Annotated in this window: 53 protein-coding genes (3 of these 53 only partly in view); 28 read left to right on the top strand and 25 right to left on the bottom strand. The window is 70.8% G+C overall.

Annotated elements, in window-relative coordinates:
* Window positions 1-456 carry the 5' end (the start) of a S1 family peptidase gene (locus ACWDEW_RS26295; protein ID WP_450515539.1) on the bottom strand. Its footprint begins 930 nt before the window's first position, so 456 of the gene's 1,386 nt are visible here — the first part of the coding sequence; the start codon lies at window positions 454-456; its stop codon lies off the left edge, out of view.
* Between the two features lie 761 nt (window positions 457-1,217).
* Between ACWDEW_RS26295 and ACWDEW_RS26290 the strand changes: the two genes are divergently transcribed.
* From ACWDEW_RS26290 to ACWDEW_RS26275, 4 genes are all read left to right on the top strand, one after another.
* Window positions 1,218-1,433, top strand: a complete 216-nt coding sequence (locus ACWDEW_RS26290) for a type A2 lantipeptide (RefSeq protein ID WP_450515538.1) — start codon at window positions 1,218-1,220, stop codon at window positions 1,431-1,433.
* 106 nt (window positions 1,434-1,539) lie between these two features.
* Window positions 1,540-2,346, top strand: a complete 807-nt coding sequence (locus ACWDEW_RS26285) for an HlyD family efflux transporter periplasmic adaptor subunit (protein ID WP_450515536.1) — start codon at window positions 1,540-1,542, stop codon at window positions 2,344-2,346.
* A complete protein-coding gene (locus ACWDEW_RS26280) occupies window positions 2,343-4,565 on the top strand; it encodes an NHLP family bacteriocin export ABC transporter peptidase/permease/ATPase subunit (RefSeq protein ID WP_450515534.1) in 2,223 nt (740 codons plus the stop codon). The genes ACWDEW_RS26285 and ACWDEW_RS26280 overlap by 4 nt, the downstream gene beginning before the upstream one ends.
* A gap of 1 nt (window position 4,566) precedes the next feature.
* Window positions 4,567-7,383, top strand: a complete 2,817-nt coding sequence (locus ACWDEW_RS26275; RefSeq protein WP_450515532.1) for an NHLP bacteriocin export ABC transporter permease/ATPase subunit — start codon at window positions 4,567-4,569, stop codon at window positions 7,381-7,383.
* A gap of 46 nt (window positions 7,384-7,429) precedes the next feature.
* Here ACWDEW_RS26275 and ACWDEW_RS26270 read toward each other — a convergent pair whose 3' ends face one another.
* From ACWDEW_RS26270 to ACWDEW_RS26260, 3 genes are read right to left on the bottom strand one after another with little or no spacing between them, the layout of a single operon-like run.
* On the bottom strand, window positions 7,430-7,957 hold the full coding sequence (locus tag ACWDEW_RS26270) for an SRPBCC family protein (protein WP_450515530.1): 528 nt from the start codon (window positions 7,955-7,957) through the stop codon (window positions 7,430-7,432).
* Between the two features lie 6 nt (window positions 7,958-7,963).
* A complete protein-coding gene (locus tag ACWDEW_RS26265; RefSeq protein WP_450515529.1) occupies window positions 7,964-8,308 on the bottom strand; it encodes an ArsR/SmtB family transcription factor in 345 nt (114 codons plus the stop codon).
* Between the two features lie 53 nt (window positions 8,309-8,361).
* On the bottom strand, window positions 8,362-8,802 hold the full coding sequence (locus tag ACWDEW_RS26260; RefSeq protein ID WP_450515527.1) for a VOC family protein: 441 nt from the start codon (window positions 8,800-8,802) through the stop codon (window positions 8,362-8,364).
* Window positions 8,803-8,891: 89 nt separating this feature from the next.
* Between ACWDEW_RS26260 and ACWDEW_RS26255 the strand changes: the two genes are divergently transcribed.
* From ACWDEW_RS26255 to ACWDEW_RS26245, 3 genes are all read left to right on the top strand, one after another.
* A complete protein-coding gene (locus tag ACWDEW_RS26255; RefSeq protein WP_450515525.1) occupies window positions 8,892-9,581 on the top strand; it encodes a TetR/AcrR family transcriptional regulator in 690 nt (229 codons plus the stop codon).
* 288 nt (window positions 9,582-9,869) lie between these two features.
* A complete protein-coding gene (locus tag ACWDEW_RS26250; protein ID WP_450515523.1) occupies window positions 9,870-11,372 on the top strand; it encodes an MFS transporter in 1,503 nt (500 codons plus the stop codon).
* Between the two features lie 355 nt (window positions 11,373-11,727).
* Window positions 11,728-12,105, top strand: coding sequence for an STAS domain-containing protein (locus tag ACWDEW_RS26245; RefSeq protein ID WP_450515521.1), 378 nt, complete (start codon window positions 11,728-11,730; stop codon window positions 12,103-12,105).
* Window positions 12,106-12,243: 138 nt separating this feature from the next.
* On the opposite strand, the gene ACWDEW_RS26240 is transcribed toward ACWDEW_RS26245, so the two are convergent.
* Window positions 12,244-12,681: a protease inhibitor gene (locus ACWDEW_RS26240; protein ID WP_450515519.1), complete on the bottom strand. Its 438-nt coding sequence runs from the start codon at window positions 12,679-12,681 to the stop codon at window positions 12,244-12,246.
* A 359-nt stretch (window positions 12,682-13,040) separates the two neighbouring features.
* Here ACWDEW_RS26240 and ACWDEW_RS26235 point away from each other — a divergent pair, with 359 nt between their 5' ends.
* The gene (locus ACWDEW_RS26235; protein ID WP_450515518.1) at window positions 13,041-13,592 is read left to right on the top strand and encodes a hypothetical protein; all 552 of its coding nucleotides are present in this window, start codon (window positions 13,041-13,043) and stop codon (window positions 13,590-13,592) included.
* 210 nt (window positions 13,593-13,802) lie between these two features.
* Window positions 13,803-15,389 (top strand): purine-cytosine permease family protein, encoded by a 1,587-nt coding sequence (locus ACWDEW_RS26230; RefSeq protein ID WP_450515516.1) that lies wholly within the window; start codon window positions 13,803-13,805, stop codon window positions 15,387-15,389.
* Between the two features lie 162 nt (window positions 15,390-15,551).
* Here the strand turns inward: ACWDEW_RS26230 and ACWDEW_RS26225 are convergent, their stop codons facing one another.
* Both ACWDEW_RS26225 and ACWDEW_RS26220 read right to left on the bottom strand, forming a co-directional pair.
* A complete protein-coding gene (locus ACWDEW_RS26225; RefSeq protein WP_450515576.1) occupies window positions 15,552-17,048 on the bottom strand; it encodes an RICIN domain-containing protein in 1,497 nt (498 codons plus the stop codon).
* A 517-nt stretch (window positions 17,049-17,565) separates the two neighbouring features.
* Window positions 17,566-18,447 carry an oxidoreductase gene (locus ACWDEW_RS26220; protein WP_450515514.1) on the bottom strand — a complete coding sequence of 294 codons (882 nt, stop codon included), beginning with the start codon at window positions 18,445-18,447 and terminating at the stop codon, window positions 17,566-17,568.
* 134 nt (window positions 18,448-18,581) lie between these two features.
* Here ACWDEW_RS26220 and ACWDEW_RS26215 point away from each other — a divergent pair, with 134 nt between their 5' ends.
* Entirely contained in the window at window positions 18,582-19,454 is an 873-nt protein-coding gene (locus ACWDEW_RS26215) for a helix-turn-helix transcriptional regulator (RefSeq protein ID WP_450515512.1), read from the top strand.
* A 6-nt stretch (window positions 19,455-19,460) separates the two neighbouring features.
* Here ACWDEW_RS26215 and ACWDEW_RS26210 read toward each other — a convergent pair whose 3' ends face one another.
* The 4 genes from ACWDEW_RS26210 to ACWDEW_RS26195 all read right to left on the bottom strand — a co-directional run bounded on the left by ACWDEW_RS26210 (window position 19,461) and on the right by ACWDEW_RS26195 (window position 22,388).
* Window positions 19,461-19,835 carry a toxin Doc gene (locus ACWDEW_RS26210; RefSeq protein ID WP_450515510.1) on the bottom strand — a complete coding sequence of 125 codons (375 nt, stop codon included), beginning with the start codon at window positions 19,833-19,835 and terminating at the stop codon, window positions 19,461-19,463.
* Between the two features lie 3 nt (window positions 19,836-19,838).
* Window positions 19,839-20,084: a hypothetical protein gene (locus tag ACWDEW_RS26205; protein WP_019068554.1), complete on the bottom strand. Its 246-nt coding sequence runs from the start codon at window positions 20,082-20,084 to the stop codon at window positions 19,839-19,841.
* Between the two features lie 82 nt (window positions 20,085-20,166).
* Entirely contained in the window at window positions 20,167-20,778 is a 612-nt protein-coding gene (locus ACWDEW_RS26200) for a hemerythrin domain-containing protein (RefSeq protein WP_450515508.1), read from the bottom strand.
* Window positions 20,775-22,388, bottom strand: coding sequence for a DHA2 family efflux MFS transporter permease subunit (locus ACWDEW_RS26195; RefSeq protein ID WP_450515506.1), 1,614 nt, complete (start codon window positions 22,386-22,388; stop codon window positions 20,775-20,777). The genes ACWDEW_RS26200 and ACWDEW_RS26195 overlap by 4 nt, the downstream gene beginning before the upstream one ends.
* A 167-nt stretch (window positions 22,389-22,555) precedes the next feature.
* On the opposite strand from ACWDEW_RS26195, the gene sigJ reads away from it, so the two are divergent.
* Both sigJ and qcrB read left to right on the top strand, forming a co-directional pair.
* Entirely contained in the window at window positions 22,556-23,479 is a 924-nt protein-coding gene (gene sigJ, locus ACWDEW_RS26190) for an RNA polymerase sigma factor SigJ (RefSeq protein ID WP_450515504.1), read from the top strand.
* Window positions 23,476-24,942: a cytochrome bc1 complex cytochrome b subunit gene (gene qcrB / locus ACWDEW_RS26185; protein ID WP_450515503.1), complete on the top strand. Its 1,467-nt coding sequence runs from the start codon at window positions 23,476-23,478 to the stop codon at window positions 24,940-24,942. Before sigJ ends, qcrB begins: the two co-directional genes overlap by 4 nt.
* 9 nt (window positions 24,943-24,951) lie before the next feature.
* On the opposite strand, the gene ACWDEW_RS26180 is transcribed toward qcrB, so the two are convergent.
* The 3 genes from ACWDEW_RS26180 to ACWDEW_RS26170 form a co-directional block, all read right to left on the bottom strand.
* Entirely contained in the window at window positions 24,952-25,407 is a 456-nt protein-coding gene (locus tag ACWDEW_RS26180; protein ID WP_450515501.1) for a hypothetical protein, read from the bottom strand.
* Window positions 25,408-25,414: 7 nt separating this feature from the next.
* On the bottom strand, window positions 25,415-27,658 hold the full coding sequence (locus ACWDEW_RS26175; protein WP_450515499.1) for a glycoside hydrolase family 9 protein: 2,244 nt from the start codon (window positions 27,656-27,658) through the stop codon (window positions 25,415-25,417).
* A gap of 153 nt (window positions 27,659-27,811) precedes the next feature.
* The gene (locus ACWDEW_RS26170; protein WP_450515497.1) at window positions 27,812-30,910 is read right to left on the bottom strand and encodes a glycoside hydrolase family 2 TIM barrel-domain containing protein; all 3,099 of its coding nucleotides are present in this window, start codon (window positions 30,908-30,910) and stop codon (window positions 27,812-27,814) included.
* Between the two features lie 256 nt (window positions 30,911-31,166).
* On the opposite strand from ACWDEW_RS26170, the gene ACWDEW_RS26165 reads away from it, so the two are divergent.
* Window positions 31,167-33,542 (top strand): SpoIIE family protein phosphatase, encoded by a 2,376-nt coding sequence (locus tag ACWDEW_RS26165; protein ID WP_450515495.1) that lies wholly within the window; start codon window positions 31,167-31,169, stop codon window positions 33,540-33,542.
* 17 nt (window positions 33,543-33,559) lie between these two features.
* Here the strand turns inward: ACWDEW_RS26165 and ACWDEW_RS26160 are convergent, their stop codons facing one another.
* On the bottom strand, window positions 33,560-34,102 hold the full coding sequence (locus tag ACWDEW_RS26160; protein WP_450515493.1) for an RNA polymerase sigma factor: 543 nt from the start codon (window positions 34,100-34,102) through the stop codon (window positions 33,560-33,562).
* Window positions 34,103-34,148: 46 nt separating this feature from the next.
* Here ACWDEW_RS26160 and ACWDEW_RS26155 point away from each other — a divergent pair, with 46 nt between their 5' ends.
* From ACWDEW_RS26155 to ACWDEW_RS26140, 4 genes are all read left to right on the top strand, one after another.
* The gene (locus tag ACWDEW_RS26155) at window positions 34,149-35,522 is read left to right on the top strand and encodes a serine/threonine-protein kinase (protein WP_450515491.1); all 1,374 of its coding nucleotides are present in this window, start codon (window positions 34,149-34,151) and stop codon (window positions 35,520-35,522) included.
* A gap of 125 nt (window positions 35,523-35,647) precedes the next feature.
* Entirely contained in the window at window positions 35,648-36,349 is a 702-nt protein-coding gene (locus tag ACWDEW_RS26150) for a DUF4232 domain-containing protein (RefSeq protein ID WP_450515489.1), read from the top strand.
* A gap of 70 nt (window positions 36,350-36,419) precedes the next feature.
* A complete protein-coding gene (locus tag ACWDEW_RS26145; protein WP_450515574.1) occupies window positions 36,420-37,670 on the top strand; it encodes an arsenic transporter in 1,251 nt (416 codons plus the stop codon).
* A 16-nt stretch (window positions 37,671-37,686) separates the two neighbouring features.
* Complete coding sequence (locus ACWDEW_RS26140; RefSeq protein ID WP_450515487.1) at window positions 37,687-38,181, top strand: universal stress protein; 495 nt, start codon at window positions 37,687-37,689, stop codon at window positions 38,179-38,181.
* Between the two features lie 3 nt (window positions 38,182-38,184).
* On the opposite strand, the gene ACWDEW_RS26135 is transcribed toward ACWDEW_RS26140, so the two are convergent.
* Window positions 38,185-39,984 carry a ricin-type beta-trefoil lectin domain protein gene (locus ACWDEW_RS26135; protein WP_450515485.1) on the bottom strand — a complete coding sequence of 600 codons (1,800 nt, stop codon included), beginning with the start codon at window positions 39,982-39,984 and terminating at the stop codon, window positions 38,185-38,187.
* Between the two features lie 576 nt (window positions 39,985-40,560).
* Here ACWDEW_RS26135 and ACWDEW_RS26130 point away from each other — a divergent pair.
* A complete protein-coding gene (locus tag ACWDEW_RS26130; RefSeq protein WP_450515483.1) occupies window positions 40,561-41,340 on the top strand; it encodes a phytanoyl-CoA dioxygenase family protein in 780 nt (259 codons plus the stop codon).
* Window positions 41,341-41,385: 45 nt separating this feature from the next.
* Here the strand turns inward: ACWDEW_RS26130 and ACWDEW_RS26125 are convergent, their stop codons facing one another.
* A complete protein-coding gene (locus ACWDEW_RS26125; protein WP_450515482.1) occupies window positions 41,386-42,357 on the bottom strand; it encodes an aldo/keto reductase in 972 nt (323 codons plus the stop codon).
* 73 nt (window positions 42,358-42,430) lie between these two features.
* On the opposite strand from ACWDEW_RS26125, the gene ACWDEW_RS26120 reads away from it, so the two are divergent.
* Window positions 42,431-42,658, top strand: coding sequence for a hypothetical protein (locus ACWDEW_RS26120; RefSeq protein ID WP_450515480.1), 228 nt, complete (start codon window positions 42,431-42,433; stop codon window positions 42,656-42,658).
* Window positions 42,659-42,766: 108 nt separating this feature from the next.
* Window positions 42,767-43,621 (top strand): hypothetical protein, encoded by an 855-nt coding sequence (locus tag ACWDEW_RS26115; protein WP_450515478.1) that lies wholly within the window; start codon window positions 42,767-42,769, stop codon window positions 43,619-43,621.
* On the opposite strand, the gene ACWDEW_RS26110 is transcribed toward ACWDEW_RS26115, so the two are convergent.
* A complete protein-coding gene (locus ACWDEW_RS26110; RefSeq protein WP_450515477.1) occupies window positions 43,618-44,142 on the bottom strand; it encodes a flavoprotein in 525 nt (174 codons plus the stop codon). The two genes, ACWDEW_RS26115 and ACWDEW_RS26110, sit on opposite strands and share 4 nt — an antisense overlap.
* A gap of 9 nt (window positions 44,143-44,151) precedes the next feature.
* Complete coding sequence (locus ACWDEW_RS26105; protein ID WP_450515475.1) at window positions 44,152-44,610, bottom strand: nuclear transport factor 2 family protein; 459 nt, start codon at window positions 44,608-44,610, stop codon at window positions 44,152-44,154.
* 99 nt (window positions 44,611-44,709) lie between these two features.
* Here ACWDEW_RS26105 and ACWDEW_RS26100 point away from each other — a divergent pair, with 99 nt between their 5' ends.
* Window positions 44,710-45,261, top strand: a complete 552-nt coding sequence (locus ACWDEW_RS26100; RefSeq protein ID WP_450515473.1) for a TetR/AcrR family transcriptional regulator — start codon at window positions 44,710-44,712, stop codon at window positions 45,259-45,261.
* Between the two features lies 1 nt (window position 45,262).
* Here ACWDEW_RS26100 and ACWDEW_RS26095 read toward each other — a convergent pair whose 3' ends face one another.
* On the bottom strand, window positions 45,263-45,925 hold the full coding sequence (locus tag ACWDEW_RS26095; RefSeq protein ID WP_450515472.1) for an FMN-dependent NADH-azoreductase: 663 nt from the start codon (window positions 45,923-45,925) through the stop codon (window positions 45,263-45,265).
* Between the two features lie 68 nt (window positions 45,926-45,993).
* On the opposite strand from ACWDEW_RS26095, the gene ACWDEW_RS26090 reads away from it, so the two are divergent.
* Window positions 45,994-46,872 carry a sigma-70 family RNA polymerase sigma factor gene (locus ACWDEW_RS26090; RefSeq protein ID WP_450515471.1) on the top strand — a complete coding sequence of 293 codons (879 nt, stop codon included), beginning with the start codon at window positions 45,994-45,996 and terminating at the stop codon, window positions 46,870-46,872.
* Between the two features lie 34 nt (window positions 46,873-46,906).
* On the opposite strand, the gene ACWDEW_RS26085 is transcribed toward ACWDEW_RS26090, so the two are convergent.
* The gene (locus ACWDEW_RS26085; protein WP_200709921.1) at window positions 46,907-47,104 is read right to left on the bottom strand and encodes a ferredoxin; all 198 of its coding nucleotides are present in this window, start codon (window positions 47,102-47,104) and stop codon (window positions 46,907-46,909) included.
* A 13-nt stretch (window positions 47,105-47,117) separates the two neighbouring features.
* On the bottom strand, window positions 47,118-48,341 hold the full coding sequence (locus tag ACWDEW_RS26080; RefSeq protein WP_450515469.1) for a cytochrome P450: 1,224 nt from the start codon (window positions 48,339-48,341) through the stop codon (window positions 47,118-47,120).
* Window positions 48,342-48,699: 358 nt separating this feature from the next.
* Here ACWDEW_RS26080 and ACWDEW_RS26075 point away from each other — a divergent pair, with 358 nt between their 5' ends.
* Entirely contained in the window at window positions 48,700-49,149 is a 450-nt protein-coding gene (locus ACWDEW_RS26075) for a nitroreductase family deazaflavin-dependent oxidoreductase (RefSeq protein WP_450515467.1), read from the top strand.
* A 79-nt stretch (window positions 49,150-49,228) separates the two neighbouring features.
* On the opposite strand, the gene ACWDEW_RS26070 is transcribed toward ACWDEW_RS26075, so the two are convergent.
* A complete protein-coding gene (locus ACWDEW_RS26070; RefSeq protein WP_450515465.1) occupies window positions 49,229-50,224 on the bottom strand; it encodes a cation diffusion facilitator family transporter in 996 nt (331 codons plus the stop codon).
* Between the two features lie 105 nt (window positions 50,225-50,329).
* On the opposite strand from ACWDEW_RS26070, the gene ACWDEW_RS26065 reads away from it, so the two are divergent.
* The gene (locus ACWDEW_RS26065; protein ID WP_450515463.1) at window positions 50,330-50,632 is read left to right on the top strand and encodes a DUF4235 domain-containing protein; all 303 of its coding nucleotides are present in this window, start codon (window positions 50,330-50,332) and stop codon (window positions 50,630-50,632) included.
* A gap of 21 nt (window positions 50,633-50,653) precedes the next feature.
* Here ACWDEW_RS26065 and ACWDEW_RS26060 read toward each other — a convergent pair whose 3' ends face one another.
* Both ACWDEW_RS26060 and ACWDEW_RS26055 read right to left on the bottom strand, forming a co-directional pair.
* The gene (locus ACWDEW_RS26060) at window positions 50,654-51,040 is read right to left on the bottom strand and encodes a VOC family protein (protein WP_019068524.1); all 387 of its coding nucleotides are present in this window, start codon (window positions 51,038-51,040) and stop codon (window positions 50,654-50,656) included.
* A gap of 111 nt (window positions 51,041-51,151) precedes the next feature.
* Complete coding sequence (locus ACWDEW_RS26055; RefSeq protein WP_450515461.1) at window positions 51,152-51,871, bottom strand: TetR/AcrR family transcriptional regulator; 720 nt, start codon at window positions 51,869-51,871, stop codon at window positions 51,152-51,154.
* 134 nt (window positions 51,872-52,005) lie between these two features.
* On the opposite strand from ACWDEW_RS26055, the gene ACWDEW_RS26050 reads away from it, so the two are divergent.
* Window positions 52,006-53,496, top strand: coding sequence for an APC family permease (locus tag ACWDEW_RS26050; RefSeq protein ID WP_450515459.1), 1,491 nt, complete (start codon window positions 52,006-52,008; stop codon window positions 53,494-53,496).
* Between the two features lie 20 nt (window positions 53,497-53,516).
* Window positions 53,517-55,148, top strand: coding sequence for an amidohydrolase (locus tag ACWDEW_RS26045; RefSeq protein WP_450515457.1), 1,632 nt, complete (start codon window positions 53,517-53,519; stop codon window positions 55,146-55,148).
* A gap of 74 nt (window positions 55,149-55,222) precedes the next feature.
* Window positions 55,223-55,584, top strand: the 5' portion of a protein-coding gene (locus ACWDEW_RS26040) for a DUF1304 domain-containing protein (protein WP_450515455.1). The gene runs 1 nt beyond the window's last position; 362 of the gene's 363 nt are visible here — the first part of the coding sequence; the start codon lies at window positions 55,223-55,225; only part of the stop codon is in view: it crosses the right edge, with 2 bases visible at window positions 55,583-55,584.
* Window positions 55,582-55,584, top strand: the 5' end (the start) of a protein-coding gene (locus ACWDEW_RS26035) for a TetR/AcrR family transcriptional regulator (RefSeq protein WP_450515453.1). 561 nt of this gene lie beyond the right edge of the window; the window shows 3 of its 564 coding nt (coding positions 1-3); the start codon lies at window positions 55,582-55,584; its stop codon lies off the right edge, out of view. Before ACWDEW_RS26040 ends, ACWDEW_RS26035 begins: the two co-directional genes overlap by 4 nt.

Below are 55,584 nucleotides of genomic sequence, written 5' to 3'. Positions count from 1 at the left end.
CCACTTGGTGCCCGTGACGGTGCTGTCGGCGAGGACCTGGATCTTGTTGGTCTTCGGGTCGACGGACCAGGCGGTGCCGGGGATGGTGGCCTTGGTCTTCAACACCTTGGCGGCGGCGGCGAGTTCGGCGGTGCTGTTCTGCACCTCGCGCACCTTGGCGCCGGCCTTCTCCGCCTGTACGACGACGTTGTTGTTGTCGCCGGAGATCACGTTGACGACCAGCTGCTGGGTGGCGCTGTCGTAGTAGGACCCGGCGAAGGCGTCACCGAGCAGTCCGGCGATCTGCGAGGAGAGGTCCGAGGCACCCGTCGCCTTGAGGGTCTTGGGGGTGGCGGCGCCTGCCGAGTTGTCCTGGGACGCGTTGGCGTTCGGCAGCAGGATCGCCGCCGCTCCGAGTGCAGCGACACCGCCGACAGCTATCGCGGCCTTGCGCTTCGGAATTCGCTTGTGACTCAAACTTCTCGACCTCCTGGGGACCGGGGTCTGTGCCGCCGGGGGTGGCGGCTTATGGGGGGCGCCTGGATGCCCGTTGATACGCACGTGTCACGTGAGGTGTTCAATTCCGTTTCTCAACTTCCTTTGCGAAAACACGAATCGGCCATGCCCAAGCACTGACCCGGGAGGGGTACGAGCTGGCCGCGGGCCCGTGCGCACGGCGCGGCGGGCCCTCCGCGGCCGGTGTCGGCCGAACGGCCGGATGTCTTGATCGAATCGGTGACCGCCCGAACCGCCGCGCGTACACGCTCGGTTGGCCGACTCCCCCACCCGGAACAGAACGCGATCGATCAGTAACGGTCCGTCGAGAACAGCGAACGGAATCCCGGCTTCAGGGAATCTGCACAGCGCGTACCCAACCAAGTCACCGGAGTCGACGGATCTGCACATGCACACGCCCCCGGCAACGCCTTTGGTGGGGAGTGCCCGATTCCGCTTCGGCTCCGCAAGCCCTCGTGCGGAGCGATGCCGTGCAGCGTGTGAAGAACTCGCCGACACCTCGTGCCCACGCCTGCACGGTTCGCGCCTCCTGAAGCTCAAGTGCCCTGGTGGGACGGGAGTTTGATTGGCTGGTCCCGTCAGCGGCGTGCTTTGATCCATCGCACCGCAGGAGCCACCAGGGCTCCGGAAACGGCGCCCGGCGCCTGCGGTCGCGGCCGTCGTCTGTCCCCAGAGGGGGCCGCTCCCCCCTTGTGAATATCCATATGAAGGGAAGTTCCCCCATGAACTCCACCCCCCAGGTCGAGACCGTTGAGATCTCCGACGCCGAGCTCGACAACGTCTCCGGCGGTCTGTCCGTGAACGCCCTCGGCACCGTCACCGGCCTGGTCGACGGCGTTGTCCCGGTCTCCGGCCTGGTCGACTCGGTCATCGGCACGGTCGAGGGCACCACCGGCATCAACGTGGCCCCGGTCACGAGCCTGGTCGCCGGTCTCTGATCGCGCCTTGTTCCACCGAGTCCCGGAGCCGTTTCCCGGCTCCGGGACTTTCCGGTGCCGTATTCGTGTGCCGTAGAAGATCTCTCCCACAGGTGAGGGAAGTTCCGTGCAGTTCCGCCAACAGGCCCTCGCCAAGCTCCAGTCGCCCGAAGAGCTCGATCTTCCGGTGCGCTTCGCGCGTCCGCAGGGCTGGCTCGTGCTCTGTGTGACGGTGGTGGTCGTGGCCGCCGCCTCCGTGTGGGCGGTGACCGGTTCCGTGGCGTCCACGGTCGGGGCCTCCGCCATCCTCACGCACGGGGAGGGCAGTTACATCCTGCAGAGCCCGGTCGCGGGACAGGTCACCGCCGTCGTCGCCCAGGAGGGCGAGCGGCTGCCGGCCAACTCCCCTGTCCTGCAGGTCCGTACGGCCGACGGCGACTCCGTCGTGCGCACGGTCGCCGCGGGCCGGATCACCGCGCTCGCCGCCACCATCGGCCAGATCATCCAGACCGGCGCGAACGTAGCCGCCGTGGAGAAGGTCGCCCGCGCCACCGACCCGCTCTACGCCACGGTGTACGTCCCCGCCGAGAACGCGGCCTCCATCCCCGCCAACGCCGCCGTCGACCTGACCGTCTCGTCCGTGCCGACACAGACCTACGGCGTGCTGCGCGGCCATGTGAAGGCCGTGGACCGGTCCGCCGAGTCGGCTCAGCAGATCGCCGCGTTCCTCGGGGACAGCCAGCTGGGCGAGCAGTTCACCAAGAAGGGCAGGCCGGTGGCCGTGCTGGTGAAGCTCGACAAGTCGGCGCGCACGAAGAGCGGTTACAAGTGGTCGTCCGCCGACGGGCCGCCGTTCGCGCTCACCTCCATGACCATGGCCTCGGCCTCGATCCGGCTGGCCGATCAGCGTCCCCTCGATTGGCTGCTGCCGTGAGCCCCGCACAGGACACCCGTTCCCGGCGCCGTTCCGCCCCGCCGAAGCGCCCGGTGCCCAAGGGCCGTGCGAAGACGGTCCGTTCACCCACCGTCCTCCAGATGGAGGCGGTCGAGTGCGGCGCCGCCTCCCTCGCGATGGTCCTCGGCTTCTACGGCCGCCACATCCCCCTCGAAGAACTGCGCATCGCCTGCGGTGTCTCCCGCGACGGCTCGCGAGCCAGCAACCTGCTGAAAGCGGCGCGCAGTTACGGCCTCACGGCCAAGGGCATGCAGATGGACACCGCCGCCCTCGCCGAAGTGCGGTCCCCGGCCGTCCTGTTCTGGGAGTTCAACCACTACGTCGTCTACGACGGCATGGGCCGCCGCTTCGGCCGGCGCGGGGTGTACATCAACGACCCGGGCAAGGGCCGCCGGTTCGTGCCGATGGAGGACTTCGACTCCAGCTTCACCGGAGTCGTCCTGGTCATGGAGCCGGGCGAGGGTTTCGAGAAGGGCGGCCGCAAGCCGGGCGTCCTGGGCGCGATGCCCGCCCGGCTGCGCGGCACCGCGGGCACGATGCCCGCCGCCGTCCTGTCGAGTCTCCTGCTGGTCCTGGTCGGCGCGGCGATGCCCGCGCTCAGCCGGACCTACATCGACATGTTCCTGATAGGTGGTCAAACCTCCCTGCTGGGCGTGCTGTTCGCGTCCATGGGCACCTGTGTGCTGCTCACCCTGGTGCTGACCTGGCTGCAACAGGCGAACCTGCTGCACGGCCGCATCATCTCCTCCACCCTCTCCAGCGCCCGCTTCCTGCGCCATCTGCTGCGGCTGCCGGTGACGTTCTTCTCCCAGCGCAGCCCGGCCGACCTGGTGCAGCGCCTCCAGTCGAACGACTCCGTCGCGGAGACCCTGGCCCGCGATCTGTCGGCGGCGGGCGTGGACGCGGTGGTCGTGGTGCTCTACGCGGTGCTGCTCTACACCTACGACCCCCACCTCACGTACGTGGGTATAGGTGTCGCGCTGCTGAACGTGGTGGCCATGCGGGTCGTCATCCGGCTGCGGGCGACCCGCACGGCGAAACTGCGTGCCGACAGCGCCCGGTTGACCAACACCGCGTACACCGGGCTCCAGTTGATCGAGACGATGAAGGCGACCGGCGGCGAGGACGGCTACTTCCGCAAGTGGGCAGGACAGCACGCGACCACCCTGGAGGAGCAGCAGCGTCTCGGGGTGCCGAGCGCCTGGCTGGGCGTGGTCGCACCGACGCTCGCCTCGCTCAACAGCGCGCTGATCCTGTGGATCGGCGGCATGCGGGCCGTGGAGGGGGGCATCTCGGTCGGTCTGCTGGTCGCCTTCCAGGCACTCGTCACCCGCTTCACCGCGCCGATCACCCGGCTCAACGGCGTCGCGGGCCGCATCCAGGACTTCGCGGCCGACGTGGCCCGCCTCAAGGACGTCGAGAACTTCCAGGCCGATCCCCTCTACTCCCGTGCGGGCGGCGCCGACTCGACCCGCCGTCTTCAGGGGCACGTCGAGCTGGAGAACATCACCTTCGGCTACAGCCCCCTCGACAAGCCCCTCCTCACCGGCTTCTCGCTGACGGTCGGACCGGGCCAGCAGGTGGCGCTGGTCGGCGGCTCCGGCAGCGGCAAGTCGACGGTGTCCAGGCTGATTTCGGGTCTCTACACGCCCTGGGAGGGCGTGATCCGCATCGACGACCACCGGCTGGAGGACATCCCGCGCGGCGCGCTCGCCGCCTCCGTCTCCTTCGTCGACCAGGACGTCTTCCTCTTCGAGGGCTCGGTCCGCGACAACGTGGCGCTGTGGGACCCGTCGATCCCGGACGAAGCGGTGACGGAGGCGCTGCGGGACGCGGCCCTGTACGACGTGGTCATGCGCCGGCCCGGCGGTATCCACAGCCGGGTCGAGCAGGACGGGCGCAACTTCTCCGGCGGTCAGCGTCAACGCCTGGAGATCGCAAGGGCGTTGGTGCGCAGGCCCAGCATCCTCGTGCTCGACGAGGTGACGAGCGCACTGGACGCGGAGACCGAGCTGGTCGTGATGGACAACCTCCGCAAGCGCGGCTGCGCCTGCGTGGTGATCGCGCACCGGCTCAGCACGGTGCGCGACAGCGACGAGATCGTGGTCCTCGAACACGGCACGATCGTGGAACGCGGGCGGCACGACGCCCTGGTGGCGGCCGGCGGCACGTACGCCACGCTGGTCAAGGAGCGGTGAGATGACGTCCGTCCACGAAGGCGACCTGGTCCTCGGCGCGCTGGGATCCCTGGGCACGCCGATCGACTGCACCGGCTTCAACCGCCTGGACCTCGAAGGCCCGCAGGTGCTGTGGCTGGTCGCGTCGGGCGCCATCGACCTGTTCGCGGTGGACGCCGTGCAGCAGGGGCACTGGCACCACCTCGGCCGGCTGGAGGCGGGCTCCCTGCTGCTCGGCCCGGTCGCCGGCCCCCAACACACGCTGGTGGCACGCCCGTTGCGGGACTGCGTGGTGCACCGCATCAACCTGCGGGAGCTGTACCAGCCCGCGAACACCCAGACCTGGTCGTACGACGAGTACGGCAACCCCCAGTACGTGCCGCCGACTTCGAGCCCGCTCGAATACGCCCTCGCCCTCGGCGTGGGCCGCGGCCTGTCCATCCTCTTCCAGGCGCCGATGGCGACCGAGCGGGCCGCCGCGCTCACCGACGACGACGTCTTCTGGATGCAGGTGCCGCCGGGCAGCGTGCAGTACGGGTCGATGTACGGCGCGGAGGCGGCTGCCGACCTGCTGATGGACCCCGGGGTCTGGCAGGGCATGGTCGACCAGCAGTACCGACTGATGTCCACGCTGGACAAGTGGATCGAGCAGCTGGAGCGCACTCACGAGACGCGAACCGCCGCCGGCATCAAGGCCGGTGAGGCGGTCCGCGCGCAGGCCGACCGGACGCTGCTGGCGTCGATCGGCAAGTCCTCGGCACGGCGCACGACGGCCGCGGACGCCGACGCGTCGTACGCGGCCTGCAAGCTGGTCGCCGAGGCGGCCGGCATCACGCTCGCCGAGCCGGCGCAGAGCGGCAGCGAGAGCGACCGTCTGGACCCGGTCGAGCGGATCGCCCTCGCCTCCCGGGTCCGGGTGCGGGCCGTACGGCTCGACGGGCGCTGGTGGCGGGACAACGTCGGTCCGCTGGTGGGCCATCGGGCGCTGTCCGGGGCGCCGGTCGCGCTGCTGTGGCGGCGCGGCGGCTATGTCGCCGTACATCCGGCGACGGGTCGCGAGACGCCGATCGAGAAGGCGAACGCGGAGGAGTTCGAGCCGCGCGCGGTGATGTTCTACCGCCCGCTGCCCGAGCACCGGCTCAGCCCGCTGAGGCTGCTGCGCTTCAGCATGCAGGGCACGGGAGGCGATCTCTCCAACCTGCTGATCAGCGGACTGGTGACGGTCGCGATCGGGGCGCTGGTGCCGATCGCGACGGGCAAGGTGCTCGGCGAGTTCGTGCCGAAGGCGCAGACCGGACTGATCGTGCAGGTGTGTCTGGCCGTGATGGTGACGAGTGTGGTGGCGGCGGCCTTCCTGCTGCTGGAGAACCTCACCATGCTCCGCCTGGAGGGCCGGATCGAGGCGACGCTCCAACCGGCCGTCTGGGACCGCCTGTTGAGGCTGCCGACGAAGTTCTTCACCGAGCGCTCGACGGGTGAGCTGGCGAGCGCGGCAATGGGTATCAGCTCGATCCGCCGTCTGCTGGCGGGAGTTGGCCCTGTCGTCGCCCAGTCGGTGACGGTCGGCGCGATGAACCTGGGGCTGCTGTTCTGGTACAGCCCCTCGATGGCGCTGGCCGCGATCGGCATGCTCGTGGTGATCGCGGCCGTGTTCCTGGGGCTCGGCCTGTGGCAGGTGCGCTGGCAGCGCAAGCTGGTCGTGCTCAGCAACAAGCTGAACAACCAGGCGTTCCAAACCCTGCGCGGACTACCGAAGCTGCGGGTCGCGGCGGCCGAGAACTACGCCTACGCGGCCTGGGCCTCCGAGTTCGCGCGCAGCCGTGAACTCCAGCAGAGGGTCGGCCGGATCAAGAACCTCACCACGGTGATGGGCGCGGTCTACCTGCCCGTCTGCACCCTGCTGATGTTCATGCTGCTGGCCGGCCCGGCACGCGGCTCGATGTCGGCCGCCGCCTTCCTCACCTTCAACACCTCGGTGACGATGGTCCTGACCTCCGTCACCCAACTCACCGGTGCCTTCGTCTCGGTGGTCTCCGCGCTGCCGCTGTTCGAGGAGATCAGGCCGGTCCTGGACGCGGCCCCGGAGGTCCGCACCGCGAGCACCCGCCCCGGGCAGCTGTCCGGCGCGATCGAGGCCCGCCGCCTGTCCTTCCGGTACGCCGACGACGGCCCCCTCGTCCTCGACGACGTGTCCTTCGAGGTGCGCGCGGGCGAGTTCGTGGCGATCGTCGGCCCCAGCGGCTGCGGCAAGTCCACCCTGCTCCGCCTCCTCATCGGCTTCGACAAGCCGGTCTCCGGCAGCGTCCTCTTCGACGGCCAGGATCTGGGCGCCCTGGACCAGTCGGCGGTACGGCGGCAGTGCGGGGTGGTGCTCCAGCACGCGCAGCCGTTCACCGGTTCCATCCTGGACGTCATCTGCGGCACCGAGCCGTTCACGCCGGAGGAGGCGATGGCGGCGGCCGAGATGGCGGGCCTCGCCGAGGACATCAAGCGGATGCCGATGGGCCTGCACACCATCGTCGCGGGCAGCGGCGCGGTCTCGGGCGGCCAGCGTCAACGGCTCATGATCGCCCAGGCGTTGATCCGCCGGCCACGCATCATCTTCTTCGACGAGGCGACCAGCGCCCTGGACAACGAGACCCAGCGCACGGTGATCGAGAGCACCAAGGCCCTCAACGCGACCCGGATCGTCATCGCGCACCGCCTGTCGACCGTCCTGGACGCCGACCGCGTGGTCGTCATGGAGGACGGCAAGGTCGCCCAACAGGGCCCGCCCTCCCAGCTGTTGGCGGACACGGGCGGCCGGCTGCACGAGCTGGTGCGGCGGCAGATGGCGTGACGGGTCGGTCCAGGCCGGGGACAAGGCTGTCCGAGGGCGGCACGGATCAGTCCAGGCCGGGCACGGGCGCGCCGGAGGGGACACCGGCCGCCAGGTAGCCGGCGTAGAACTCCTTCCAGGGCGCCCCGGCACCGGCATGAGGTCCCTCCGAGCGCTCGCCGCGGGCCTTCGCGTCCAGGGCGCCGAGGCACATCTCCCACCCCGCCCCGTTCCGGGACGCGGTGTCCTCGGCACTCAGAACGTTGGTGAGGGTGAAGCGGGTGCGCTTCTCCTCGACCTCCTCCAGGTCGAAACGCAGCTCGTCGCCGCCCCATTCGAAGGAGAGGTGCCGGGGCGGGTCGACGGCGATGACCGTGCCGGTCGACTCCGGCATGTTCGGGTCGCCGCTGAAGGCGACCGTGCCGCCGGGGCGCAGCTCGAACTCGGCGCGCGAGGGGAACCACTGGGCGAGTTCGTCGGGGTCGGTGACGAACTGCCAGACGCGGTCCAGGGGTTGGTCGTAGACGCGGCTGAAACGGACGGCGGGGCGGCCGTCTTCGAGCGTGAGATACGTGCCGGTGAGATCGACGGACATGGTGGTTCAGTCCTTCGGGACGGGTTTCGGGGCATCGTCGTCCGATGTCTCGTCGAGGCGCCTGCCCAGCTTGTCGAGGCTGTGGTTCCACAGCTCGCGATAGGGCGCGAGCCAGGCGTCGAGTGCGGCGATCGGGGCGGGGTCGAGGGCGTAGACGCGGCGCTGCGCGTCCTGCCGTACCCGGACCAGGCCCGTGTCCCGCAGCACCCGCAGGTGCTTCGAGGTGCTGGGCTGGCTCAGACCGCAGGCCTCCCCTATCTCGCCGACGGGCCGGGGCCGCTCCAGGAGCAGGGCGACGATGGCCCGCCGGTGGGGATCGGCGAGGGCGGTCCAGAGCGAGGCGTCGGACATGGATCAAATATGCCTCGGCGGTTATATTCCGGTCAAGGCATATTAGGTGGCTCTCAGGACGCCGGGCGGCCGTACCCGGGAACGCCCTCGTGGTCCACCCCGTGCGCCGCCCAGCTGTACAGGTGCAGGTCGAGGCCGTCCGGGTCGTTGAAGACCAGCAGCCAGCCGATCGAGGCCTCGATCACCGGCGAGTGCGGGATGCCGAGGGCGTCCAGGTGGGCGGCCCAGGCCTCGATGCCGGCGCGATCCGGGACCGCGAAGCTGACCGGGTCGAAGCCCTGACAGCCCTGCGCCGCCCGGGAGTTGACCCGCAGACAGAGCATCGAGTCGCCAAGTCCCGGCACCTCCCCCGCCACTCCGCGCACGACGCCGTCCTCCGCGTCCGGGAACTCGTGCGTGACCTTGAAGCCGAGGACGCGGCCGTACCAGTCGCGCGAGCGGTCGAGATCGGTGACGGGCAGCTTCACATGGTGGATTCCGGCGAGCTCCGGCATGGCACCCACACTCCTCATCGCCCTCATGAATTCATTGCCCTCATTTCACCGCAGTGCCACTGCGACGATTTCCTTCTAGACTCCTCCCCGTGCCCGAGCCCGTCAACCAGAACAGCAACCGGAAGCGCGACCAGAAGAGCGGCCAGAAGCGGCCCTACCGCTCGGCCCGCCGCGCCGAGACAGCGGCGGCGACCCGCGCCCGTATCCGAGAGGCGGCCGCCCGGCTGTTCACGGAGAAGGGGTTCACGGCTACGCGCATGAAGGAGGTGGCAACGCTGGCCGGTGTCGGCGAGCGCACGCTGTACGACGCGTTCCCCACCAAGGCCACCCTGTTCGGGCACACCCTGGGCGTCGCGATCGCCGGTGACGAGCAGCCGGTCGCCGTCCCGGACCGTCCCGAGACCCTGGAGATCCGGGACGACCCCGACCCCGGGCGGGCGATCGGCCGCAGCGTCGACCAGATCACCGAACTGCTGGAGCGCGCCGGGGACTTGATCATGGTGACCGTCGAGGCGGCGGGCGCCGACCCGGACATGCGGGCCTCGGCGGACGCCGGCGCCGAGGCGACGTACGGCGTACATCTGACGCTGGCCACGGCACTTGAGGAGCGCGGGGCCCTGCGTCCGGGCCTCGACGCGCGCACGGCCGCCGACACGCTCTACGCGCTCGCGTCACCGCACATGCATCAACTCCTGCGCAGGCACCGGGGTTGGACGCGGGAGGCCTACCGGGCGTGGCTGCGACGGGTGTTGGTCGCGGAGCTGCTCGGCTCTCACTGAGCCGCCCCTTCCAGAGCACGGGGACGTCGCCGTCCCGGCGGTACAACTGGGTCGCCAACACCCGTACCGCCGCCGGCCCCGCTGATCATCAACAGCGCCGGGCCGCTGCCGCGCACCTCGTAGCGCAGCCCGGCCCCGTCGGCCTCCAACACGCCACTGCGCGTGCCCGGGTCCCCGCCCTCAGCGAAACGTTGCCGTTTCGCTGAAAGTGCTCTAGTGTCGATGTGTACGAAACCGTTTCGTTTACGTTTTGGTAAACCCCGAACGACTTCCCTGGAGTAGTTCCCGATGTCCCAGAAGACACTGACCGAAGGCACCCAGCCGGGTGTCACGGAGGCGCAGCCCGCGTCCTCCTCGAAGCGGTGGTGGATCCTCGCGATCGTCGCCGTGGCTCAGCTGATGGTCGTCCTCGACGCGACCATCGTGAACATCGCCCTGCCGTCGGCCCAGAAGGACCTCGGCTTCTCCGACGGCAACCGGCAGTGGATCGTCACCGCGTACGCCCTGGCGTTCGCCTCCCTCTTGCTGCTCGGCGGCCGGATCGCCGACCTCTTCGGCCGCAAGACCGCCTTCCTCGTCGGCGTCGTCGGATTCGCCGGTGCCTCCGCCCTCGGCGGTGCGGCCAACAGCTTCGGCATGCTGGTGACCGCACGCGCCCTCCAGGGTGTGGCGGGCGCGCTGCTCGCGCCGGCCGCGCTCTCCCTGCTCAACACGACGTTCACGGACGCCCGCGAGCGCGCCCGGGCCTTCAGCGTGTACGGCGCCATCGCCGGCGCCGGCGGTGCGGTGGGCCTGCTGCTCGGCGGTGTGCTGACCGACGCCTTCGACTGGCGCTGGACGCTGTACGTCAACGTCGCCATCGCCTTCGTCGCCTTCGCCGGCGGCTGGGTCCTGCTCTCCAACCACCGCGACGCGGCGGGCTCCAAGCTGGACGTGCCGGGCACGGTACTGGTCGCCGGCGGACTGTTCTCCCTCGTCTACGGCTTCTCCAACGCCGAGACGCACGACTGGGGTTCACCGCAGACCTGGGGCTTCCTGATCGTGGGTGTCGTCCTGCTGGCGGCCTTCGTCTGGTGGCAGAACCGCGCCGAGCACCCGCTGCTGCCGCTGCGCATCCTGCTCGACCGCAACCGGGGCGCCTCGTTCCTCGCCGTGCTGATCACCGGTGCGGGCATGTTCGGTGTCTTCCTCTTCCTCACCTACTACCTCCAGCTCAACCTGGGCTTCAGCCCCACCAAGACCGGTGTCGCGTTCCTGCCGATGATCGGTGCCCTGATGGTCATGGCACAGGTGGGCACCACGGTCCTGGTGCCGCGCCTCGGCCCGAAGGTCGTCATTCCGCTGGGCTTCGCCATCGCCATGGTCGGCATGGCCTGGCTGACCGGCATCGGGGTCGACTCCTCCTACGCGACCCACGTCCTGCCGCAGCTGATCGTGATCGGCGCGGGCCTCGGCATGGTGATGCCGCCAGCGATGCAGCTCGCCACGGGTGGCGTGGCCGCCGAGGACGCGGGTGTCGCCTCGGCGACCGTCAACGCCATGCAGCAGGTGGGCGGTTCGATCGGTACGGCGCTGCTGAACACGCTGGCCGCGAGCGCCGCGACGGACTACCTGGCCGGGAAGGACGCGACCAACAAGCTGGTCCAGGCGCAGGCGACGATCGAGAGCTACACCACCGCGTTCTGGTGGTCGGCGGGCCTGTTCGGCGCGGGCACACTGATCGCGCTCGCGCTCTACCGCCGCGGGGCTCCGCAGCAGGACGCGGACGCCGCACCGGTCGTCCACATGTGATCCGCTCCGCCGAGAGGTGAGCCGCACGGACCGAGGGGTCGCCGTCCGCAGGGAGACGGCGGCCCCTCTTCTCTTCGGCTGATGTGGGCGTTCGCGCGCTGGTCCGAGGAGCCCGACCAGGGGCGCAGATTCGGCGCAGACTACGACCGTTGGCGCGAGGCGGTGCCTGAATGGTGGCCGCGGTCGCGGCCTTGGGACCCCTACTCGACCGCCTACTGACAGAAAGTCAACCTTTTCGACCGAAGTTCACCATGTCGAGTGAACCAGATCTTGCGGGCGGCGTGTCATGGATGCTCAGGGCCTCTCCGGGGTAACTACCGAGACCGAATGCGCCCCGTGCCGAGGTGGAGCGGCCATGACAGCGGAAGCGGACGAACGCGACAGTCCCGCGGCCAACTCCTGCGCCCTGACGCGGCCGTACGGCACCTTCACGGTGGTCGAGGTCTCCGGCGAGATCGACATGGCGACCGCCGACCTGGTCGTCGAGCACCTGGACGCCGCGACGGCAGTTGCGGAGCCCGACGTACTGGTGGATCTGCGGCCCGTGGAGTTCCTCGACTGTTCGGGGCTGCGCGTTCTGTGCCGGGGCGAGCGGCGGGCGAGGGAACGCGGCGGGCGGCTGCGGATCGTCTCCGACGGGCCGCGCATCGACCGGCTGCTGCGCGCCTCGGGTCTGCTCCGCCGCTTTCCGCCGCTACGCGCGCTGCCCTCCCAGGAGGAGAAGCCGCAATAGAAGCAGGGGCCGGCTCGGGCGACCCCACACCGCCCGGCCGACCCCTGGTGCGGGATCGCGGTACTCCGCGACAGGGGTGCGCACTCCCCAGCTACGGACCCTTCCTGATGCTCACGGAGACCGTGCGACCCCGGTCTCTCAGAACGTGAAGACACCTCCGTATCCGTAGGAGTCCTTCACGCACTCGTTGGAGAAGACGCGCTCGTAGGAGACGCGCTTGCCCTGCCAGACACCCTCGGCGGTGACGACGACGGGACGGTAGAGCTTGTTGCAGAGCACATCGCTCCGGGCCGCCAGGGCGTCGAAGTCGCCCCCGATTCCGCGCAGTTCGGCGCAGGCCCGGTCAGCCGACGGGTGGGTGCCGGAGGAGGTGGGCGCGCAGGTGAGGGTCACTGCGCGTTCCGGTGTCGCGAGGGCGGCGTCGTCCCCGTGGCCCACGGTCAGCACCAGGGCAGACGGGGCGTAGAGCGCGGACGGGCCGGTGCCGTGGGCCGCGAGGGCGGTCCCGGTGAGGGGCCCGCAGACGGCGGTGGCCGTCAGGCCCAGAGTCGCTGCCCAGCGCGCGGTGTTCCGCATTGTGTGCATCCTTCCGCTCGATACGAACCGATCACGAACGGATCGGTTCGAAGAGATGCCGGTCCCGCTCGGTCGGTGCCGAACCGGCGGGCGCCACTCTGCCGAGTCCGTCGCTGGAACACACATCCGACCCACAGGTTTCAGTAACATTGCGTGTTGAATCAGTGGCGCGAAGTCACAGAATTCGAACGCGTGGGCCCCGGAACCATGGGCCTCGCGACCACCGAATCGGGCCGATTGGCCGGTTTACCCGCCCTCGCCAATCGTCCTGAAACAGTCCCGAAACATTCCGCTTCAGCTCTCGGCGCACTCCGCCGCAGCCCCTTGCATCCGGACCGCTCGCGAGTAATCGTCATTACATGATTACGACAGAGCAGCAGGAGAAGCTTCGCGGCTGGTTCACCGGCCGTCTGCCCGACGACCTCTTCGAGGAGCTGGTCGAGGTCACGGTCGACCGCGAGGAGGTCACCGTCATCGGCCGCATCCCCGCGCCCCGGCTCGCCGAGGACGTCTCGGACGCCGAGAAGGAGGCGGCGATCCAGGGCCGCGTCCAGGAGTTCCGCGAGCGCACCCGGGAAACCCGGATCGCGGTCGCCCGCGAGGCCGAACACCGGTTCCGCAGGAAGGTCTCGTGGGGCGTGGAGTGCGCCGGGGAACGCTCCCTGTTCACGCACATCTCCGCACCCGTGATGACCCGGCTGCGCCAGCCCGAGCGCCAGGTCCTCGACACCCTCATCGCGGCCGGTGTGGCCCGCAGCCGCAGCGACGCCCTCGCCTGGTGCGTGCGCCTCGTCCAGCGCCACACCGACGACTGGCTCACCGAACTGCGCGACTCCCTCGAACACGTCCAGCGGGTCCGCGCCCAGGGCCCCGACACCGAACCGGAGGACACCCCGACCGACAGCGAGTGACAACAGGGCCTCAGGGTGGACGATTCCTCCACCCACGGCACGAAAGATGGATGAACCGTCCTCTGGCGCGGGTATTGCGGCCGACCGTAGCGTCGGCGGACACCCCGAGGACGGCATCCGTTCACCCCGCCCACCCCGCGCGCGTGAACGGCCGTCCGCACCGCCACCGCGCCACCCCGCGCTCCACCGCCGTCCCCCGCTGGAGCCCCCTTGTCCTCGCAGCCCGCCCCCTCCCCCGCCGCGCCGAGCCAGTCCCTGACCGAGGTCGAGACCTACGGCGTCGAGCGCATCCCCGACGCGGACCGCACCGCCACCCCGCTCGACCTGTTCCGGGTCGCGTTCGGCGGCGCCAACACCTTCTCCACCTGCGTCCTCGGCGCCTTCCCCGTCCTGTTCGGTCTCTCCTTCTGGCAGGGCCTCGCGGCCACGCTCCTCGGAGTCGTCGTGGGTGCCCTGATCCTGTGCCCGATGGCGGTGTTCGGCCCGGTCAACGGCACGAACAACGCGGTCGCCTCCTCCGCGCACCTGGGCGTGCACGGCCGGGTCGTCGGCTCGTTCCTGTCCCTCCTCACCGCTGTCGCCTTCTTCTCCATCTCCGTGTGGAGCTCCGGCGACGCCCTGGTCGGCGGCGCGCACCGGCTGTTCGGACTGGAGCAGAGCACGCTGTCGTACGTCGTCGCGTACGCGCTGTTCGCCGGACTGGTCCTCGCGGTCTGCGTCTACGGCTTCCGGTTCATGCTGTTCGTCAACAAGATCGCCGTGACCTCGGCGACGGTCCTGTTCCTGCTCGGCGCGATCGCCTTCGCCGGTGACTTCGACCCGTCGTACGCCGGAGTCTTCACCTCCTCGGCGGACGCGGCGACCCAGTCGCTGTTCTGGCCGTCGTTCATCGGCGCGGCGCTGATCGTGCTCTCCAACCCGGTGTCCTTCGGCGCGTTCCTCGGCGACTGGTCGCGCTACATCCCGGCGAACACCCCGCGCCGCAAGGTGGTCGGGGCCGCGTTCCTGTCCCAGATCGCGACACTCCTGCCGTTCGTCTTCGGCCTGGCGACCGCGAGCATCATCGCCACGAAGGCCCCCAAGTACGTCGACCCGGCCGCCCCCGACTTCGTGGGCGGCCTCCTCGCCATCTCACCGAGCTGGTTCTTCCTCCCGGTCTGTCTGCTGGCCCTGATCGGCGGCATGTCGACGGGCACGACCTCGCTCTACGGCACCGGGCTCGACTTCTCGTCGGTGTTCCCCCGCCTCTCCCGGGTGCAGGCGACGCTGCTGGTCGGTGTGCTGTCCATCGCGTTCATCTTCATCGGCCGCTTCGGCCTCGACCTCGTCCAGTCGATCTCCACCTTCGCCACGATGATCATCACCTGCACGACACCGTGGATGGTCGTGATGATGCTGGGCTTCTACACCCGGCGCGGCTGGTACGACCCGGACGCCCTCCAGGTCTTCAACCGCCGTCAGCGCGGCGGGCGTTACTGGTTCGCGCACGGCTGGAACTGGCGCGGTATGACCGCCTGGTGGGTGGCCGCCGTGGTGGGCGTGCTGTTCACCAACATCCCGGGGCAGTTCGTCGGCCCGCTCGGCGACCTGGCCAACGGAGTCGACATCAGCCTGCCGCTGTCCCTCGCGGTGGCCGCCGTGCTGTTCCTCTCCCTGCTCCGGCTGTTCCCCGAACCCCGCGCGGTGTACGGGCCGGAGGGCGCGCGGCTGGCCCGTACCGTCGAGGTGCCGGTACCGCCGATCACCGGCCCTGGAGCGCCGGCCGTGACACCCGCACCGGCCACCGCGGGCAGCTGATGCCGGCCTGGATCGACCTGTCCAGCAGCTGGAGGATCTGTCGCGGATGCAGCCCCGGTTCGTCGGTACCCGTCGTCACCGGGATGCCCGGGTATCCCGGTGACCCGGCCGCCGTGCGGAACGCGGCCGGCTTCCTCACGGGCGGGCTGCCGGGTCACGTCGTCAGCTGAGCCGGTCCGCCTTGTGCGCGGGGCGCGCGGACGGGGCTCCCGTACCGGCGATGGACAGCGAACCGGGGCTGGCCGAAACCGAGTTGGTCAGCCAGCGCTGCGAGGCGGAGCCGTCGCGGACCTTGAGGACGATGTCGGCGCCCGGGCTCTCGGTGGTCGAGGTGAGCGCGAGCCCGGAGTCCCAGCGGGGCAGCAACTCGCCCCGCACGGTGAGGTCGTAGCGGACGTCGTTGCCGCGCCTGGCCTTCGCGTCCGCGCAGGTGCCGAGGACGACGACACCGGCGTCCGCGTGCGAGTCCAGGCACAGCCCGGAGTCCGCCGCGCTGCGCAACAGCCCGTCGGTGCCGTACGACCACTCCTGGGTCTCGGCCGAGGAGCATGTCGCGAGAACGGTGTCGGCGCCGGCCTTCACGGTGCCCCGGATGTCCAGGCACAGGTCGGCGGCGGCGTTGCGCAGCCTCGTCTGCCCGGGTACGGCGGGGAGCCCGGCCGTACCGGGCGCCGACGCTGACACGTGTCCGTTCCCGCTGGTGGAGGCGACCGGGTCGGCGGTGCCGCCGTTGTCCGGCCACAGGCTGACGGCGACGACACTCGCGACGACTCCGGCGCCGATCAGTCCGGCACCGACGAAGAACGAGCGGGGCGATCGACCGGACCCGGCCGACCTGGCCGCGTCCACGATGCGGCGGCCGGGTGCCGGGAGCCGGGAGAGCAGACGGTGCCGTCCCGTGCCGCCGCCGCTGTGCCCGCCGTGCCGGGCCGCGGTCCGTGTCCGGGTGTCGGGCCGGGCTCGGCCGGGGCGTGAGTCGAGGTAGGGGCGGGCTGCCCAGCCGAGCACCGCCTCCGCGAGCAGGACTCCCAGCCCGCCTTCGAAATAACTCAGTTGTTCGGCTGCGAATCGGCAGTAGCGGCACTGGGCGAGATGCTGCTGGACATCGGGCAGCAGGGTGCCGCCGCGTCGAATCGGGACGTCTAGGAGACGGTTGTAGAAGCTGCAATCCTTGGTCGGCGCGAGTTCCCGGTGGGCGCGTACACAGCCTTCGCGGAATTTTTCGCGCGCCTCCTGGAGAGCGGCCGACGCGGTGTCGGTATCCATGCCGAGCAGTGCCGCAGGCACGGATATCGTCTCGGCCTCGACCTCGGTGTGCCACAGCAGGCACTGGGCGAACGGCTGAAGGGTCTGGAAAGACCGCTCGGCCAGCTTGCGATTTTCTGATGTCATGGACTTGGCAGAACGCATCGCGCGGCCCCCGGAGGGTTTCTCCAGGTCCGGCAGAACACCGGATATTCGCTCCTCCGCCGACCACTCCCGGATCGTGTCGCGCACGGTCAGCAGCAGCCGGGGCCGCAGGGCCACGCCGTGTTCGCCGTAGGTCAGCCGGTCGAACACCTGGTGGAAGGCGGCCGCGGTGGCCATCGCGGGGACGCTGCCCGTGGCGGCGAGGCAGACTCCCGCGTAATCCTGGACCGGCTGCCAGTGCCGCGCCATGAGAAGCGCGACGGAATGCGCGGCCTCCCCCTCCGGGCGGCCCCGCAGCCTGGCGGCCAGGGTCTCGTCGGATTCCTCGGGAGCCCCGCCGTCCGGCGGAGGGTAAGGAGGACGAGGAGGGATGGACACGGAGTGGATTCCTCGGATTCGGTTCATCAACAGGTGAATGAGCCCCGGGCATTACCCTCGCGCGGGCGTTTCACCCTTGCACAACCCACTGAACCCAACAAGGCACTTGGGCAACATCCATACCTTTGAAAGAAAGTCAGATGCGCCGGCAACGAGGTTCACCGGCACCGGCTTTCGACTTTCCATGCGCCCCGTGTGAACCATGCGCACACTCCGGTGCGTCGCGCACGCTCCCGGCGCACGGCACCGCGCGGTCCACTGGATTCGGCCCTTCTCGGAGGCCACGCGCTGGACGGCGGCTCTCCCGCGCCAAACGGCCGCCGACCCTGCTCCTCCCGCCCTCGGTCGGCGGCCCCGAGGGCGGGGGCGGCCCACCCCCGCCCTCCCTTCACCGGGCCTGGGCCTCACCGCTGATGGTGTCGAGTTCGGCGATCGCGTCGGCGGGCAGCACCAGGTCCGCGGCGGCGATGTTCTCGCGCAGATGGGCGCGGGACGAGGTCCCCGGGATCAGGACGGTGGTGGCCGAGCGCTGCAACAGCCAGGCCAGGGCGACCTGTTGGGGCGAGGCGTCCAGCCGGGCGGCGACCTCGGCGAGGGTCTTGGACTGCAGCGGGGTGAACCCGCCGAGCGGGAAGTACGCGGCGAACGCGATGTTCTCCGCGGCACACCGCTCGACGAGCGCGTCGTCCTGCCGGTTGGCCAGGTTGTACAGGTTCTGCACGGTGACGACCGGGGCGATGGCCTGGGCCTCGGCCAGCTGCGCGGCGGAGACCGTGCTCAGCCCGAGGTGCCGGATCAGCCCCGTCTTCCGCAGCTCGGCCAGGGCGCCGAACTTCTCGCCGATCGACTCCTCGTCGGCGGTGTCCTGGGCTCCGACCCGGAGGTTGACCACGTCCAGCGCGTCGAGCCCGAGGTTGCGGAGGTTGTCGTAGACCTGCGCCTTGAGGTCCTCGGGGTGGCGGGACATGATCCAGCTGCCGTCGGGGCCGCGCCGGGCGCCGACCTTGGTCACGATGTGCAGGTCGTCGGGGTAGGGGTGGAGGGCCTCCCTGATGATCTCGTTGACCACGACCGGGCCGTAGAAGTCACTGGTGTCGATGTGGGTGATCCCCCGCTCGACGGCCTCGCGGAGGACGGCCACCGCTTCGGTGCGGTCCTTCGGCGGGCCGAAGACGTGGGGGCCGGCCAGCTGCATGGCGCCGTATCCCATACGGGTGAGGGTCAGGCCCTCTGCGGGAGTGAGGGTGCCGCCGGAGACGGTGTCGGCCATGATGGCGCGCCTCTCGATAGGTGGGACGTCGTGCGACCGACTCTGCGTCCGTCGCGGCCGGGCAGGCAGTACCCGGCTGTTCCTGGTAGTGACGGGGACACCCACCTGCGCGGATTCGGATCTACGGTGGTGGGGTGGACGGCAAGAACGCGCTCGGTGAGTTTCTGCGGGCCCGCCGGGAGCGGGTCCGGCCCGAGGACGTGGGCCTGAGCGGCGGCGGGCTGCGCCGGGTGCCGGGGCTGCGCCGGGAGGAGGTCGCCCTGCTGGCCGGTATCAGCTCCGACTACTACCTGCGCCTTGAGCAGGGCCGGGACCGCAACCCGTCGGCGCAGGTGCTGGAGGCGCTGGCCCGGGTGCTGCGCCTCGACGCCACCGCGAGCGCTCATCTGCTGAGCCTGGCGCAGCCGGAGCGGCCAGCCGCGTCGCGCAGACGGGCCAGGAGGCCCGAGGCGGTGCCGGCGAGCGTGCGGGAACTGCTGGACACCTGGTCGGGGCATCCGGCGTATGTGCAGAACCGGTTCACGGACTGCCTCGCGGCCAACGCGCTGTGCCGGGCGCTGTCCCCGAACTATGTGCCGGGTGCGAACCTGCTGCGGTCGGTGTTCCTCGACCCCGCCGAACGCGAACTCCGGCGCGACTGGGAGGAGTTGACCGCCGAAGGCGTGGCGACACTGCGCGGCCACATCGGCCCCGATGTCGACGATCTGCGGCTGGTGGAGCTGGTGGGCGAGCTGTCCGTGCGCAGCGAGCGGTTCCGGCTGCTGTGGAGCCGGCACGAGGTACGGCCGATGGTCGGCCGGATCAGCCTCCTCAGCCATCCGCTGGTCGGTGACTTCGAGCTGCGGTCGAACAAGTTCGAGATCCCGGGCACGGACGCCCTGAGCATCGTCGTCTTCCACGCCGAGCCGGGCAGCCGCAGCGCGGAACTGCTGGCCCTGCTGGGCAGCCTCGCCGCGTCCGAAGACGGCGTACCCGAGGAGACGTCACCGGCGCACGAGGACCGGTGACGCCGCTCAGATCTGCCAGGAACGAAGCCGTTCCGCCGCGCCGTACGCGTCCGTCTTCCCGGAGATCAGGTCGCGGGTCAGGTCGACGAGGGCGCCGTACGGCGGATCGATGCCGCCGCCGCTGACGAACATGTAGGCGACCGCCGTGGCGCAGGCGAAGCGGGCGTTGGCGGACGGCAGGGGCTTGAGCAGGGCGAGGGTGTGCAGCAGGGCGGTGGCCCGCCAGGCGGGATCGGAGTCGACACCGAGGCGGGGCGGGTCGACGCGGTGCCGGGCGACGGCCGCCACCAACGCCGAGAAGTCGTTGATGGTGGGCTGGTCCGGGAGCACTTCCTCATGGCGCTGGAGGAGCCACGGCACGTCGATATGGATGACGGACATCCCTCAGGCGACCCGCCCCTCGCCCTTGGCCGCCGGTTCGTCCTCCGGGAAGGCCGCGGCGAACTCGTCGGCGTGCGTCGCGAAGAAACGGCGGAAGGCCTCGGCCCCCTCCTGCAGCGCCCGGTGCCGGGCGATGTCGGCGGCGGCGGCCTCCCGGACGAGGGCCTTCATCGACGTACCGCGCTCCTTGGCGATCTGCCGCAGGTCCTCTAGTTCGCGATCGCTGAACTCCACGTTGAGAGCTGGCATGCCCTCACGGTACCGCTCGGGTACTTAACCGTAAATACTGCCAGGTCAGGAGGTACACCCGACGGTACCGGGCGGCCAGGTCCTAGCGCGTGGACCACAGTCCCCTGCGCCGATAACTCCCCTCCCAGAAGACCCGGTTCAGCACCCGCACCGGCGGCGGGAACGCCCCCAGGAACCGTGCCCGGTCCACCGCCGACGCCCCGTCGACGAGCCAGGGCACGAACACCGCGGCCCCGCGCAGCCCCTGTGTCTCCCGCAGCCGCCCGGTGAAGGCGGCCCAGTCCGCGTCGGTCAGCACCTCCCCCATCAGCGGCAGCACGCCGTCCTCCTCGTGCTTGAGGTGATCGTCGAGGGTGGCCCGCAACGCCCGTACCAGATCGGGGAGTTCGAAGGCCCGGTCGGCCAGTGCGGTGTCCACGGCGGCCAACAGCGGGTCGATACGGGCGTGTTCGGCCTCCATCTCCTCCAGCATCCCCAGATCCCGCGTACGCCCTCCGACCCGCGTCCGGACGCGCGGCCACAGGTCGCTGTCCTCGGCGGTGTGGTGGACGTGGAGTTGGTGCTTGAAGTTCTCCCAGCCGGCGAGGACCGGGGCGGTGTGCGCCCGGCCGACCGCGACCGCCCCGGCCAGCCGCTCCAGGTCGCGCCGGAAGGCGTCGTGGGAGGCGTACATGGGCGTGAAGTCGATGGTCATCGTGCGGCTTCCTCCAGTTCGGACCCGGACACGGGCAGGGCGTGCGGGTTGGCGGACGGCCCCTGGTGCCGTCGTACGGCGAGACAGGCGAGCGCGCCGGTCAGCAGGACGGCGACGGCGACGTATACGGCGGGTCCCATGGCGTTGACGAAGCCGTCGTCGAAGACGTGACCGCCGAGGGCGCGCATCCGCTCGGCGATGCCGTGCGGGACGCCGGACGGGGCGCCGCCCTGCCGCCCGGCACCGATGTCGGACTCGGGCCTGGAGAACGCGGCGACGAAGGACTCCCGGTAGGCGGTGGGGAGTTGACCGGCGCGGGCCCGGGCCTGTTCGGTGAGCGAGGAGGCGAGCTGGGCCTGCAGCACCGCGCCGATCACGGCGCCCGCGAGCACCGAGCCGACCTGGCGCAGCGCGTTGGTGACACCGGAGGCGGCTCCGGCGAGCCGCGGCGGAACGCCTCGCATGACCTCGGTGGCCATGGGCGCGAAGGTGCAGCCGACGCCGAGGCCGGTGAGGAAGAGCGGGAAGGCGATGGTGAGCCAGCCTGTGTCCACGTCCGCGACGCCGACGATCCAGATCAGTCCGCCCGCCCAGGCGAGCAGCCCGCCCATCAGGATGAACTTGCCGCCGAGCTTGTCCGCGAGGGCTCCGGCGGGACCCGCCATGACGAACGAGCCGAGGGCGACGGGCAGCAGGACCAGTCCCGCCTTCTGGGCGCTGAAGCCGAGCACGGACTGCAGATAGATCGTCAGGGGCAGGAACATGCCGACCACGCCGAACGACACGGTGACGCCCACGAAGTTGATGAACGTGAAGTTCCGGTCCCTGAACAGCGAGAAGGGGACCAGGGGTTCGCCGTTCTGCTGTCCGCGCTCGTGGAACAGGAAGGCCGCGAAGAGGACGGCCGCCGCGCCGAACAGGCCCCAGATCCAGGCGTTCCAGTCGTAGCGCTGCCCCTCGGTCAGGCCAAACGCCAGGCAGAACAGGGCAGTTGAGGCGAGGGTGACACCGAGGGTGTCGAAGCGGCGCCGTACCGTGCGCTGGGCTCCCGGGATGACCGCCATGGTCAGCACGAGCACCAGCGCGCCGATCGGCAGGTTGACGAAGAAGATCCACCGCCAGGACAGACGGGTGATCAGCACCCCGCCGAGAATCGGGCCGAGCGCACCGGACACGCCCGCGACGGCACCCCAGATGCCCATCGCGACTCCGCGCCGGTCGGCCGGGAACACCTCGGTGATGATCGACAGGGTCTGCGGCATGAGCAGCGCCGCGCCCAGACCCTGCACCGCGCGGAACCCGATGAGCTGCGCCGGGTCCCGCGCGAGCCCGCAGGCGAGGCTGGCCAGGGTGAACAGGGCGACTCCGGCGGCGAACAGATTGCGTTTGCCGCGCAGGTCGCCGAGGCGCCCACCGGTGATCAGCAGGACGGCCAGCGCCAGGGTGTAGGCGTTGACGACCCAGAGGATCTCGTCCAGTGACGCCCCAAGGTCCTGGCCGAGTTGGGGGATCGCGATGTTCACGATCGTCAGGTCGAGGAGGGTCATGAAGAACCCGAGCGAGAGCGTGATCAGGATCGCCCAGGGATTGCCGTGCCACTTCTTGAACACGATGTCGGTCTCCTTGCGTAGGACTCGCGGTCAAGAGGCCGGGGCGGCCGGCGGATGTGACACGGCGCCGGTGCACAGAGACGTACGTCACATTCGGCTCCTCGGCTGTCACATTCCGGCTCTCGGCACCCCTCGCAGTAGTGAGCACGCACTGGGGAGGCGCGGGTATGTCCGAGATCGCTGTCACCGAAGAGGCGACCGATGACTTCATGGACCATCGGGAGCTGTTGTTCAGCCTCGTCTACAACATGCTGGGCAGCGTCGCCGACACCGACGACGTCCTGCAGGAGACCTGGCTGTCCTGGACGGCGCGCGCCCGCCGTTCCCCGCTCGACACCATCACCAACCGGCGCGCCTATCTCGTCCGGATCGCCGTCAACCACGCGCTGCAGCGCCGCGCCACCATCAGCCGCCGCCGCGAGACGTACGTCGGCCCGTGGCTGCCGGAACCCCTGCTCGGCCCGGCCGACGACCCCGTCGACCCGGCCCTGCGCGCCGAGTCCGTCTCGCTGGCCATGCTGGTGGTGCTGGAGTCACTGAGCCCCCTGGAGCGGGCCGTGTTCGTCCTCAACGAGGTGTTCGGGTACGCCCACACCGAGATCGCGGACATCATCGAGCGCTCCCCCGCCGCCGTGCGCCAGCTGGCGCACCGGGCGCGGGCCCATGTGCACGCGCGACGGCCGCTGTACGAGGCGCATCCCCGGGTGCGCCGGGAGGCGACGGAACGCTTCGTACGGGCCGCGGTCGGCGGGGACATCGCCTCGCTGATGGAGATCCTCGCGCCGGACGTCACGGTCTGGACGGACAGCGGCGGCAACCGGAAACCGGCGGGCCTGCGCCCGGTGCACGGCCGGGACAAGGCGGTCCGCCTCATCAACTCCTTCGCGGGCAGGCGCCGTCCGCTGGACCTGGAGCTGACCTACCGGCGCGTCAACGGCGACGACGCGGCCGTGCTGTTCGAGGGCGACGAGCCGTACGCGGTGATGGTCATGGACCTCACGCCCGAGGGCGACCAGGTGTCCGGGGTCTACATCGTGACCAACCCCGAGAAGCTCACGCATGTGCGCAAGGACGAGGAGGAGGACCAGTGACCGCCCCTTCCGACTCCTCACGGGGCGAGCGCGTAGCCGACTGGTTCGACGGCCGCCTCGGCATCCACTCGCTCGCCAAGCGGTATCTGCGCAAGGTGTTCCCGGACCACTGGTCGTTCCTGCTCGGCGAGATCTGCCTCTACAGCTTCGTGGTGCTGATCCTCACCGGCGTGTATCTGACCCTGTTCTTCCACCCCTCCATGAACGAGGTGACGTACCACGGGAGTTACGTCCCCCTGAACGGCATCCGGATGTCCGACGCCTACGCCTCGACGCTGCACCTCAGCTTCGACGTGCGCGGCGGGCTGCTGGTACGGCAGTTGCACCACTGGGCTGCGCTGGTGTTCATCGCCGCGATGCTGACGCACATGATGCGGCACTTCTTCACGGGCTCGTTCCGCAAGCCGCGCGAGCTCAACTGGCTCTTCGGCTGGACCCTGTTGTTCCTCGGCCTGTTCGAGGGCCTCTTCGGCTACTCGCTCCCGGACGACCTGCTGTCGGGCACGGGCATGCGGTTCGTGGACGGCGCGCTGCTGTCGGTCCCGGTCGTCGGGACGTACCTGTCGATGTTCCTGTTCGGCGGCGAGTACCCCGGCCACGACATCGTGTCCCGCTTCTACTCACTGCACGTGCTGCTGATCCCCGGCGTCATGGCGGCCCTCGTGGTCGTCCACCTCATCCTGGTCGTGTACCACAAGCACACCCAGTTCGCGGGCCCCGGCCGCACCGAACGCAACGTGGTGGGCTCCCCGTTCATGCCGGTGTACCTGGCGAAGGCGGGCGGCTTCTTCTTCCTGGTCTTCGGCGCGCTCACCCTCCTCGCCGCGGTGGCGTCCATCAACCCCGTCTGGTCCTACGGCCCCTACCGCGCCGACCAGGTCTCCACGGGTGCCCAGCCCGACTGGTACCTGGGCTTCGCGGAGGGTCTGGTCCGGGTGATGCCGGGCTGGGAGGTCACCTTGTGGGGCCACACGTTGGTGCTCGGCGTACTGATACCCATCGTGGTCTTCCCGCTCCTCCTCGTCCTCATCGGCGCGTACCCGTTCCTGGAGCCCTGGCGGACGGGCGACAGGCACGAACACCATCTCCTGGACCGCCCCCGCAACCGCCCCACCCGCACGGGCCTCGGCGTCGCCTGGATCAGCCTCTACCTGATCCTCCTGGCGGGCGGCGGCAACGACATCGTGGCGACCCGCCTCCATCTGTCGATCAACACCGTCACATGGATGGTGCGGGTCGCGGTGTTCGCCGTCCCTGTCCTCGCGTTCGTCGTCACCCGCCGCATCTGCCTTGGCCTCCAACTCCGGGACGAGGAACTGGTGTTGCACGGCCGCGAGACGGGCGTGATCAAGCGGCTGCCGCACGGCGAGTACGTGGAGGTCCACCGGCCACTGGACCCGGCGGAACTCCACACACTCACCGCGCACAAACGCCCGAGGGAACTGGTGGAACGCGAGCCCTGACCCTTCTCCCTACCAGGCCGGCCGCGGATCCCGGAGGTGCTCCGGGGTCTGCTCGGGCAGCTCGCGGTCCTGGTCCGTCCGCAGCAGGTAGCCCGGATCGGGCGGGAACTCCTCGGTGGGCGGGGCCGGTTGGTGGAACCGGCGGGTGCGCGGGAGGGTTACCTCCACGAGCTTTCCGTCATGGAGCATCCACAGTCCGAAGCACTCGTCGTCCTCGTCGTGGATCAGCACCTGGACGCTCCCCGGCCAGGGCCACGGGAGCGACTCCAGGTGCCTCAGGAGCCCCTCCCGTGGGCGCATGCGCTCGAACTCGGTGGCCCATCCCGCGCCGAACGACGTCCCCCACTGGCTCTCGATCGGAACGAACCGGCCACGCCAGCTGCGCTCCGGATCGTCCCGGGTCAGCGGTTCCATCACTTCGTGCGCGTGCAGGGCCAGCACGACGACCTCGGCGAATCTGCTCATCCGGAGATCATCCCTGATCCGCCGCGAACGAGGCCATCCAGGCCAGTGCCGCGTTCCAGTTCACCGCCGTCTCGTTCGTCGACCAGGACTGGATGTCGTCGATGTAGCAGAACTGGCCGACACAGCCGTTGAGTTTGCTCTGTGCGTAGGGGTCCTGGATGGACGAGTTGGGGCCGCCCGCCAGGGTTCCGTCGGGTGGGTTCGGGAGGCTCGGGTCGAGTTCGTGGGCGTACCAACGGCTGTGCTCGTTGTGGGAGTTGGCCTCGCCGTAGCCGGTGACGTACGACATGTTGAGGGCGTTGCGGCCGAGGATGTAGTCCATGCTCTGGAGCGCGCCGTCGCGGTACTTCGCGGCGCCGGTGAGGTCGTACGCGGTGGCGACGACGTGCGCGTTGTTGAGGATCTGGCTGTTGGAGCCCCAGTCGTAGAGGTTGCCGGGCGGTGCGTACGGCATGCCGTAGGGCTGGCTCCGCAGTGTGGCCAGGTAGGCGTCCGCGCCCTCGATCACCGAGCGGCGGAGCTTGTCTCGGCCGGGCAGGCGGCTGGGGACGGTGGCGAGGTCGAGTCGGCCGAGGGCGGCCGTCCGTGCCCAGTCGAAGCCGAGGCTGCCGAAGATGTCGGCGGTGTTGAGCGGCGAGTTGGTGACCTGGTCGGCGAACTGCCGTTCCCCAGTGGTGAGATACAACTCGGCCGCCGCCCAGTAGAACTCGTCGGTGGCGTTGTCGTCGGGGTAGGCGCCGCCACCCGTGCCGTCGTTCGGGTCCGGGTAGACCGTGGGGTGGGCGAGCGCCGCCGCCCAGGCCTTGCGCGCCGCCTTGAGTGCCTTCGCCGCGAACTCCCTGTCGTAGGGCCGGTACAGGCGGGCCGCCTGCGCCGCCGTGGCCGCCAGGTTGAGCGTGGCCTGCGTGGTCGGCGGGTGCAGTTCGCGCTTCTGCGGGTCCTGGCTCGGCAGCAGCGGCAGCCCGGTCCACTGCTCGTCGTGGACCTTGTCGTGGGCCATGCCGGCCAGCGGCTGTCCGTCGGGCACCTGCATCTTCAGCAGGAACTCCAGCTCCCAGCGCGCCTCGTCGAGGACGTCCGGCACCTTGTTGCCGCTCTCCGGGATGGCGAGCGTTCCGTCGCGCAGCTTCGCGGGCTGTCCGGTGCGGGCCAGCCGCGAGCGTTCGTAGGTGCTGAGCAACTCCCAGGTGGAGATACCGCCGTTGACGACGTACTTGCCGTGGTCCCCCGCGTCGTACCAGCCGCCGGTGACGTCAAGTGTGTAGTCGCACAGGCCGGGTTGGCAGGGCACGTTCGCGTCGCCCTGGTTGGGGGCGACGTTCAGGTGACCGGCCGGGCGGGCGTACCCGGGGCGCAGGTCGTCGCGGATCGCGATACCGCTGCGCTGCGTGTAGTAGTACTTCAGCGAGTCGAGCCGCAGCCGCTCGTAGGCGGCGGTCCCGATGTCGAAGGGCCGGCTCGTCTCGCCGTCCGCCACCAGCGTGAAGCCCTCGCCGCGCCCCCGGTACGCACCGAAGTCGATGGACTGCACGTTCTGTCCGGACGCCACGTCGGTGCCGCGCGGCACGGTCCGCCCGTGCGCGACCACCGCACCGGCCGCGTTCCTCAACTCCCAGGGCAGCACGGCCGTCGACGCGGTCACCAGCGTCGCGTTCTTCGGCCCGCCCGGCAGATACGCGACCTGGTTGACCCGCACACGGGGTCCGGTGTCCGGCTCGTACACCTCCGGCGGCACCCCGCCCAGCAGGGACACGTCGTCCATGCAGAAGTGCCAGCCCTCCGCACTCCCGCCGACCTGGAAGGCGACCTGCCCCTGCGTGGTGTCGACGGGCGAAGTGAACGTGTAGGCAAGTGAGTTGCCCGACGCGCTCAGCTCGGGGCTGATCTCGTAGTAGGTGTCGTACGGCGACACGGACAGCCCGACGACGGCCCGCACCACGTGTCCCGCGGGTGAACCCGAGGCCCTGAAGGCGAACTTGTACGACTCGCCCTTGACCAGCGTGATGTCGTTCTGGCCGACGGCGGCGTCCCAGCGGTTGGTCGTGCCGCCGGGGACGTCCGCGCAGAGCTGCCCGCCGGAGAGCCCCGCGGTGACGTTGCTCGTCGTCCACCAGGGTGCGGTGGTGGTGTCGAAGGTGCCGTTCCTGACCTGTTCGATCTCGTCGGCTCCGGCCGGGCCGGCCGGCAGGGCGGTGAGGGCTGCCGCGAGGAGGGCCGTGGCGGCGAGCAGGGTCGTTCTGCGTCGTTTCACGTCTGGGCTCCTCGGGGAGGTGGGGGCGCGCTCCGACGCCATGCACGGTGGGAGCGCTCCCAGATGCGGACGTGGTCATGCTGTTCGAGACATGACATTTCGTCAACGGTCCGGACAGGCCAGATTCCCGTCCGGACCGCAGCGAACGTCGTACTACCCGGCTGGAGCTTCCAACTTGCTGATCCGCAGCGCCCCTTGGGCCACTCCCGGACGGCTGCTCGTCATGGTCAGCCGCAGCCGGGAGCCCCGCAACGCGTCGAAGGTGACGACGGTCGGACTGTCCGAGGCGGTGGCCCAGTCGACGGCCGTCCCCTCGACCGGCACCCACGCACCGCCGTCCCACACCGCGACCGCGACCGCCGCGGGCAGGCTGTGTGTCGCGTCCACGGTGAACGACACCTCCACCCGGTCGAAGGACCGCGTCCTCCCCCAGTCCACCGACACCCAGTCCTTCTCGCGGGCGCCGTTGAAAGCGGGCAGCAGGGCCGTGGCCGACTTGGCGAAGGCGTTGGACCAGCCGGTGGCCGGGTCGCCGTCGAGCACGGCGACCGGGAGGGTGTCGGGGCGGCCCGAGTAACTGGCGTCGGCGCAGGGGTAGTTCGGGGGTGCCGGGTAGTCGGCCTCGAAACGTGGTGCCGATGTCGCGGCCACGTCCCGGGCGGGCGTCGTACGGACGGTCATCGTGCCGGTCCGCAGCCCCTCAGCCCGCGCCGTCACCTTCAGCGCGCCCGCCCGTGTCCCGGACCGGACGATCGCAAGTGCCTTGCCGTGGAAAGCGGTTCGGGTGCTCGCCTGGTAGCGCTCGGCGCTCTCCTCCCGCCCGTTGTCCAGCCCGGCCAGGGAACCGCCCTTCACCTCGAAGGCGATCAGGTCCTCGGCGTCCGGCAGCACGACACCATGGGCGTCGACGATCTCCGCGGTGACGAAGACCAGTGAACGGCCGTCGGCGGCAAGGGACTTGCGGTCGGCCGTGAGGCGCACGGCATGCGCGCGCCCCGCGGTGCGCAGCACGTCCGTCGCCACCGTCCTGCCGCCGCTGCTGGCCACCGCCTTCAACTCGCCCGGCTCGTAGGCCACTTTCCAGCCGAGGTGCAGTTTGCCCGCGCTGCCGTTCGGGCTGGTGTAACTGCCCGGATAGGGGCCGGTGGTGAAGGTCTTGTCGTCGCCGGTGCCCTCGGTGGTCTCCAAGTAGGTGCGGCCGTCGGTGGTCTTCTTGGTGTCGAACGTCCGCGTGCCGAGGGTCTTTCCGTTGAGGAACAGCTCGACGGTGTCGACATTGGCGTAGGCCCAGACCTCGACCGTGTCGCCCGGCTCGTGGTTCCAGCTCATCGGCACCAGATGGACCATGGGCTCGGCGGTCCACTGGCTGCGGAAGAGGTGGTACATGTCCTTCGGGAAGCCCGCCGTGTCGACCGCGCCGAAGAAGGACGCCTTGACCGGGAACACGTTGTACGGCGTGGGCTCCCCGATGTAGTCGATGCCGGACCACAGGAACTGGCCCGCGAACCACTTCCGGTCGCGGTCCTTCTTGTGCCCGTACTCGCCGCTCATCGTCCAGGAGGCGAGGTTGTTGTCGTAGGAGGAGGTCGCGCGTCTGCCCGGGGTGTGGTTCTCACCGGTGTTGAGGTGTTCCGGCTCCTGGTAGGTGGACCGGGTCGAGGTCTCGGAGGACGACTCCGACTCGAAGAGGAACAGGTGCGGATAGGCGGCGTGCAGGGCGTCGACGGACTTGGCGGTGTTGTAGTTGAGGCCGAGGCCGTCGAGCTTGGCGAGCATCAGGTCGGCGGCCGAACCCTTGGCCGGTACGGAGTGGTACTTGTCGGAGCCGATGACCACGGGCCTGCTGTCGTCGGCCGCCCTGACGGCGCCGATGATGCGGTCGGCCATGGCGAGCCCTGCGGTGGAGGTCGAGTCCGGGATCTCGTTGCCGATGGACCAGAGCACCACCGCGGGCGAGTTGCGGGCGGCGCGGACCATCTCGGTGGCGTCCGCCTCGCACCAGGTGTCGAAGAACCGGTGGTAGTCGTAGGTCGTCTTGCCGGTGTGCCAGCAGTCGAAGGCCTCGACCATCATCACGATGCCCAACTCCTCGCAGGCCTGGACGATCTGTGGCGAGGGCGGGTTGTGGGAGGTGCGGAAGGCGTTGACGCCCATCGACTTCATGATGGTCAGCTGCCTGCGCACGGCGTCGAGGCTGATCGCGGAGCCGAGGGCGCCCTGGTCGTGGTGGAGGTCGACTCCCTTGATCTTGGCGGGGGTTCCGTTGAGGGAGAAGCCCTCGTCGGGGTCGAAGCGGTAGCCGCGGATGCCGAAGGTCGTGCGGTACGTGTCGACCTGCTTGCCGCCCACGCGTAGTTCGGTCTCCAGGGTGTAGCGGTGGTCCGGGGTCTCGATGTCCCACAACCGGGGTTGGGGGACGGTGAGTTCATGGGTCTCGGTGGTGCGGTCGGCGACACTCGCCGTGGAGGTGGCGCGGGCCACGGTCCGGCCGTCGGGGTCGACGATCCGCGATCCGATCTCGACCTCGCTCGCGGCGCCCGACTCGTTCAGCACGGACGTCCGCACCCGTACGACGGCCCGTTCGGCGGTGATGTCCGGCGTCGTGACGTACGTCCCCCAGCGCTCGACGTGCACCGGCTCGGTGATCACCAGCCGGGCCTCGCGGTAGATGCCGCTGCCCGAGTACCAGCGGCTGCTGGGCAGTTGGTTCTGCACCTTTACGGCGACGACGTTCTCCGTGCTGCCGTCGGTGTGCAGCAGGTCGGTGAGGTCGAAGGCGAACCCTGTGTATCCGTACGGGTGTTGGCCGACCTGTGTGCCGTTGCAGTAGACGTACGAGTCCATGTAGACGCCGTCGAACTCCACCGAGATCCGCTTGCCCTCGAAGGTCGGCGGCAGGGTGAGGGCGATCCGGTACCAGCCGAGGCCACCGGGGAAGAAGCCGGTGCCGCTGGTGGTGCCGTTCGCCGTGGTGGGGGTCTGCTCGATGCTCCAGTCGTGCGGGACCGCGACCTCGCGCCAGGCCGAGTCGTCGTAGTCCGGTGCGGCGGCGTCGGCGTAGGCGCCGGTCGGGTCGGTGATCCCGCCCGGGTTGACCAGCGCGAAGCGCCAGCCGTCCCGCAGCGCGACGGTGTGGCGGCCGGACGCGCCCGCCGTGGCGCCGACGGCGCGTGCGGCGGGGGTGGCCAGGAGTGACACGGCCGTCGGCGCGGCCGTAGAGGCGATCAAAACCGATCTGCGAGTGACCGTCATGGCGGCTCTCCCTCATCAGGGCCCAGAAGTACTCACAACTGATCGTGACCGAACAGATTCTGACGGGGTGCCAGGCCGGGACGTCAAGGGGGCGGGGGCGGCCAACCGTCCCGGGCGCCACTTCGACCGGATTTCCCCCTTGACCGCCCGGTTCCGCGGGCCTGGGGGTTCTCGTCCGCGCGGGACTGTGACGCACTAGGCTGGAACACAAGTGGCCTGGTTGTTCACTGTGAGTGCGCGCGATGGAGTGGCGAGGATGAGTCCGGTCTACCCGTTCGACGATGCCGCGACGGCGCGGGTTGTCATCGACGATGCCGGAACTCTGGTGGAGTGGAACGAGGGGGCGCAGCGGCTCCTCGGCCACACCGCGGGCGAGGTCGTGGGCCGCCCTGCCGTACGACTGCTGGCCGGTGGCACCGGAGCCCTCCCCGTTCCCACCGGTGCCCGCTGGGACGGCACGGTCACGCTGTGGCACCGGGACGGCCGGGCCGTGCCGGTGTGGCTGCTGGCCCACCACCGGAGCCCCAGGGACGGCGGACCGGGCGACTGGCTCGTCGTGACACCGCTGGAGGGCGGCGGCCCCCGCGCCGACGAGGACCCCCTCGCGACCGCCGCGCTGACGCAGTCGCCGTGCGCCATCGCGGTCTACGACGAGCATCTGCGGCTGAGCCGGGTCAACGACGCGATGGCCGAGGTGATCGGTCTGCCCGAGGAGCGCATCCAGGGCCTGCGGATCACCGAGATCGGCGGCAAGACGCAGAGCGCGGAGCTGGAGCAGTACATGCTGCGCGTACTCACCTCCGGCACGGCCCAGGACTTCCAGATCTACATGCGCACCGGCGGCGAGGACGCCGCGCACGCCTGGCTGGCCCGGATGGCGCCGATCACCGACGCCGAAGGGCGCGTGCGGGGCGTGTGCCTGGCCGCGCACGACTTCACCGAGAACTACCTGGCGCGCGAGCGGCTGCAACTCGTCAACGAGGCGAGCGTCCGCATCGGCACCACCCTCGACGTCACCCGTACGGCCCAGGAGCTCGCGGATGTCTGTGTGCCGGCCCTGGCCGACTTCGTCAGCATCGACCTGCTGGACCCGCAGGAGCACGGCGGTGAGCTCCCGGCGGCGATCACCGCGCCGGTGCGGCTGCGCCGGGTCGCACACGCCTCGGTGCAGCAGGGCAGCCCCGAGGCCGTCGCCAAGCCGGGCCAGTCGGACCTGTACCCCGCCCAGTCCCCGCAGGCGGACGCGCTGGTCGCGGGCCGCACGCTGGTGGCCTCGGGCCGGGACCTCGAACTCTGGCTGGCCTGGGACAGGACCCGCACCAGACGCGTCCAGGAGTACGGCATCCACTCCTCGATGGCGGTACCGATCCAGGCCCGGGGCGTCACCCTCGGCGTGGCGGTCCTGACCCGGTACCGGCGCATCGACCCGTTCACCGAGGACGACGTGCTGCTGGCCGAGGAGGTCACGGCACGGGCCGCCGTCTGCATCGACAACGCCCGCCGCTTCTCCCGCGAACGCGAGACCGCGCTCGCCCTCCAGCGCAGCCTGCTCCCCCGCAAACTGCCGCGCACGGCCGCCCTGGAGGCCGCCTCGCGTTATCTGCCGGCGGCGCGTGCCGGGGTCGGCGGCGACTGGTTCGACGTGATCCCGCTGTCCGGGATGCGGGTCGCCATGGTCGTCGGGGACGTCGTCGGCCACGGCATCCAGGCCTCCGCCACCATGGGCCGGCTGCGCACGGCCGTCCGCACCCTCGCCGACATCGACCTGGCCCCGGACGAGCTGCTGACCCACCTGGACGACCTGGTCGTCCGGCTGTCCGCCGAGGCGGGCGGCGAGGGCAGCCCGGGCGAGGTCGGCGCGACCTGCCTGTACGCGGTGTACGACCCGGTGTCCCGGCGCTGCACGCTGGCCCGCGCCGGGCATCCGCCGCCGATCATGATCCGGCCGGGCGGCCCGCCCGAGCACGTCGACCTGCCCGCGGGACCCCCGCTGGGCCTCGGCGGACTGCCCTTCGAATCAACCGAGTTCGAGCTGCCCGAGGGCACTGTGCTCGCGCTGTACACCGACGGGCTGACCGAGAACCGCGAGCGGGACCTCGACGACAGTCACCGGCTGCTGTTCGACGCGCTGTACGCCTCCTCGGACTCCCTGGAGGAGACCTGCGACCGGATCCTGCACGCCGTGCTCCCGCCGGGCGGTGCCGCCGACGACGTGGCGCTGCTGCTGGCCCGCACCCAGGGCCTGCCCGCCGAGCAGGTCACCACCTGGGACATCCCGGCCGACCCGTCACTCGTCGCCCCGATCCGCAAGCAGGTCGTCGAGCAGCTCGACAACTGGAACCTCAGCGAGGCCGGGTTCACGGCCGAGCTGGTGGTCAGCGAGCTGGTCACCAACGCCATCCGCTACGGCGCGCACCCCATCCGGCTCCGGCTCATCCATGACGCGGCCACGCTCATCTGCGAGGTGTCCGACACCAACCACACGGCCCCGCACCTGCGCCGCGCCAAGACCTGGGACGAGGGCGGGCGCGGACTGCTGCTGGTCGCCCAGCTCACCCAGCGCTGGGGCAGCCGACACACGGCCGACGGCAAGACGATCTGGGCGGAGCTGTCGCTGTTCGACGAGGATTGAGCGTCAGGAGAGGTCGGTCAGGTCAGCCAGGGTCTGACCTGGCGGCGGGCCTCGTGCAGCCGCGACTTCAGCGTGCCGAGCGGGATGCCCAGGCGCTCGGCGATCTCGGCGTACTCCAGCTTGCAGATGTCCCGGTACACCAGCGGTTCGACCAGGTGCGGGGACTCCCGCTCAAGGCGCTCGATCGCCTCCAGGAGGTCGATCTTCGACCCGGCGATCACACTCGTGGTGCGCGGGTCGACATGCTGCGTGACATCGATCACGGCCGGCTGCTCGGCGGCCCGCCGCTTCAGCTCGCGGTACTTCTGCCGGGCGCCGTTGGCGACGACCGTGTAGAGCCAGGTACTGAAGAGGCTGCGGCCCTCGAACGTGCCGATCTTCCGGGCGACTTGCAGCAGTACGTCCTGCGCGGCCTCCTCGGCGTCCTCCCGGCACGGCAGGAACCGCCCGCACCGCCGTACCACGTCGGGCTGGATCGTCCTGAGCAGCGCGTCGAGAGCGGTCGTGTCACCGGCTGCCGCGCGCCTGGCCAGCTCCTCGGTCGGCGCCGTGTCCTGCACTGGATCCACTCCTCCGCCTCGATCTCCGAGCAGGCATGATAGTCCCATGCACTACGTCGAACAGATCGGCCGCTACCGCCTTGAACGCCGCCTGGGCAGCGGCGCGTTCGGCACGGTCTGGCTCGCGCACGACGACGAGCTCGAAGCCCCGGTGGCCGTGAAGGTCCTCGCCGAGAACTGGGCGCACCGCATGGACATCCACGAGCGCTTCCTCTCCGAGGCCCGGCTGCTGCGCAGGGCCGGTTCGAACCGGGTGGTGCAGGTCTACGACATCGGTGAACTGCCCGACGGGCGGCCGTACTTCGTGATGGAGTACGCCGACGCCGGCACCTTCGCCGATCTGCTCGCCGCCGGTCCCCTGCCCGTGCCCGAGGTGCTGCGGCTGACCGCGCTGGCCGCCCGGGGTGCCGCCGCGCTGCACGAGGCGGGCATCGTGCACCGGGACATCAAGCCGACGAATGTGCTGCTGCGCACCGCCCCGGACGGCACCTCGCGGGTCCTGCTGGCCGACCTGGGCCTGGCGAAGAGCCTGGCGCAGGCCTCGGGTCTCACCCTGGCCGCGGGTTCCGCGGGCTATCAGCCGCCGGAGCAGGCCCGGCCCGGCTCGGGCATCGACGAGCGCGCCGACGTGTACAGCCTGGGCGCGCTCGGCTACGAACTGGCCACCGGCACGGTCCCAGGGGCGCCCGGTCAGGTCGTACGGCCGGACCGGCTGCGGCCCGACCTCTCCCCCGAGGTGCAGCGGGCCCTGCTGCGGGCGCTGGAGCCTGACCGGGAGCGGCGCTGGCCGACGGCGCGGGCGTTCGCGGAGGAGCTGGAGCGGCTGGCCGCCCAGGCCACCCCGGTGCACAAGGCGCGCGGACGGCACCGGGGGGTCGCGCTGATGGCGGGACTGTTCGTCGTCGTGGCCGCGGGGACGGGCGTCGCGGTGCTCAACCTGCCGACGTCGCGCGGGAGTTCGGTACTGACGGTCAAGGACAGCACCAAGCGGGTGGTGGTCGAGGTGCCGGGCGCGTGGGGCCGTCAGCTGCGCGACTCGGGCTGGGATCCGCACGCGATCGGGCTGAGCGCCGGGCAGGAACCGGGGCTGGCCGTCGCCGACGACCTGGCGAAGTGGCCGGACCTCTCGGCGGACGTGAACGGTGTGTTCGTCGGGCTGAGCGAGCACGGCAGCGTGGCGACCAAGGTGGACGGCATCGCCCACTCCGGCTGCCACTACGACGGCAGCCGCGCCTACTCCGACGCCACCTGGCGCGGCACGATCCGTACCTGGAGCGACTGCTCGGGCGGCACCCGCACCCTCTCGGAGACCGCGCTGCGCATGGCAGGCGGCGCGGCGCAGCCCCAGGTGTACGTCCAGATACGGCAGCACAGCGGCGACGCGACCTCGCGCATACTGCGCTCGCTCCGGGTCACCTGATCCACTGTCGTAGTCACTGTCGTAAAAGAAGTCGTCGATCCCGCGAACCTTTCGGTGCGCACGCGCATCGGACCCCTGTGACAGCGCGCGAGGCGCTGTGGGGTGAACTTCCAGGAGTGTTGAAGATGGCGAACACGTCCCAGTCCCTGCGCCGGGCGGCCCTGCTCGTGAGCGCGCTCGCCGTACTGGGCCTGACGACCGCCTGCGGCGACGGGAGCGGCACGGTGAGCAGCCCGCAGACCCAGTCGGGTACGGCCGCGCCCGTCGGCGGCGACCCCTCGGCCGACGGGTCCGGCACGCCGGTGACCTCGTCGAGCGGCTCCGACACCGAGGCCGGCTCCGACTCGTCGGGGTCTTCCACCTCCTCGTCCCCCTCCACGGGGTCGGACACGTCCGCCGCGAGCAGCAGCCGGTGCCACACCTCCGAGCTGAAGGCCACGGTGGGCGGCAACGATCCGGGCGCCGGGCAGGAGAACTTCCCGATCGTGCTCACCAACTTCTCCGGCCGTACCTGCACGGTGCGCGGCTATCCCGGCGCCGCGTTCGTGAACGCCTCCGGCACCCAGCTGGGCCCGGACCCCGTGCGCGAGACGGGCAGCGCCGTCACCACGGTCACCCTGAAGCCGGGGCAGAGCGCCTGGGCGGGGCTGACCTTCTCCAACCCGGAGATCAGCGGCGCGAAGACGGCGACCCCGGCCACGCTGGTGGTGACCCCGCCCGACGAGAAGGACCCGCTGAAGGTGACCTGGACGAACGGCGCGGTGCCCGTGTCGGGCAACTCGTCCTCGGTGCGGCTGACGGTGTTCAGCGCGGGAACGGGCGCCTGAGCGCGGGCTTTCCGGCGCGGCCTGGTTACATGGGGCGAGCACCGCTGCCCGCGTCCCGGAGGACCGTCCCCTGAACACCCCGCTCGCCGAAACCCTGTCCGTCGTCCTGCTCGTCGCCGTCCTCGTATGGGCCGTCGTCCGTCCCTTCGGGTGGCCGGAGGCGGTGATGGCGGTGCCCGCCGCCGGAATCGCCGTCGCGACCGGGGCGATCTCGCTCGACCACGCGCGGGCCGAGGCCGAGCAGCTCGGGCCCGTGGTCGGGTTCCTGGCCGCGGTCCTGGTGCTCGCCCACTTCTGCGATGTGGAGGGCCTGTTCCGGGCCTGCGGGGCGTGGATGGCCGAGTGGGCGAAGGGCAGCCCGGGCCGACTGCTGACGGCGGTGTTCGCCCTCGCCTCCGCGATCACGGCCGTACTGAGTCTGGACGCCACCATCGTGCTGCTGACTCCGGTCGTGTTCGCCACGGCGTCCCGGATGGGCGTGCGCCCGAAGCCGCACGTCTACGCCTGTACGCACCTGTCGAACACCGCCTCGCTGCTGCTGCCGGTCTCCAACCTCACGAACCTTCTCGCGTTCGCGGCGAGCGGCCTGAGCTTCACCCGGTTCGCCGGGCTGATGGCGCTGCCCTGGCTGGTCGCGATCGGCGCCGAGTACCTGGTGTTCCGGAAGTTCTTCGCCCGCGACCTCGCGGCGGCCGCGCCCTCGCCGAGCTCCGGCGACACGCCCGGGCTACCGGTGTTCGCGCTGGCGACCGTCGCCTGCACCCTCGCCGGGTTCGTGCTGACCTCGGCGATCGGCATCGACCCGGCGTGGGCCGCGTTCGCGGGGGCGCTCGTCATGGCCGGCCGGGGACTCCTGCGGCGGCAGGCGACCCCGCTGACGGTCGTGCGGGCCGCCGCGCCGTCCTTTCTGGCGTTCGTGCTGGCGCTCGGGATCGTGGTGCGGGCGGTGGTGGACAACGGGCTCTCGGACGCGCTCGGGCACGTCCTGCCCGGCGGGACCGGGATCGCGGCCCTGCTCGGGATCGCCGCGCTGGCCGCCGTACTGGCGAATCTCATCAACAATCTGCCGGCCGTGCTGGTGCTGCTGCCGTTGACCGCCCAGTCCGGTCCGGGGGCCGTGCTCGCCGTGCTGCTCGGGGTGAACATCGGGCCGAACCTGACCTACGCCGGGTCGCTCGCGACGCTGCTGTGGCGGCGGATCGTGCATCAGCACGAACACGGCGTGGATCTCAAGGAGTTCACGAAGCTGGGGCTGCTCGCCGTGCCGTCTGCGCTCGTCCCGGCGACGGTGGCACTGTGGGTGTCGCTCCAGGTTCTCTGACACCGAGGGAGACCGAATGCGTGTGATCGCCTGGCTGGTCGAGGGCACCTGGCCCGCCTGCGTGGACGCCGTACGGACGCATGCGCCGGAGGATTCCGACGTGGTGCTGCTGCATGTCAGCGGGCCCGATGTTCCCGGGCTCGCGCACGGGGCGTTCGCCGGGCTGCTCGGGCGGGGCGGTCCGGGGCGTGATCCCGGGACCCGGCTGGAGGATCTGGGCAGCACGTCTGCGGCACAGCTGCTGGACGCGGCGGCCGAGCGGCTGGGGCGGCCGTGCGAGCGGCTGGAGCGGGCCGGGCGGGTCGAGCGGGAGGTGGTGGCCGCGGCCGGGGACGCCGATCTGCTGGTGCTGGCCCGCGACGGCGACCGGGCCCGGCTGGGCCCGCACAGTCTCGGGCCCGCCGTCCGGTTCGCCGTCGATCACGCGCCCTGTCCGGTGCTGCTGGTGTGGCCGGAGGCGGCGCCGGGCATCGCCACCATGCCGCCGCCACCGCCGCATCCTCCGCAGTGACGCTCAGTGGCCGTACCCGCCACCGCCGTAACCGCCGCCGTAGCCGCCGCCTCCGCCCCAGCCGCCCTGGCCGCCTCCCGAGCAGTAGTTCGGGTAGTAGCCGCAGTAGTCGGTCGGCGCGGATGTCGTCGGCGTGGACTGCGGAGTCGACGCGCTCGGCGTCGGGGTGGGCGTGGCCTTGGGCGTAGGTGTGGCCGTCGGGGACGCCTTCTTGGTCGTGGCGGTCGGCGCGTCGCTGCTGTCGGTGTCCCAGTTGACGACCTGCATCTGCGGGTCGGTCTTGGACGTGTCGAAGACCCAGCGCTGCGCCGTGCCGTCCGCGCGCGTCTTCAGGACGAGCGCGCCGCCTCCGTCGGTGGAGGCGGGGGTCAGCGCCTGGTCCTGGTTCCAGCGCGGTACGAGGATGCCCTGGAGCGTGAAGTCGTAGCGGATGTTCTTCGCGGTCGCCGAGGACGCGCTCGTGCAGGGGGCGAGCGTCACCTCGTAGGCGAGGTGCGAGTCGAGGCACAGGCCGGGGTCGGCGGTGCTGCGCAGCTGTCCGTCGGTCTCGTACGACCACTGCTGGCCGGCCGACGACGAGCAGGTCTGCAGTTCGGCCTCGGCACCCTTGAGGGGCTTGTTGCCCTCGATGCCGATGCACAGGCCGGAGTCCACGTTGTGCAGGCGGCCGCTGAGCGTGCCCTGCGTGGTGTCGTTGGCGCCGACCCAGGAGGGGTTGGCGGACTCCTTGCCGGTGCCGGAGGCGCCGGTGGCCTGGTTCTCGGTCGTGCTCTTGGCGCCGCCTGAGCCACCGGCGGACCACAGGACGAGCGGGAGGACGACCAGTCCGCTCACGGTCAGCACGGCCGCGGTGAGGTTGCGGCGGCGGACACGGCGGGCCGCCTTGTGGGCCGATCTGAGTTCGCCGCGGCGCGGGCCGGAGCGCAGGGCCAGCTCGGTCGAGGCGGACGACATCTGCGCGGGCAGGTTGAGGCTGCCGGCCCTGACCTCCAGGTAGGCGCGTGCGCCCCAGCCGAGCACCGCTTCGGCGAGCGCCACGCCGAGTCCGGCGTTGAACTGGTTGAGCTGGTCGGCGGTGTGCCGGCAGTGCTTGCAGACCGTGAGGTGCATCCCGAGGTCCGGGTCGACCTCCGCGCCGCCGCGCCGGAAGGTGACGTCCAGCAGCCGGATGTAGAGCTGGCACTCGTCGTCGTGGGCGAGTTCGCGGTGGACCAGGAGGCATTCCTCGCGCAACCGGACGACGGCGCGGCCGAGTTCGATGCGGGCGCCCTCCTCGTCGAGGCCGACGAGTCCGGCGGCTATCGCGGTCGGCTCGTTCTCGACCTCCAGGTGCCACAGCAGGGTGCGCGCGGTCTGGGGCAGCCGCTGGAACGCCCGGGAGAGCAGGCGCCGTTCGGGCACCGGGAGCAGCCGGGCGGCGACGCGGTCGCCGTCGCCGGCCGCCGAGCGCAGGTCCGGGTGGAGCATTTCCTGGCGGCGGTCGGTGTCCCATTCCGCGGCGATACGGCGAACGGTGACCAGCACCTGGGGACGCCAGGCGGCGGTCGGTCCTGACTGCCGGAGGGATTCCCCGAAGAGCCGGGTGAAAGCGGCCGTGGTGAGCATTCCGGCGTGGTGCGGCCCGTCGGTGCACAGCCCCGCATAGGCGAAGGCGGCTTCCCAGTGCCGGTCCAGCAGTTCGCCGACCGGTTGCAGCGCTGGCGTCGTCCCCGTCCACTTCTTCAGCTCGGCGCTGAGCTGCTCGTCGGTCACTTCGAAGTGGTGAGCGGAAGTCGGGGAATTCGAGGGACCTGGGTCCGTCACGGCTGCATTCCTCCAGGTGAAACGCGGAATATAGTCCATACCGGCGGGCATGCGACTGTGCCGACGAGCCGACAGGGTCCGCCCGTCCGATTGAGGGCATCTCCGACATCCGCCTGGGGCAGCTCTTTTGAAGCAAGGGGAGTGGCGTACGGGAGCGGCCTCGTGCGTGCAGAGGGGAATCATCTAATGTCCGCACGCCGACAGGCACACCTTTGCACAGGTCAGCGAGACGGAACAAGGTCTTCCGCGGTTTTGTGCATTGCGTTCCGGCACCCCTCATTTGACGATTCGTCAATGGGGTCCGTTATGGGAATGCCACCGTATCCACACGGGAAATCCCCAAACCATTGGCCGGGTGCGACCGGGTGCGACCGGCACGCCGGTCGGGCACACCGGCGCTCCTCCCGTCTTCCCAGGTCATGTTCGAGCCGCCGGGCCTCTTGCCCGACCGGACGGTGGCGCCACGGGAGTTGACACCTGCCACTGCCGCACCGATGAGAGCGTTCACGGCCAACCAATAGGCGGGCGTCCAACCTCCTGACACTGTGGAGTGACACCCCACCGAGGAGGTCCCGCATGACAGCCACGGACATCGGCGCGTTCGAGGAGGACGGGTTCACGGTCGCGCGCGGATTGTTCAGCCACGACGAGATCGACCGGCTCCGCGACCGGTTCACGGCGCTGCACGCGGCGGGTCCGGTGCCCGGCCACTTCGCGCCGCGCGCCTCCGACGATCCGCTGCTGGCGTATCCGCGGGTGATGCACCCGCACGAGATCGACGAGCTCGCCCTGCGCTTCCTGCTGGACCCGCGGTTGCGGGACGTCCTGGAAACCCTGTTCGGCGAAGAGGTGCTGGCCGCGCAGAGCATGTTCTACTTCAAGCCACCCGGGGCCCGGGGCCAGGCGCTGCACCAGGACAACTTCTATCTGCGGGCCGAGCCCGGCACCTGTGTGGCCGCGTGGATCGCCTGCGACGAGATCGACCGGGACAACGGCGGCCTGGAGGTCGTGCCGGGCACCCATCGCATGGACGTGTTCTGCCCGGAGGAGGCCGATCCCGGGGTGTCCTTCGCGCGCGAGTACGTTCCTCCGCCGCCCGGGCTCTCGGCCGTGCCTGTCGACATGGCGCCCGGGGACGTCCTGTTCTTCAACGGCAGCCTGGTGCACGGCTCGCAGCCCAATCGCAGCGCGGACCGCTTCCGGCGTTCGTTCATCGGGCACTACGTGGGCCGCTCGGCCGACCGGATCGGGAGTTTCTACCGCACGATCACGATGAGCGGCGAACGGGTGCCGCTCGCGGAGAGCTCAGGAGCCGGTCCGTGCGGCACGGAGTTCGCACCGCACGGACCGCACTGACTCTTCGTAGCAACTCAGCCTGAAAACACGCCTGTTGACGAAGCGTCAGGAATGGCCGCTGATCGCGTGCGGAGCGTAGGGCCGCTCCAGTTCCTCGATCTCCTTGTCGCTCAGCTTCAGTTCGACGGCGGCGACGGCGTCCTCGATGTGCTGCGGCTTGGCCGCGCCGATGATCGGTGCGGCCACCGTGCCCTGGTGCAGCAGCCAGGCGAGGGCGACCTGGGCGCGCGGCACACCCCGGTCGCCGGCGATCCGGGTGACCGCCTCGACGATCGTCCGGTCGCCGTCCTGGTAGAGGCGGTTGCCGAAGTTGTCGGTGCTGCTGCGCTCGGTGGTGGTGCCCCAGTCCCGGGTGAGGCGGCCCCGGGCCAGCGGGCTCCAGGGCAGCACACCGACGCCCTGGTCCGCGCAGAGCGGCAGCATCTCGCGCTCCTCCTCGCGGTAGAGGAGGTTGTAGTGGTTCTGCATGGACACGAACTTGGTCCAGCCGTGCCGCTCGGCGATGTGCTGGTGCTTGGCGAACTGCCAGGCGTACATCGAACTCGCCCCGATGTAGCGGACCTTGCCCGCCTTCACCAGGTCGTGCAGCGCCTCCATGGTCTCCTCGACGGGGGTGTTCGGGTCGGCGCGGTGGATCTGGTAGAGGTCGACGTAGTCGGTGCCGAGGCGTTCGAGGCTGTGGTCGATCTCCGCCATGATCGCCTTGCGGGACAGTCCGGCGCCGTTGGGTCCCGGGTGCGTCCGGCCGTGCACCTTGGTGGCGAGCACGACCTCGTCGCGGCGGGCGAAATCGCGCAGTGCCCGGCCGGTGATCTCCTCGCTGGTGCCGTCGGAGTAGACGTTCGCGGTGTCGAGGAAGTTGATCCCGGCTTCCAGCGCCTGCCGGATCAGCGGGCGCGACGCCTCCTCGTCGAGGGTCCACTCGTGGGTGCCGCGGTCCGGAAGTCCGTAGGTCATGCAGCCCAGAGAGATCCGCGAGACGTCCAGGCCGGTCGAACCGAGCTTCACGTACTGCATCGTTGCTGCTCCTGCCGTCGAGTTCGGTACCGCTTTGGAGCGTACGACTTCGTGCGTGCTTGAAGGCGGGCACGTGCGGGGCCCTCGACCATGCGGGCGTCTCGTCACCGGCCCGGTGGCGCGGACGGCCACGGACGGCGACCCGCGCCACATCGCGCACGCGCCGACGGCAGCGGCGCCGCCGGTCGAGCGGGTCCGGGACCTGCGCGACGGCCTTGCGTGGGCGCTTGGAGAGTTGGCGCAGCCGGAGCTGCGGGCGCCGCCGTCCTCGGGCAGCGACCGGCGTCCGGCGTTGGTGTGACCGGCCCCGGCCGCGCGGCGTGGGAGCGGTCGGGCGGCCCGCGCGGGTGCGCATCCTCGGTGCGGACGACCGGCGCCCGGCCGGTCGTGGCCGTACGGGAGGAACGCCGTGCCGAGACGCTGGACCGGACTGAGGACCCTGCTGGGGGCGGCCGTGCTGCCGCTGGCCCTGGTGTCGCCCGCGTGGGGCGACACGGACCCGGCGCCGCCCCCGCCCGAGCCGCCGTCGACGCTGTGCGCGCCCGCGGGCACCCTGCACGGTCCGCGCGGTGCGCATGCCATGGTCAGTCTCTGCGCGGGCAGCGGCACCCCGACCATGGCGGTCTCGGCGCCCGCGACCTGCCGGCGGCTCCGGGCGACCGTCCACTACGCGTGCCGCACCTCGGGCACCTGGACCGCGCGGCGCGCCGGCGAGACGGTCGCGTCCGGCACCCTGCCCGGGTCGGGGCAGTATCCGGGGCCGGGGACGTACGACTTCACGGCCACCGTGCGCGTCCGCTCGATGCCCGAGGGGGTGGATGTGGAGGGCACCGTCCGCGCGACGCTCACCCTGACCGCGCCCCGGCCGAAGGCGACGCACGGCATCGAGGTCGACCGGAGCACACTGGCGCCGAACTCCGTGACCACGCTGACGTACACGGTTCAGCGGCACAGTGACGAGGGCGACGGCAGCGCGCGGTTCGGGCTCATCGCGGAGGAGGGCACGGGGGCGGAACTGACCACGACCGACCCCCGCTGCGTCAACCCGCTGATCGGCCGACACCCGGCCCAGGACCGGCTCCCGCACGCCCTCGACTGCGCACTCACCGATCTCCAGCCGGGGCACCCGGACACCGTGGTGGTCCAGGTCACCCTCAAGTCCCGCTGTTCCACGGTGGTTTCGAAGCTGGGCTACTGGATGCCGCAGGGCCAGACGCTCTACACCGGGGGCATGCTGGCCGGGCCCACGGTGACCTGCGCCTAGAGCAGGTCCAGCGCCTTGGTCCAGCCGAACTCCGGCCGCCCGCCGTCCTCCTGGGCCGCGCCGGAGTACGGCTCGCCGAAGCGGACGCCCATCTCGCGCAGCCGTGCGAGGCTCGCCCGGTAGGCGGGGTGGGCGGCCAACGCGTCGCCCACACAAGGGAGTACGACGGTCGGGACACCGAGCCCGTACGCCTCGCAGAGGGTGCCGAGGGCGAGGGTGTCCGCCGTGCCGGACGCCCATTTGTTGATCGTGTTGAAGGTGGCGGGCGCGACGACCACCGCGTCCGGGGACGGAAAGGGCCGCGGATCCCCGGGAGTTCGCCACGCCGAACGGATCGGGCGGCCGGTCTGCGCCTCGACGGCGGCCGTGTCGAAGAAGCCGCCCATCGCGACCGGGGTCGCGAAGACCCCGACCTCCCAGCCCCGCTCCTGCGCGGCGGCTATCAGCCTGCCGACGTCCACGGCGACACCGGCGGCGCAGACGACGACGTAGAGAAAGGGTTTCCCGTCCGGTTCGGTCATCCGGGAACCCTACTGAAGCGGGAAAGGCCGCCCGCGTTCGGCTTCCGGGCGCGCCCCGAACACACGCCGTTCCTTCTCCTCGATACGTGTGTCGTTGATGCTGGCCTCGCGCCGGGTCATCAGGCCGTGCTCGTCGAACTCCCACAGCTCGTTGCCGTACGACCGCCACCACTGCCCGTCGGCGTCCCGGCACTCGTACTGGAAGCGGACCGCGATGCGGTTGCCGTCGTAGGCCCAGAGGTCCTTGCGCAGGGCGTACTCGTGCTCGCGCTCCCACTTGGCGGTGAGGAACTCGACGATCTCGGCGCGGCCGGTGACGAAGGTGTCGCGGTTGCGCCAGACGGAGTCCTCCGAGTAGGCGAGCGCGACCCGCCGCGGGTCACGGGTGTTCCAGGCGTCCTCGGCGGCCTGCACCTTCTGGGCAGCGGTCTCACGGGTGAAGGGCGGGAGGGGCGGGCGGTCGGCCATGGTCGTCTCCAGAGTGGGGAGCAAGGGCGAGAACGAGCGTTCTCCGGACGACTGCTAACGTAGAGAACGGTCGTTCTCACGTCAAGGAGGGGTCGTTTCATGGACAGTGCGGTCGCCCGGGAACAGGCGCTGGACGCCGCCGAGAAGCTGTTCTACGGCCGGGGCGTCCAGGCCGTCGGCATGGACGCCGTCCGCACCGCCTCCGGGCTCTCCCTCAAGCGCCTCTACCAGCTCTTCCCGGCGAAGGACCAGTTGGTGGAGGCGTATCTCGAACGGCGCGACCTGCGCTGGCGAGCACGCCTCGCCGAGCACGTCGAGCGGCACGATGATCCACGGGAGCGAGTTCCGGCCGTCTTCGACTGGCTGGAGGAGTGGTTCGGCGAGGCCGGCTTCCGGGGCTGCGCGTGGATCAACTCCTACGGCGAGCTGGGCGCGAGCTCGGAGCGCGTGGTGGCCCAGGTCCGGGCGCACAAGCGGGCGTTCCGCGACTATCTGGCCGGTCTCGTGGCGGACGCCGGGCTGCCCGCCGCACTGACCGGGCAGGTGTTCCTGCTGGCCGAGGGGGCCATGGTCACGGCGGGCATCACCGGGAGCACGGAGCCGGCGGCGGAGGCTCGCGAGGCGGTCCGGTCGCTGCTGCGGGCCGCCTGAGTCAGTCGGCGGCGAGTGCCGTCAGCGTGGCGCGGGCCCGGGCGAGGGAGGCGGCCGCCAGGTCCTCCAGGCCTGCCAGGTGGGGCATGACGTCGACCCGGGTCAGCTGGGCGGCGACGAGGTGTAGATGCTCCGGCGGTACGCCCAGGTTGCCGAAGTAGGCCTTCAGGTAAGGCGTTTGGAAGTCGAAGTGCTCGCGCGGGGTGCCGGGGCCGTAACCGCCGCCGCGGGCCATGACCACGATCACGCGGGTGTCGCGCAGCAGGCTCTCGCCGGTGTCCGGATCGGTGAGCGCGCCGGGGAAGGTGACGCGGTCGATCCACGCCTTGAGGGCCGCGGGGATCGAGAGGTTGTACATCGGGACACCGAGCAACAACGTGCCGGCGGCGACGAGTTCGGTGAGGTACGGGCGGGTCAGGTCCCACTCGCGCTGCTCGGCGGCGCTCTCGATCAGCGCGGGGACCTTGGCCGGCGGGACGAAGCCCTCGCGTTCCACGCGGCGGCCGAGGGTGGTGTAGGCGGGGGTGATGGGCGGCACCGGTTCGGCGGAGAGGTCGCGGTGGCGGTGGGCCGGCGCGCCGTGGATCCGCGCGAAGGTGTCGGTGAGTTGCCTGGTCACGGAGTCGGCGGCGGTGTCGGCGCTGGAGTCGATGTGCAGCAGCACGGTGTGGTCACCTCGGTCGGTTCGGGTGCGTCGGAGGGGTGACGGAGCACGACGAGGAAAGGTGACCCATGCACGGGCACGACGAACTGGCGCGGCGGTTCGAGGCGGAGCGCGGGCGGCTGCGGGCCGTCGCCCACCGCATGCTGGGCTCGCTCGCCGAGGCGGACGACGCGGTCCAGGAGGCCTGGCTGCGGCTGAGCCGCGCGGGCGACGACGACATCGACAACCTCGCCGCGTGGCTGACGACGGTCGTCTCCCGTGTCTGCCTCGACATGCTGCGCACCCGCGCGTCCCGGCGGGAGGATCCGTACGGCGACGGGCTCCCCGAGCCGAACGCCGCCGAGCTGCCCGAGGACGAGGCCGTGCTCGCCGACTCGGTGGGGCTCGCGCTGCTGGTGGTACTGGACACCCTGGGGCCGGCCGAGCGGGTCGCGTTCGTGCTGCACGATCTGTTCGCGGTGCCGTTCGACCGGATCGCGGCGGTGCTGGACCGTTCGCTGCCCGCCGCGAAGAAGCTCGCCGGCCGGGCCCGGCACAAGGTGCGGGGCACACCGGTGGTACCGGGCGCGGAACTGGACCGGCACCGGGAGGTCGTCGCGGCCTTCCTCGCCGCCGCGCGGGGCGGTGACCTCGGCGCGCTGCTCGACGTCCTGGCCCCGGACGTGGTCCGGCACGCCGAACCGGCCGCGCTGCCGCCCGGTGTCCCCGCCGAGCTGCGTGGGGCCCGGGCGGTCGCCGAGGGGACGGTACTGCTGCGCGACCGCACCCGGTTCGCCGTGCTCGCCCTCGTCGACGGGGACGCGGGCATCCTGGTCGCGCCGGGCGGACGGCTGCTGCTCGCCCTGCGGGTGAGCGTCGAGGGCGGGCGGGTCGCCGCGTACGAGGTGATCGCGGACCGGGGGCGGCTGCGGGGTGTCGAGGTGGCGGTGCTGGGGACAGGGGGCTGACCGGCGCGTGCGAGGCCCCGATCGGCCCGCCGTGTCAGTCGGTCACCGTGATCGCGGTGACCGGGCAGGCGCGGGCCGCCTCGCGGAGCATCGGGTCGCCGGCGCCGTCCTCCTTGCCGGGCAGCACCGTGCTGTAGCCGTCGTCGTCCTGGGTGAAGACGCCCGGGGCGGCCAGGGCGCACTGGCCCGCCCCGATGCAGAGGTCCTTGTCGATGTGGATTTCGGTGTGCATGGAACGCAGCCTCTTACCAGGTCACGGGGAGTTCCAGCATCCCCTGGATCGTGTCGCCCGGTTTGAAGGGGATCTCCTCCGCCGGTGCGGCCAGGCGCAGCGTGGGCAGCCGGTCGAAGAGGGTGCGCAGGGCGATCTCCAGTTCGGCGCGGGCCAGGTTCTGGCCGAGGCACTGGTGGATGCCGAAGCCGAACGCGATGTGGTGGCGGGCGGGCCGGTGCCAGTCCAGGGCGTCCGGGGCGGTGTAGACGGTCTCGTCGCGGTTGACGACCGAGGTCGAGAAGAGCACTCCCTCGCCGGCCCGGATCGTCTCGCCGTCCACCTCGATGTCCTCGACGGCCAGCCGCATCAGCCCGTCCACGATCGACAGCGACCGCATCAGCTCCTCGACCACGTCCGGCAACAGCCGTGGGTCGTCCCGCAGTTCGGCCAGCCGCTCGGGATGACGCAGCAGCGTGAACGTGCCGAGGGAGATCATGTTCGCGGTCGTCTCGTGTCCCGCGACCAGGAGGATGAGGCCGAGGGCGCTCAACTCGGCCCGGTCCAGGCCCCCTTCGTTCAGCTGCTCCCGGACGAGGTCGTCCAGCAGTCCCTCACCCGGTTCCCGCTGCTTGCGGTCGATCAACTCACCCAGATAGTCGTCGAGTTGGGCGCGTGCGTCCTGGCTGTCCTCGGGACCGGGGCCGCGCAGCAGCCGCCTCGACTGCTCTTCGAAGAACTCGTGGTCGGCGTACGGGACGCCGAGCAGCCCGCAGATCACCATCGAGGGCACGGGCAGCGCGAACGCGGGCACCAGGTCGGCGGGCCCGCCCCGGGCGATCATCGCGTCCAGCCGTTCGTCGACGATCCGCTGGATGTCGGGCCGCATCGCCGTGGCACGTTTGACGGTGAAGCCGGGGATCATCATGCGGCGCTGGGTGCGGTGCTTGGGGTCGTCGACGCCGACGAGTGCGGCCGTACGGTTCCGGAACGCCGCGAAGCGTGGAGTGGTGGCGGGGAAGCCGGGCCGGGTGCGGTCGGCGGACAGGCGCTGGTCGGCGAGCAGCGCGCGGGCGGTGGCGTGGCCGGTGACCAGCCAGGCCGGGCGGCCGTCGTAGAGGGTGACGCGGGTCAGCGGACGGTCGGCGCGGAGGGGGTCGTAGCCGGTGGGCGGGTGGTAGGGGCAGGTGCGGCTCTGGGGGAAGGCGACGGGTTCGGTCAGGTCGGTCGGAGCTGTCAGATCCGTCAGATCCGTCATGGAAGACCTCGCAGACGAAGAGTGCGTCGTGCCGATCTTCATTAGATGCCCGAGGCACCTATGGAGCCACCTTAAGTTCGGCCAGATCGGTGGTCCCTACAATCTGGCTGAACCTGACGGTCCGGTTCGCGCGGTTCCGGTCCTCGTACACGTGGTGACGGACGCTCAGCCCGTCCCGGACGGTGGGGTGCGGGGCGAATCTGGCGCGATACGGCCGTCCGGTGGACCCGGCGGTCAGCCGGATCTCGCCGAACACGAACGCGTGGCCGAAGTGAGCCGCGGTGTGGATGAATCGCGCGTCCGCTGGTGTTGAATCTCGGTGCGAGACAGCCGTAGAACGCGAGATGGGACGGATGCCATGCCTCTTGAGGGCGAGTACGAACCCAGCCCGACGCAGTGGGTGCGCGACCAGGTGGAGCTGTACGAGAGCTCCGGCGGCACCAAGGGGACGACCTTGAGCGACACGGGTCTGCCCGTCATCCTGCTGACGACCGTGGGCGCCAAGAGCGGGAAGATCCGGAAGACCCCGCTGATGCGGGTCGAGCACGACGGACGGTATGCCGTGGTCGCCTCGCAGGGCGGCGCGCCCAAGCACCCGGTCTGGTACTTCAACATCCAGGCCGACCCCCGGGTGGAGCTTCAGGACGGCCCGCAGAAGTGGGACCTCACCGCCCGCGAGGTCACCGGCGAGGAGAAGGCCCTGTGGTGGGAGCGGGCGGTCGCCGCCTATCCCCCGTACGCCGAGTACCAGAAGAAGACGGACCGGCAGATCCCCGTCTTCGTCCTCGAACCGGCCGACGGAAGCTGACGCCGGGAGTCGTTCCGCGCCCGCGAAGAAAATTCTTGTTCCGAGGCGCATGAACCGCCTCCCGCCGGGCAGCCGACGTTCAGGCCCCGCCGCGCTCCCCCGTCGCGGCGGGGCTTTCCGCTGCCTCCCGCGCGGGCCGGTCGGTGATGTCGAGGAAGATCTCGCCGGTCTCGGACACCGCGCGGCCGAGCGATCGCTTGATGCGCATGGACACCTCCTCGACCCGTTCGCTGTCCATGCCGGGCACCAGGTCGATCCGGGCGGCGACCATCGTCGAGTCGAGCCCCATCCGCATCGTGAACAGCGCTTCCACGCTGTCGATCTCGGGCTCCGCCGCCAGCAGCGAGCGGATCCTGTCGCTCAGTTCGGGGTCGACGGCCTCACCGATGAGCTGGTCCCGGGCGTCGCGGCCCAGGCGGTAGGCGACGTAGCCGAGCAGCATGCCGATCGCGATCGACGCCGAGGCCTCCCACACCACCTGGCCGGTGATCATGTGCAGCGCCATGCCGATGATCGCGAGGGTCACGCCGAGCACGGCCGTGCCGTCCTCGGCGACGACGGTCCGCAGTGCGGGGTCGCGCAGGGCCTCCATACCGCCGCCCTGGGCGCGCACCTGATGCAGGGCCCGCAGCAGCGAGACGCCCTCCACCACGAGGGACACGGCGAGCACGACCAGGCCGACCACATAGCCGGTGGACGTCTCCTCCGCGCCATTGCGCAGGGCCTCGATCCCCTGGAACACGGAGAAGCAGGCGCCCATCACGAAGATCCCGACGGCCGCGAGGAGCGACCAGAAGAACCGCTCCTTGCCGTAGCCGAAGGGGTGCCGCTGGTCGGCGGGGCGACGACTGCGGCGCAGGGCGGCGAGGAGGAAGACCTCGTTGAGGCTGTCGGCCACCGAGTGCGCGGCCTCCGACAGCAGCGCGGGCGAGCCCGCGACCAGACCGCCGACGGCCTTGGCGGCCGCGATCACCAGGTTGGCGGCGAGGGCGACGAGGACGGTGACCCGGGTCTTCCGGTCCGTGGCACCGTCGGATTCCTGCTCTGTCGTACGGTCGGACGCTGTGTCGCTCATCTACGCCGACTGCCCCTGAGGGTGCTGCTCACACCCACTACCGAACCCCCGGTTTCAATGGCACCGTCAGGGTGCCGACCGGCACGTGCACAGAAGGAGACCACCGTGGCCAAGAGCAAGAAGAAGAAACTACCCCTCGTCTACCAGCCCGTCGGTCTCGTCCTGGGCATGGCGAGCGGCGCCCTCGCGGGCCGTGCCTTCCGTGCCGCGTGGAAGGCGATACGGCACGAGGAGGACGCCCCCGATCCGCTGGACCGGGACCGCGGCTGGGGTGAGATCCTGTTCGCCGCCGCGCTCCAGGGCGCCCTGTTCGCGGTGGCGCGCAGCGCGGCGGACCGGACCGGGGCGAAGGCCATCGAGCGGTCGACCGGCGTCTGGCCGGCGAAGGACAAGGGCGGCCGGGAGTAGGCGAGTTGAGGGGCCTCGGCGCTACTCGGACGTCGTGGACGGCACCGGGCGCAGGGTGAAGGAGTGGCCGGCCGGGTCCGCGTAGACGCGCTCCTCGTACGGGCCCGGCATGTCCTTGGTCTCCAGCGCGCGTCCGCCGAGGCCGATGATCCTGCGCTCTGCCTCGTCCAAGTCCTCCACCAGGAAGTCCAGGTGGACCTGCTGGTTGTTCTCGGCGCGGGGCCAGCTGGGCGGGATGGCGCCGGCGTCGCGGCGGAACGCCAGCCGGGTGCCGTCGGCGCCCCTGATCTCCACCTGGTCCAGCGAGATGTCCGTCTGTTCGCCGTCGAGCAACTCCGTGTAGAACACGGCGAGTTTCTCCGGCTCGACCGCGTCGAGCACCACGAAGCTTGCGTTGACGAGTGCCATGGTTCCTCCGAGAATTCAGGCGCGCAAGCGTCGAGTCCGGTTGCCACGCACCCAACGGGTATCCCCGTTCGGCGAGTTGATGCCGGACGCCCGCGCCGAACCGGCGGACGTTCAGTGCTCCCCGGCCGCCCGGATCTCGGCGAGCCGCGCCGCCGCCGCGCTCAGCAGCAGGTCCTGCGCCGCCGGGTAGGAGCTGTGCCGCATGGTGGCCACGAGGTGGCGGGCCGTGGCCGCGATGTGCGGGTGGGTGTCGGCGGGCAGCCGGGCGTACGTCGCCCGCCATACGGCGGCCTCGGCGTCGCGGGCGGGCTTCGGCAGTGCCGTGTTCGCGGAGTCGAGGGCGCCGAAGGCGAGGGCCTGATCGACGTAGGCGTGGTAGATCCGCACCGCGTCGGCGTCGGGGAAACCGGCCCCGCGCAGCACTCCGAGGATGGTCTCCACGGCCTGGATCTCGTACACCCGCCCGGTCACCCGGTAGGAGCTGAGCATCGCGGCTCGCGGGTGCGCGAGCGCGCCCGCGTGCATGCGCAGGCCCAGGTCGCGCAGGTCGGCCAGCCAGTCGCCGGTGGGGTGCCAGGTGCGCAGGGTGCGGCCGATCAGTTCGTCGGCGACGGCCAGCATCAGGTCGTCGGTGTGCCGGAAGTAGCGGTAGAGGGAGCTGGGGTCGGCGCCGAGGGCGCGGCCGAGACGGCGTACGGAGAGGGCCTCCGCGCCGTGTTCCTCGATCAGTCTGAGGGCGGTTTCGACGATCAGTTCCTCGGACAGGACCACGCCCTGCTTGGTGGGGCGTCTGCGCCGCCGGTCGGCGGCCGGGACGACACGCTCGCTCATCCGGCACCTCCTCGCTCCTCGGTTCCGGGTGCCCGCACCTTATGACAACACCGTTGACCTGTTAAGGGCCCAGGCAGTTTCATGTGCGTTCACCGGGGCCGTTCGGGCCCCCCGGTGCGAGCGGAGAGCACGCCATGATCGACACGCCAGCCCCGTCGGGGCCCGCACTGCGCAAGTCCCTCGGTCTGCTGGACGGCGTCGCCATCGCCGCGTCCAGCACCGCCGCGACCACCAGCATCGGCATCGGTCTGGGTGTGACCGCCGGGGTGGTCGGGCTGCATCTGCCGGCCATCATGCTGCTCGCCTTCCTGCCGATCCTGGGCATCGCGGGCGCCTACTCCCGCCTCAACAAGGTCGAGCCGAACGCGGGCAACGGCTATGTGTGGGTGGGCCGTTCACTGACCCCGTGGCTCGGTTTCCTGGTCGGCTGGGTCAACATCGTCGCGACGATCGCGTTCCTCGCGTACACGACGGCGGTCACCGGCTCGGCGATGATCCAGCTCGCCGGGGAGGCCGGACTGCACCGGTTGGCCGGTCTCGCCCTCGATCCGGGCTCGACGGCCCAGACCACCGCCGTCGGCATCTTCGTCCTGGTCGCCGTCACCCTGACCGCCGTCACCGGCGTCCGCACCGCGGCCCGCCTCCAGACCGGACTGCTGGTCTTCGAGTACGTCGTCCTGCTCGGCTTCTGCGGCTACGGCATCGTCACCGGCCCGCACGCCTTCAGCCTGAGCTGGTTCGACCCCTTCGCGATCCCCTCGGCGTCGGCGCTCGCGCAGGGACTGCTCCTGTCGGTGTTCTGCTACTGGGGATTCGAGGCCGCGTTCACCGTGAACGAGGAGGTACGCGACCCGCGCGACGCGTCCCGGGCCGGGCTGATCACGCTCGTGACGATGCTGGGGCTGTTCCTGCTCGGCTCGATCGCCTTCCAACGGGTGCTGTCCGAGGGCGAATTGGCGGGCCACGGCGCTCAGGGCCTGGCCTACTTCGGCGACCGGCTCGCGTCCCAGCCACTGGCCGCGCTGCCCCTGGTCGCGCTGATGTTCTCGGCGGTCGCGTCCCTCCAGGCCGGCGTGATCCCCACCGCCCGGGGCATGTTCGCGATGAGCCGCGACCGCACGCTCGGACCCGTCTGGTCCAAGGTCAGCGCGCGCTACGGCACCCCGGCCCTCGGCACCCTGCTGATCGGCGCGCTGGCGACGGCGGTCGCCGCACTGGCGCTGGTGATACCCCGCCTCGCCGACATGATCATGGCGACGGTGAACGCCGTCGGCATCGTCGTCGCCCTCTCCTACGCGCTCACCGCCCTCGCCGCCGCCGTACGCTTCCGTTCCCTCCTCCAGGAGGACTGGCGGCAGGGAATCCGAGCGGTGGTGCTGCCCACGCTGAGCGCCCTGGCCCTGCTGGGGCTCGGCGGCTACCTCGCCTGGTCCTTCTACACCTCGACCGACCACCTCGAAGTCAGCGCGGACAACGGCTGGTTCCTGCTGCTGACCCCGGCGGCGATGATCGCGTCGGGATTCGTGGCCGCCGCCTGGGCGAAGTGGGTACGCAAGTCGCCCTACTTCCAGTCCGGTCGGGGCACCGACGCCGACGCCCCGCAGCTGCTCGCCACCTCTTCATGACTCCCGCAAGGAAACGGACCATGCACGCAGACCTCCTCTTCACCAACGGCCCCGTCCTCACCCCCGGGGGCCGCGCGGCGACCGCCGTGGCCGTCACCGGCGACCGCATCACGGCCGTAGGACATGCCGAGGTGCACGACCTCGCCGGTCCTGGCACTCAACTCGTCGATCTGGCGGGGCGGTTGCTGCTGCCCGGGTTCCAGGACGCGCATGTGCATCCGGTGCCGGCGGGGCTGGAGCTGACCCAGTGCGATCTGACGGGGACCAGGACCGCGGCGGACACGCTCGCCGCCGTGCGTGCCTATGCGGACGCGCACCCGGAGCGGGAGTGGATCACCGGGGGCGGGTGGTCCATGGAGGCGTTCGAGGGCGGCACGCCGACGAAGGATCTGCTGGACTCGGTCGTACCGGACCGGCCGGTGTATCTGCCCAACCGGGATCATCACGGCGCGTGGGTCAACAGCCGGGCCCTGGAGCTGGCCGGCATCACGCGGGACACCGTCGATCCGGCGGACGGGCGGATCGAGCGGGACGCGTCGGGTGAGCCTGCTGGAACGCTCCAAGAAGGGGCGATGCAGCGTGTCGGCAGGCTCACGCCACCGACCACACCCGCCGACCGCCTGGCCGCGCTGCTGCACGCCCAGCGGCATCTGCACGCGCTCGGTGTCACGGCCTGGCAGGACGCGATCGTCGGGAAGTTCGCGGGGATGGCCGATCCGGCGGACGCGTATCTGACCGCGGCCCGCGACGGCTCGCTCACCGCGCGCGTGGTCGGCGCGCTGTGGTGGGACCGGGAGCGCGGGGCCGAGCAGATCCCCGAACTCGCCGAGCGGCGGGCCGCGTTGAGCCACGGCCGGTTCCGGGCGGGCAGTGTGAAGCTGATGCTGGACGGGGTCGCCGAGACCGGTACCGCCGCCCTGCTCGATCCCTATTTCGACAAGTGCGGCTGCGCCACGGGCAATCGCGGCACGAGCTTCATCGACCCGGACCAACTGCCCAAGTACGTCACCGAGTTGGACGCGCTCGGATTCCAGTGCCACTTCCACGCGCTGGGCGACCGGGCCGTACGGAACGCGCTGGACGCGGTCGAGGCGGCTCGGGAGGCGAACGGGCCGAGTGACACGCGGCCTCATCTCGCACACCTCCAGGTGGTGCACCCGGACGACGTGGCGCGGTTCGCGCGGCTGGGTGCGGTCGCGAACATCCAGCCGCTGTGGGCGGCGCACGAACCGCAGATGGACGAGCTGACGATTCCGTTCCTCGGGCCCGAACGGGCTTTGTGGCAGTACCCGTTCGGGGCGCTGCTGCGGTCCGGGGCCACGCTCGCGGCGGGCAGCGACTGGCCGGTGAGCAGTCCCGATCCGCTGCAGGGCATCCATGTCGCGGTCAACCGGGTCGAACCCGGAAGCACCGGGCCGGTGTTCCTGCCCGGCGAGCGGATCGGGCTCACCGAGGCGCTCACGGCGTACACCGCGGGTTCGGCGTACGCGAACCATCTGGACGACACCGGCCGGGTGGAGGAGGGGGCGTTGGCGGATCTGGTGGTCCTGGACCGCGATCCCTTCGCCGCTCCGCCGGAGGAGATCGCGCAGACGCGGGTGGCGCTCACCTATGTGGGAGGGGCGGAGGTGTACGCGGCCGACGGGGCCTGACCCGAGTGGTCGTTCATGGACAGGTGTCCAGCTATAGTGGACACCTGTCCATTACAACGAAGGGTCGGCTGATCGTGGAAACGCTCGCGAACGTGCTGGTGGGCCTGGTGGCCGCGCTGCATCTGTACATCCTGGTGCTGGAGATGTTCCTGTGGGAGAAGAAGCCCGGGCGCGGACTGCACGGCTTCGACCCCGACATGGCAAGAGCCACCGCGCCGCTGGCCGCCAACCAGGGGCTGTACAACGGCTTCCTCGCCGCGGGTCTGATCTGGGGCCTGATCGCCGCCGACCCGACCGGCTTCCGCGCCCAGGTGTTCTTCCTGAGCTGTGTCGTGGTCGCGGGCGTCTACGGCACGGTGACGGCGAACCGGCGCATCCTGTTCGCGCAGGCGCTGCCCGGCGCGCTGGCCCTGGCCGCCGTACTGATCGCCCGGTG

The organism is Streptomyces sp. NPDC001100 (assembly GCF_053598575.1).
Note: the sequence above shows the minus strand (reverse complement) of the source record. Positions and strands in the feature narration are given on the sequence as shown.

Coding starts and splice junctions, on each gene's coding strand:
- ACWDEW_RS26290 (WP_450515538.1), top strand. CDS start 1,218: ATGAACTCCACCCCCCAGGTCGAGACCGTTGAGATCTCCGACGCCGAG.
- ACWDEW_RS26275 (WP_450515532.1), top strand. CDS start 4,567: ATGACGTCCGTCCACGAAGGCGACCTGGTCCTCGGCGCGCTGGGATCC.
- ACWDEW_RS26270 (WP_450515530.1), bottom strand. CDS start 7,957: ATGTCCGTCGATCTCACCGGCACGTATCTCACGCTCGAAGACGGCCGC.
- ACWDEW_RS26265 (WP_450515529.1), bottom strand. CDS start 8,308: ATGTCCGACGCCTCGCTCTGGACCGCCCTCGCCGATCCCCACCGGCGG.
- ACWDEW_RS26260 (WP_450515527.1), bottom strand. CDS start 8,802: ATGCCGGAGCTCGCCGGAATCCACCATGTGAAGCTGCCCGTCACCGAT.
- ACWDEW_RS26250 (WP_450515523.1), top strand. CDS start 9,870: ATGTCCCAGAAGACACTGACCGAAGGCACCCAGCCGGGTGTCACGGAG.
- ACWDEW_RS26245 (WP_450515521.1), top strand. CDS start 11,728: ATGACAGCGGAAGCGGACGAACGCGACAGTCCCGCGGCCAACTCCTGC.
- ACWDEW_RS26240 (WP_450515519.1), bottom strand. CDS start 12,681: ATGCGGAACACCGCGCGCTGGGCAGCGACTCTGGGCCTGACGGCCACC.
- ACWDEW_RS26235 (WP_450515518.1), top strand. CDS start 13,041: ATGATTACGACAGAGCAGCAGGAGAAGCTTCGCGGCTGGTTCACCGGC.
- ACWDEW_RS26225 (WP_450515576.1), bottom strand. CDS start 17,048: ATGGCGCGGCACTGGCAGCCGGTCCAGGATTACGCGGGAGTCTGCCTC.
- ACWDEW_RS26220 (WP_450515514.1), bottom strand. CDS start 18,447: ATGGCCGACACCGTCTCCGGCGGCACCCTCACTCCCGCAGAGGGCCTG.
- ACWDEW_RS26210 (WP_450515510.1), bottom strand. CDS start 19,835: ATGTCCGTCATCCATATCGACGTGCCGTGGCTCCTCCAGCGCCATGAG.
- ACWDEW_RS26205 (WP_019068554.1), bottom strand. CDS start 20,084: ATGCCAGCTCTCAACGTGGAGTTCAGCGATCGCGAACTAGAGGACCTG.
- ACWDEW_RS26200 (WP_450515508.1), bottom strand. CDS start 20,778: ATGACCATCGACTTCACGCCCATGTACGCCTCCCACGACGCCTTCCGG.
- sigJ (WP_450515504.1), top strand. CDS start 22,556: ATGTCCGAGATCGCTGTCACCGAAGAGGCGACCGATGACTTCATGGAC.
- ACWDEW_RS26180 (WP_450515501.1), bottom strand. CDS start 25,407: ATGAGCAGATTCGCCGAGGTCGTCGTGCTGGCCCTGCACGCGCACGAA.
- ACWDEW_RS26170 (WP_450515497.1), bottom strand. CDS start 30,910: ATGACGGTCACTCGCAGATCGGTTTTGATCGCCTCTACGGCCGCGCCG.
- ACWDEW_RS26165 (WP_450515495.1), top strand. CDS start 31,167: ATGAGTCCGGTCTACCCGTTCGACGATGCCGCGACGGCGCGGGTTGTC.
- ACWDEW_RS26155 (WP_450515491.1), top strand. CDS start 34,149: ATGCACTACGTCGAACAGATCGGCCGCTACCGCCTTGAACGCCGCCTG.
- ACWDEW_RS26150 (WP_450515489.1), top strand. CDS start 35,648: ATGGCGAACACGTCCCAGTCCCTGCGCCGGGCGGCCCTGCTCGTGAGC.
- ACWDEW_RS26140 (WP_450515487.1), top strand. CDS start 37,687: ATGCGTGTGATCGCCTGGCTGGTCGAGGGCACCTGGCCCGCCTGCGTG.
- ACWDEW_RS26130 (WP_450515483.1), top strand. CDS start 40,561: ATGACAGCCACGGACATCGGCGCGTTCGAGGAGGACGGGTTCACGGTC.
- ACWDEW_RS26125 (WP_450515482.1), bottom strand. CDS start 42,357: ATGCAGTACGTGAAGCTCGGTTCGACCGGCCTGGACGTCTCGCGGATC.
- ACWDEW_RS26110 (WP_450515477.1), bottom strand. CDS start 44,142: ATGACCGAACCGGACGGGAAACCCTTTCTCTACGTCGTCGTCTGCGCC.
- ACWDEW_RS26105 (WP_450515475.1), bottom strand. CDS start 44,610: ATGGCCGACCGCCCGCCCCTCCCGCCCTTCACCCGTGAGACCGCTGCC.
- ACWDEW_RS26100 (WP_450515473.1), top strand. CDS start 44,710: ATGGACAGTGCGGTCGCCCGGGAACAGGCGCTGGACGCCGCCGAGAAG.
- ACWDEW_RS26090 (WP_450515471.1), top strand. CDS start 45,994: ATGCACGGGCACGACGAACTGGCGCGGCGGTTCGAGGCGGAGCGCGGG.
- ACWDEW_RS26085 (WP_200709921.1), bottom strand. CDS start 47,104: ATGCACACCGAAATCCACATCGACAAGGACCTCTGCATCGGGGCGGGC.
- ACWDEW_RS26080 (WP_450515469.1), bottom strand. CDS start 48,341: ATGACGGATCTGACGGATCTGACAGCTCCGACCGACCTGACCGAACCC.
- ACWDEW_RS26075 (WP_450515467.1), top strand. CDS start 48,700: ATGCCTCTTGAGGGCGAGTACGAACCCAGCCCGACGCAGTGGGTGCGC.
- ACWDEW_RS26070 (WP_450515465.1), bottom strand. CDS start 50,224: ATGAGCGACACAGCGTCCGACCGTACGACAGAGCAGGAATCCGACGGT.
- ACWDEW_RS26060 (WP_019068524.1), bottom strand. CDS start 51,040: ATGGCACTCGTCAACGCAAGCTTCGTGGTGCTCGACGCGGTCGAGCCG.
- ACWDEW_RS26055 (WP_450515461.1), bottom strand. CDS start 51,871: ATGAGCGAGCGTGTCGTCCCGGCCGCCGACCGGCGGCGCAGACGCCCC.
- ACWDEW_RS26050 (WP_450515459.1), top strand. CDS start 52,006: ATGATCGACACGCCAGCCCCGTCGGGGCCCGCACTGCGCAAGTCCCTC.
- ACWDEW_RS26045 (WP_450515457.1), top strand. CDS start 53,517: ATGCACGCAGACCTCCTCTTCACCAACGGCCCCGTCCTCACCCCCGGG.